The organism is Altererythrobacter sp. B11 (assembly GCF_003569745.1).
Lineage (GTDB): Bacteria > Pseudomonadota > Alphaproteobacteria > Sphingomonadales > Sphingomonadaceae > Croceibacterium_C.
On the sequence record NZ_AP018498.1, the window covers coordinates 1,605,340 to 1,661,661 of the forward strand.

Below are 56,322 nucleotides of genomic sequence, written 5' to 3' on the forward strand. Positions count from 1 at the left end.
ATGTCCAGCCCGCGCCGGATCACTTCGCGCGGGTGGATTGCCGCCTCGTCGATCGAGCCATCGCCGACGTGGTGATCGAGGATCAGGCGATTGCGCGTGTCGAGATAGAGCACCCGCACCCGCTCCACCGTCAGATGCGCCATGTCGATCGCGAGATAATCCAGCAGCGCATGCCAGCTGGCGAGCACGGGCTTCTCGCGCACTTCGCTGCGCGCCATCCGGCGGGCGGCGAGCGCGGCGATCTTTACCGCGCCAATGCCCGCCTCGCCCATGCCCTTTACCTGCCGCAGCGCGCCCGGTTCGGCATTCAGCACGGCCGATAAAGACCCGAACCGTTGCAGCAGCGCCTTCGCCAGCGGCTTGGTGTCGCCGCGCGCGCTGGCGCCGAACAGCAGGAATTCCAGCACCTCGTAATCGGCCAGTGCTTCCGCCCCGCCTTCCAGCAGCCGCTGGCGCAGCCGCGCGCGATGGCCGGCGCCGTCATGGGCGCCCTCCGGCACTGCCTGTTCTGGACTATCGCCTGCCAAGAGCACCCCCTCCGGTCGCAAGCCGCATTGCCTTTGCCGTGCGTGTCGCGCAAGTGTCGCGCCAATGGCGCATGATGGCGAAGAGGAGGCGGACCTGCCGCGCGGCGGCCGCCGCCGGGTGGGGTGCTGGATTCTGCTGGCTTTGCTGGCTGCCATTCTGCTCGCCTTCGGCCTTGCCTGGCTGAACCGGGAGCAGATCGCCGACAATGTCATAGCCTCCGTGCTCGATGATTATGGCGTGGCCGCGCGCTACGAGATCGAGAGCATCGGGCCGGAGCGGCAGGTGCTGCGCAACATCGTGGTGGGCGATCCGGCACGGCCGGACCTGACGATCGAGCGGGCTGAAGTCACCATAGAGCCGCGCTTCGGCTTTCCCGCGATCGGCCGGGTCAGCCTCAGCAAGCCGCGCCTCTATGGCCGGCTGGCCGATGGCCAGCTGAGCTTCGGCGCGCTCGATTCGCTGATCTTCACCGGCGGCGACAAGCCGTTCGAGTTCCCCGACATGAACCTTGCCGTCACCGACGGGCGCGCGTTGCTGCAGACGGATTATGGCCCGGTGGGCATCATGCTGGAAGGCGAGGGGCACCTGCGCGGGGGCTTTGCGGGCGAACTGGCCGCCACCGCCCCGCGCCTTGCCATGGCCGGGTGCGAGGCGAGCGCGGCCACGCTCTATGGCCGGATCGGGGTGGAGGCGGAGCGGCCTCGCTTCGATGGTCCGCTGCGGTTCGCGACGCTCGCCTGTCCCGATGCCGATGTGCGGCTGGACCGCGGGGCGGTGCAGCTCGGCCTCGTGGGTGACCGCACGCTCAAGGGCTTCGATGGCGACGCGGGGATTGAGCTTGGCGCGGCGCGGCAGGGCGGGAACCGCATCGGCCGCACGACTGGCGAGGCGCAGCTGACCTGGCGCAGCGGGGACATCACCGCTCGCTATCAGTTCGCCGCAGGGGGCATCGCCACCACCCAGGCCGCAATCGGCAATTTGTCGCTCGACGGATCGCTGCGCACGCGGCGGGGCTTCGCCAATGTCGAACTGGATGGGATGATCTCCGGCCGCGGCGTGCGGCCGGGCCCCGGCTTCGATGCGGCGCTGGCGGATTTGTCGCGAATGGGGGAGGGGACGCTGGTCGCCCCCGTGGGCCGGCGCATCAGCAGCCAACTGACCGCCGAAGGGCGGGACAGTCGCCTTTCGGTGGATTGGACCCTGCGCCGGCTCGACGGGCGCACCAGCTTCGTCATGCCCAATGCGCGGCTGCTCGGCAGCAGCGGCGCCACGCTGCTGTCGCTCTCCCGCGTCCAGATCGGGCTGGATGGGGCGGATCGCGGCGTGCCCCGCTTCTCGGGCAATTTCGCCACCGGCGGCGAAGGGTTGCCTCGCCTCGCCGGGCGGATGGAGGAAGAGCAGGATGGTGGCCTGATCCTGCGCGTCACCATGGCGCCTTACAGCGCCGGCGATTCGCGGCTGGCGGTGCCCGAGCTGCTCGTGCGGCGGGACGAAGCAGGCGCGCTGGATTTCCGCGGCGAAGTTCAGGCCAGCGGTGCGTTGCCCGGCGGCAGGGCCGAAGGGTTGACATTGCCGGTTTCGGGCAGCTGGTCCCCGCAGGCGGGGCTGGCGCTGTGGCAGCGATGTACCGACCTGCGCTTCGACCGGCTGGAGGTGGCGGACCTCTCGCTCGACGGTCGGCGGCTGAGGCTGTGCCCGCCGCGCGGCCGCGCGATCCTGCGCTATGGCGCGTCCGGGCTGCAGATTGCCGCCGGTGCGCCCTCGCTCGATCTCACGGGGACGCTCGCCGGTACGCCGCTGGCGATCCGCAGCGGGCCGGTGGGCTTCGGCTGGCCGGGCGCGGTGAGCGCGCGGCAATTGCAGGTGACGCTCGGCCCCCCGGATTCTGCCACCAGCTTCGCGATCTCCGATCTCGGCGCCCGCATTGGGGATGAGATTGCGGGCAGCTTCACCGGCGCCGACATCAAGCTCTTCTCGGTGCCGCTCGATCTGCTCGGCGCATCGGGCGATTGGCGCTATGCCGATGGACGGCTGGTGCTGACGAACGGCAGCTTCCGCCTGGAAGACCGCGCGGCGAGCGACCGATTCGAACCGCTGATGGCGCGCGACGCCACGCTGACGCTGGCGAACAGCCGCATCACCGCGCGTGCCCTGCTGCGTGAACCCGCGTCGGATCGCGCGGTGACGCGGGTGGACATCGCCCACAATCTCTCCACCGCCACGGGCCACGCCGATCTGGCGGTGGAAGGGCTGCAGTTCGACAGCAAGCTCCAGCCCGAGCAGCTGAGCAAGCTGGCCTATGGCGTCGTCGCGAACGTGAAGGGCACGGTCACCGGCACGGGGCGGATCGACTGGAATGCGGAGCGGGTCACCAGCAGCGGGCGCTTCTCCAGCGATTCGCTCGATCTTGCCGCCGTATTCGGGCCGGTGCGCGGAGCGTCGGGCACGATCGTCTTCACCGATCTGCTCGGCCTTACCACCGCGGCGCATCAGACGATCCATGTGGCGGCGATCAATCCGGGCACCGAAGTCTATGACGGCGATGTGGTCTTCACGCTGACCGGCGGTGAGCTGCTGCAGGTGGAGGGCGGGAAATGGCCCTTCTTCGGCGGCACCTTGACTATGCAGCCGGTGCCGATCCGCTTTGGCGCGGCGGAGGAGCGGCGCTACACCTTCGATATCCAGGGCCTGGACGCGGCGCTGTTCATCCAGCGGATGGAGCTGGAGAACATCTCCGCCACCGGCGTGTTCGACGGCACCGTGCCGATCGTGTTCGACCGTGACGGGAACGGCAGCATCGAGGATGGGCGGCTGGTGGCCCGGGCGCCGGGGGGCAATCTCTCCTATGTCGGCGAACTGACCTACAAGGATCTCTCGCCCATGGCGGATTTCGCCTTCGCTGCCCTGCGCTCGCTCGATTACGAAGGGCTAGAGGTGGAGATGGGTGGGCCCCTGACCGGCGAAATCGTCACGAGCCTGCGATTCCAGGGGATCAGCCAGGGGCAGGGCGCGCAGAAGAACTTCATCACCCGGCGGGTGGCCGGCCTGCCGTTCCGCTTTGTGATCAACATCCGCGCGGCCTTCTATACGCTGCTCGGAGACCTGCGTTCGATCTACGATCCCGCCAATATCCGTGACCCGCGCGAGATCGGGCTGCTCGATGCCGAGGGCAATCCGATCGAGCGCCCGCCGGGCGAGGCGCCACCCAATGTGCCGCCCCCCGGGCTCCCCGCGGCGGCGCTGCCGCCCGCGCCACCCAATGAACCAACCATTCAGCCCTCCGAAAGCGAGTGAGTGCCATGAGAGCAGCCAAATTGACCAATCCCGCGCCGCCTGCGCATAAGACCCGGATGACGGGAACCAACAGGCTGACGGCGATGGGGGTGCTGGTGCTGGGATCGGCGCTGGCTGGGGGGTGCATCACTGTGAACGCGCCCGATCAGCCGATCGTGATCGAGCTCAACATCAACATCAAAAGCGAAGTTGTATATCGCCTGGCGAATGATGCCGGGAACACGATCGAAGAGAACGCCGACATCTTCTGATGGGGACGAAACGAATGAAACGCAGCCTTGCCCGCACCGCGATTGCCGCCGCCACGGCGGCGCTCGCCCTTGGCGCGATCGCCAGCCCGGCCTTCGCCCAGCGCGATCCGGCCTATGAAGCCGCCCGCGCCAGCGGCGATGTGGGCGAGAAGGTGGATGGCTATCTTGCCGTGGTCGGCTCCGGCACGCCGGCGCTGCGCAAGATGGTGGACGACATCAATATCAAGCGCCGCGCCGTCTATGCGGAGAAGGCGCAGGCCGCCAACGCCACGCTGCAGGAATATGCCTTCACCGCCGGCTGCCTGGCGATCGCGCGCACCTCTCCGGGTGAAAAGTACCAAGCGCCCGATGGCAGCTGGAAGACCCGCACCTCCGCCGCGCCGGAACGCGATCCCCGCTGCCCCTGATCCGGGGCGGGGTGCCGCGGCGCGCAACTGCCCCGCTGCCGGTTGACTCGCATATGCCCCCCGTCTAGGGCGGCGGCGCCCTCGGCGGGCAACTCTTTGCGCGTGCCGGAAACTCCCTCTAAGGAGCCCGGTATGAACGAAGAAACGCCCGAACGGGACTCCATTGGCGAAGATGCGCGGATCGACGCGCTCGAGGAGCGGCTGAAGTCCGCACGCGAGCGGGAAGAAAAGCGCAGAGGGCCGCGGGTGAAGGGTGCCGATGCCGGTTCGCGGCTGGGCAACCGGGTACTCGCGGATTTGCTGGGGGGGCTTCTCGGAGGCACCGTGATCGGCCTGGTGATTGATCGCCTGGCGGGGACGGAGCCCTGGGGTCTGTTGGTTTCGCTGTCCCTCGGGATAGTGGCTGCCTTCAGTAACATTATTCGGATTACGAGCCGGCGCCCGGACTGACCCGATATTGGGGCAGGTGGGGCGCCGCGTTGCAATTCTTTGGGGACTCGAACGACCGTGGCAGCCGAAGCAGGCAGAGTCGATCCGATGCACCAGTTCGCCATCGAGCCGCTGTTCGGCTCGGCAAACTGGCAATTGGCCGGGTATAATATCGCCTTCACCAACAGTGCGCTGTGGATGATGATTGCGGCGCTTGCGCTGTGGATCTTCGTCGCGGGCGGCATGAAGCGCGCGCTCGTGCCCGGGCGCTGGCAGATGGCGGTGGAAACCTTCACCGGCTTCATCGATGATATGCTGGCCACCAACGTGGGCAAGGAAGGGAAGAAATACGTTCCCTATATCTTCTCGCTGTTCATGTTCATCCTCTTCGCCAATTTGCTGGGCCTGATCCCGCTGCCGCTGGCGATGGTGGGCGTCCACGCCTTCACCACCACCAGCCACTTCACGCTCACCGGCGTGCTGGCGATCCTGTCCTTCTCCATCGTGCTGGTGGTCGGCTTCTGGAAGCATGGGCTCCACTTCTTCTCGCTGTTCGTGCCGCATGGCACGCCGCTGCCGATGGTGCCGCTGATCTTCCTGGTGGAGCTGTTCTCCTTCCTGGTGCGCCCCTTCAGCCTCGGCCTGCGACTGTTCGTGGCCATGATGGCCGGACACGTGCTGCTGGAAATCCTCGCCAGCTTCATCATCGACAGCTCGAATGCCGGGCTGGGCTGGGGTGTCCTGATCGGCACGCCGAGCTTCTTCCTGATGCTTGCCATCTGCGCGCTGGAAGTGCTGGTGGCCGGTATCCAGGCCTATGTCTTCGCGCTGTTGACGTCGCTGTACATCAACGACGCCGAAAACCTTCACTGAGTTCGTTCCAACACATAAGTTTTCACAAAGGAGTTTTGTCATGGACATGGAAGCAGCCAAGCTGATCGGCGCCGGTCTCGCGGCGATCGGTGCGGGCCTCGCCTCGATCGGCGTGGGCAACGTCTTCGGTTCGTTCCTCGAGAGCGCCCTGCGCAACCCGGGTGCCGCCGACGGCCAGCAGGGCCGTCTGTTCATCGGCTTCGCCGCTGCCGAGCTTCTGGGCCTGCTGGCCTTCCTCGTCGCGGTGATCCTGATCTTCGTCGCCTGACGAACACTGTCGGGAATGCCGGCCCGCGCCTTGCGCGCGGCCGGCTGCCCGATCCCCTGCAATGACGCGCAAATAGCCGGACCCCATCGATGCCTCAGATAGCCCAATTGGCCTCCACCTATTCCAGCCAGATCTTCTGGCTGCTGGTGATTTTCGGCCTGGTATTCTTCGTCATCGGCCGGGGCATGGTGCCCAAGGTGATGGACACCGTGGCCCTGCGCGATCAGCAGATTTCCAGCGATCTCGCCGCCGCCCAGGCGGCGCGGGACGCGGCGAACGAGCAGGAAGAGGCGTGGCGCAAGCGCGAGAATCAGAATCGCGCCGAAGCCCATGCTTTGATCAATGCCGCCAAGGCGGAAGCCGCCGCGGCGACCGAGAAGAAGCTCTCCGCCGCGCAGAAGCGCATCGACAAGAAGATCGCCGATGCCGAAGCGCGGATCGCGGAAGCGGCCAGCCAGGCGGCGGCGGAAATCGAGACGGTCGCCAGCGAGGCGGCACGTGACATCGTACAGCGTCTCGCCGGAGTGGACGTGAGCGACGCGGCCGCCAAGGCGGCGGTGAAGGAAGCAATGATTCATGGCTGAGCATCCGCCCGAAGTCTTCACCACCAGCGATCCGGAGCTCCCCACCGAAATGACGGGGCACGACGCCGGCCACACCGAACATGCCGAACCCATTGCCCTTGGCCTCACGCCGGGCGGCTGGGTTGGCCTCGCCATGCTGGTCTTCCTCGGCATCCTGATCTGGAAGGGTGTGCTGAAGACGATCGGCGGCGGGCTCGATACCAAGATCGCCGCCATTCGCGAGCAGCTGGAAGAAGCCAAGACACTGCGGCGCGAGGCTGAGGCGCTGCGCGCCGAATATGCGGCCAAGATCGCCAACGCGGAAAAGGACGCGGCGGCCATGCTCGACCATGCCAAGTCCGAGGCCGAGCAGATCGTCGCCAAGGCGCAGGAAGATGCCGAAGCGGTGGTCACCCGGCGCAAGAAGATGGCCGAGGACAAGATCGCCGCGGCCGAACGCGGCGCGGTGGAAGAACTGCGCGCCCGCGCGGCGACTGCCGCGACGCAGGCGGCCCGGGGCCTGATCGCCGGCAAGCATGATGCCGCGGCCGATACGCGGCTGGTGAACGAGACGATCTCCGCTCTCTGACTCTCCGGCCGGGCGCTGCCTGGCCGGATATTATCGCGCCGCCAATGCTTTCCCTTGTAACAGACAAGGAGAGAGACATGAGCGTTTCGGCGATTGCGATCAATTGCACCCTCAAGACCAGCGGCGGCGAAGCCAGCTCCACCGATGCGATGATCGGGGTGCTGCGCAAGGCCTTTGCCAAGCACCACGTCGCGATCGCGGAGACCCTGCGCATCGCCGATTATAACGTGCTCCCCGGCGTGACTTCGGACGAGGGCGAGGGGGACGACTGGCCTGCGCTGCGCGAAAAGATCCTGGCGCATGACATCCTCATCTTCGGCGGCCCCATCTGGCTGGGGCAGATCGGCTCGATCGCCAAGCGGGTGCTGGAGCGGATGGATGCCTTCATTTCCGAAACCGACGAGCAGGGGCGGATGCCGAGCTTCGGCAAGGTAGCCGTCGCTGCGATCGTAGGAAATGAGGACGGCGCGCATATGTCGAGCGCGCAGCTGTTCCAGGGTCTGAACGATTGCGGCTGGACCATTCCCGCAGTGGCGGCCTGCTACTGGGTGGGCGAAGCCATGCAATCGACCGATTTCAAGGAACTGGACGAGACACCCGATCCGGTGGCGAAGACGGCGAAGATGGTCGCCTCTTCCGCCAGCCATCTGGCGGGCCTGCTCAAGGCCAGCCCCTACCCCGGTTAGAAGGCGTCCTTTGCGGCACGCAGCGCGGCAAATGTCTCCACCGCGCCGCCGCCTCCCCAGCGCGCCTGCAGCACGGGATCGTCGGCCCGGAGGAAGGGATTGGTCGCGAGCTCGCGCGCGAGGCCCATCGGCACGGTGGGCTCGCCCGCCGCGCGCCGCCGCTCCACCTCCGCCGCATAGTCCCCAAGCGCTGCGTTCTCCGGATCGGCATGGAGCGCGAAGCGGGCGTTGGCGGCGGTGTATTCATGCGCGCAATAGAGCGTTGTTTCGGGCGGCAGCGCCTTGAGCCGCGAAAGGCTGGCCCAGAACTGCGGCGGCGTGCCTTCGAACATCCTGCCGCAACCCAGGGCGAACAGCGAATCGCCCACGAAGGCCATGCCCGCCGCCGGCAGATGATAGGCGATATGGCCCATGGTGTGGCCGCCCACGTCGATCACCTGCGCGGTCCATTCACCCAGCGAGACGGTGTCCCCGTCCGCCACCGTCCGGTCCACGGCGGCGATCTTCGCCGCATCGCCCGCGGGGGCAGTGATCGTGCAGCCGGTGGCCGCCTTGATCGCCTCGTTCCCGCCCGCATGGTCCGGGTGCCAATGGGTGTTCCAGATCTGCGTGATCCGCCAGCCCTTGCCCTCGGCCTCGCGCAGATAGGCCTCGGCATCGGGCGTATCGATGCACGCGGTCTCCCCGCTCGCGGGATCGTGCAGCAGGAAGCCGTAATTGTCGGACAGGCAGGGGAACTGGTGGACTTCGAGCATTGCGCTACCTCAGATTCAGCTGCCAGCTCACGCCGAAGCGATCGGTGAGCCAGGTGAACAAGCCGCTGAACCCGTAATTGTCCACCGGCATCAGCACTGCACCGCCTTCGCCCAGCTCCGCCGCAAGCTGGCGCAGCTGAGCCGCGTCGTCGCATTCGACGAAGGTGGAGACGGCGGGGGTGAAGGTGAAATCATGCACCGGCGGGCTGTCATAGAGCATGATCTCCAGCCCGCCCACGCGGATGCGGGCCATGGCGATCTGGCCCGCCTGCTCGCCGCCCTCGTGCTCCTGCAGGAACAACTCCTCGAAATCGGGAAAGGCGCTGCGGTAGAGCGCGAGGGCGGCCTTCGCATCGCCCTGGAACATGAGGAACGGTGTCGCCTGCATCGCCGCACTCCTCAGCTGTCGCGCCCGCGCGGGTGGCGGGGCATGGCTTCGGGCAGCATGACCCAGGAATGGCGGCTCTGCTCATAGACGGAGCGGGCCGGCATGGGGAAAGCGGGATCGGCCAGCGCGCCCACGGCGATGCCGATCATCTCGGGATATTTGCCCGGGCGCGAGAAGACGGTGCTGCCGCAGGCGGGGCAGAAACCATGGACGTAATAGGCGCCGCTGTCGGTTTCCCGGCGGTATTCGGTGGCGGGGCCGGTGATGACGACAGAGCCGGCGGGGAAATAGGCCATCACGCCGAAGGGCGAGCCGCTGCGGCGCTGGCAATCGAGGCAGTGGCACAGCACTGTCATGGCCTGCGCTCCGTCGGCGATTTCGGCGGTCAGTACGCCGCATTGGCATCGGGCCTGCATGAGCCCGGTCTAGGCGCTGGGCGCCCGATAGGAAAGGCCCGCCTGCTCGGCTGAGCAGACGGGCCTTTCGCTGTCTTTACGGCAGCCCCCGAAGGGCCGCGCCGAAGGGGCTTACTCGCCCTTCTTCAGCGCTTCGCCGAGGATGTCGCCCAGCGACGCGCCCGAGTCGGACGAGCCGTACTGTTCGACAGCCTGCTTCTCCTCGGAGATCTGGCGTGCCTTGATCGAGAAGTTCGGCTTCTTCGAACGGTCGAAGCCGGTGACCATGGCATCGACCTTCTGGCCGGTCTGGAAGCGGTCGGGGCGCTGTTCGTCCCGGTCGCGGCCCAGATCGCTGCGCTTGATGAAGCCCGTGGCGCCATCTTCGCCCGCCTGCACTTCCAGGCCGCCATCGCGGACTTCGAGCACGGTGACGGTGACGATATCGCCCCGCTTGAGGCCGCCGCCGCCGGCACCGGCCGCGGAAGGCGCACCCTTTTCAAGCTGCTTCATGCCCAGGCTGATGCGTTCCTTGTCCACATCGACATCGAGCACGACGGCATTGACCATCTCGCCCTTGCGGTGGAGCGCCAGCGCGTCCTCGCCCGAAATGCCCCACGCGATGTCGGACATGTGGACCATGCCGTCCACGTCGCCCGGCAGCCCGATGAACAGGCCGAATTCGGTGGCGTTCTTGACTTCGCCTTCGACCACGGAGCCGACCGGATGCTTGTCCGCGAACTCTTCCCACGGATTGCGCTGGGCCTGCTTGAGGCCGAGCGAAATGCGGCGCTTCTCGGAATCCACTTCCAGCACCATCACTTCCACTTCCTGCGAGGTGGAGACGATCTTGCCCGGATGGACGTTCTTCTTGGTCCAGCTCATTTCGGAAACGTGGACCAGGCCTTCGATGCCCGGCTCCAGCTCCACGAAGGCGCCGTATTCGGTGATGTTGGTGACGGTGCCCGTCACCTTGATGCCCACCGGATACTTGGCGCCGACGCCTTCCCACGGATCGCTTTCGAGCTGCTTCATGCCCAGCGAGATGCGCTGCGTATCGGCATTGATGCGGATGATCTGCACGGTGACGGTGTCACCGATGTTGATCACCTCGCTCGGGTGGTTGACGCGCTTGTAGCTCATGTCGGTGACATGCAGCAGGCCGTCGATGCCGCCGAGATCCACGAAGGCGCCGTAGTCGGTGATGTTCTTCACCACGCCGTCGATCACCTGGCCTTCGGACAGCTTGTCGATCAGCTCGCTGCGCTGTTCGGCGCGGGTTTCTTCCAGCACGGCGCGGCGCGACACCACGATGTTGCCGCGGCGGCGGTCCATCTTCAGGATCTGGAAGGGCTGCGGCATGTCCATCAGCGGGGCGACATCGCGCACCGGGCGGATGTCCACCTGGCTGCCGGGCAGGAAGGCCACGGCGCCGTCGAGATCGACGGTGAAGCCGCCCTTCACGCGGCCGAAGATGCGGCCTTCCACGCGCTTGCCTTCGCCGAATTCGCTTTCCAGCTTGTCCCACGCGGCTTCGCGGCGGGCGCGATCGCGGCTGAGCATGGCTTCGCCATCGGCATTTTCGACGCGGTCGACATAGACTTCGACCTCGGAGCCGATCTTCAGCCCGTGATCGTCTTCACCGCGGGCGAATTCCTTCAGCGCGATGCGGCCTTCGCTCTTGAGGCCGACATCGACGATGGCCATGCCATTTTCGATATTGGTGACGGTGCCCTTGACCACGCGGCCCTCGAAGCCGCCGTCCTCGGCGCCGCCGAGCTGTTCATCAAGGAGTTTCGCGAATTCATCGCGCGTCGGATTGGCTGCAGATGCCATATAGGTCGTATTCCTAATTCACGTTTTTCCGGCCAGGCGGTTGTATCCGCCGGTCTTTGTGGCCGAACTGCCCGCATGGCCGAATGCCGCTGCGAGCGCCCATCGGGGCCGTGCCTTGCCAATGGGAACAGGCGCGGCGAACGCGCGGCCTTGCTCCAATTGTCCGGAAACGGTCCTTAGACGGGCGCGCACATACGCGCAGAGCCGCCGAAAAGCAAGCCTGCTGCGCCCTGCCGCACGGCGGCTGCGAGGGGCGGGCTGGAACACGCTGGAACAGGGTTCTTGCGAAGAGGGTGCAACGGGCGGGGGCTTGCGGCGGCGGCGGCGCGCATCCTTCGACAAACTCAGGATGAGCGGATTTGGGTGCCCGGTCAGCGGGCGAGGGAGGCAGTTGTGGCGGGTGCCTGGAACACGTTGGAACAGGGTTCTTTGGCGGAAACGGCACCGAGGGTGCGGGGTGGCCGGTGGGCGGTGCGCGCATCCTTCGACAAGCTCAGGACGAGCGGATTTGGGTGCCCGGTTAGCGGGCGAGGGAGACGGTTGGGGCAGGCGCCTGGAACACGTTGGAACACACTGGAACAGGGTTCGATGGAAAAACCGGCTCCGCATATTTGTGCGGTAAAGCAAGGCCTTGGCGGGCGCGAAAGGGAGCGGACGGCGGATGTACATGCCCGACCGGTTGCACCGTCTGCCGCCCTGTAGGACAGGGCGAGCGGTTCAGCGGCTGGCCAGCCCGTGCTGTTCCACCAGCGCGATGGCGGCGGCGACTGCCGCGTCGCGGTCCAGCTCCGAAGTGTCGAGCACCACGGCATCCTCTGCCACCAGCAACGGGGCTTCGGCACGGTTGCGGTCGCGCTCGTCGCGCCGGCGCAGATCTTCCTCGATCTCCGGCAGCGTATGGCTTTCGCCGCGCAGGGCCATTTCCTTCCAACGGCGCAGCGCGCGGGCTTCCACGCTGGCGGTGACGAACAGCTTCACCTCCGCTTCGGGCGCGATCACCGTGCCGATGTCCCGCCCGTCCAGCACCGCGCCGCCCGGCTGGGTGGCGAAGGCGCGCTGGCGTTCGAACAGCGCCTGCCGCACCGCGCGGTGGACGGAGACGCGGCTGGCGAGGCCGCCGGTTTCCTCATTGCGCAGTTCGGGATTTTCCAGCAGCGAATCGGGGAAGTCCGTGGCGGCCAGCGCGTCGCTCTCATCCTCGGGATCGCCGCCATTGGCGAAGATCTGATAGCCCACGGCGCGATAAAGCAGCCCGGTGTCGAGATGCGGGAGCCCGAAATGCGCCGCCAGCGCCTTGGCGATCGTCCCCTTGCCCGAAGCGGTCGGGCCATCCACGGCAATGATCATGCCGGGGCGGCCCCGTCCAGCAGCGCTTCGAAATCGGGGAAGCTGGTGCGGATGGGGGCGGTGTCGTCGATCTCCACGCCCGCTTCGCTGGCAAGGCCGGCCACTGCCATGCTCATGGCGATGCGGTGATCGAGATGGGTTGCCACCCGGGCCGGGCCGCCGGGCAGGCGCACGCCGCCGGTGCCGTCGATCACCAGCCCGTCGGGCCGTTCCTCCACCTGCGCGCCGGTGCTGCGCAGCGCCTCGGCCATCACCGCCAGGCGATCGGATTCCTTGACGCGCAATTCCTCCAGTCCGCTGGTGGTGGTGCGGCCATGGGCCAGCGCGGCGGCAACGAACAGCACGGGAAATTCGTCGATCATGCTGGCGGCCACTGCCGGATCGACTGCGATGCCGTGCAGGGCGGAATGGCGCACGCGCAGATCGGCCACCGGCTCCCCACCCACGTCGCGGGCGTTCTCTTCCGTAATGTCTCCGCCCATCTGCCGCAGCACGGCCAGCAGGCCGGCGCGGGTGGGATTGAGACCGACATTCTCGATCACCAGCTCGCTGCCCGGCACGATCAGCGCCGCGACCATGAAGAAGGCGGCGGAGGAAGGATCGCCGGGCACTTCGATTACCTGACCCTGCAGGCGGGCGGGACCGTGGAGGGCGATGATCCGCTCGCCATCGCGTTCCTCCACCTCCAGATCGGCGCCGAAGCCCTTCAGCATCCGCTCCGTATGGTCGCGCGTGGGCACGGGCTCGATCACCCGCGTGGTGCCGTGCGCGTTGAGGCCGGCCAGCAGCACCGCGCTCTTCACCTGCGCGCTGGCCACGGGCAGGCGATAGGTGATCGGATGCGCGGCGCGCGCGCCATGCAGGGTAAGCGGCAGCGTGCCGCCGGGGCTGGCGGCGAAGGCTGCGCCCATTTCGCCCAGCGGTTCCGTCACCCGGCCCATCGGCCGGCGCGACAGGCTGGCGTCGCCGGTGAGGGTGACGGTGAGCGGATGGCTGGCAAGGATGCCCATCAGCAGGCGGGTGGAGGTGCCGCTGTTGCCCATTTCCAGCGGCTCGGCCGGCTGCTGCAGATTGCCGATGCCGGTGCCCTGCACGCGCCATTCGCCGGGGCCCTCGCGGTTGATCGTGGCGCCCATGGCGCGCAGGGCGGCGGCGGTGGCCAGCACGTCCTCCCCTTCCAGCAGCCCGGTGATGCGCGTTTCGCCTTCTGCCAGCGCGCCGAACATCAGCGCACGGTGGCTGATCGACTTGTCGCCCGGCACGCGGATACGACCGGTGAGCGGCCCCGTGGGGGTGAAGCGGCGCGGCGTGGGGAGGGCGGCGGAATGCGCGTTCAAGGGCCTGTCTTCCTGCGCTGGTTTCGGATGAGGGCGGGCTTTTGACAGCGCGGGGGGGCTGTGGCAAGGCGCCCGGGCTCTTGATTGCGCCTCTTGATTCCGGCCCTTGATTGTGATCGGGGGCGTCTCCATCAAGTCTTGCGAATTTACTGGCTCGCCCGTGGGCGGGCATACGAGGATATTTACATGGTCAAGCCTGAGTGGGGCACGAAGCGCAACTGCCCCAAATGCGGTGAGCGCTTTTACGACCTCGGCAAGGACGATCCCGTTGTCTGCATCGAATGCGGCAACGAATGGCAGCCCGAGCCGGTGCTGAAGTCCAAGCAGCCCATTCCCTTCGAGGAAGTGGAGAAGGACAAGAAGCCCGAGGAGCAGGATTCGGATCTCGGGGACGAGGATCTGGACATCGACGAGGATGAGGATTCGCCTGACAACGACGTCGATCTCGGCGGCGATGACGATCTGGGCGTGTCCGGTTCCTCCGACGAGAACGAAGAGGACAATTAAGCTCTTGCGCTGGGGCGGGTCTGCTCATAAAGGGCGGCCCTCCCGAGCCTTGGTGCTTCGGGTGCCGCACCTCCCAGGGTGCGGGAAATTCGGTGAACATGGGGCCGTAGCTCAGCTGGGAGAGCGCTACAATGGCATTGTAGAGGTCAGGGGTTCGATCCCCCTCGGCTCCACCACCGTACGAAAACTGGGACTGTTCCCACGCTGGCTGACGAGTTCTCGTCCGCCGGCGTTTTTGGCGTTTTAGGGGTTGCGGGCCTGCCGATGCACGGCGGCGCGGAAATCCCGGCAGAGGCGGGCGTCGTAAGTCCGGAGTGAAGCGAGGACCATGTTCGATACGCTATCCGATCGCCTGACCGGGGTTTTCGACCGCCTGCGCGGCCGCGGCTCGCTGAACGAGCAGGACGTGCGCGAGGCCATGCGCGAAGTGCGCATCGCCCTGCTGGAAGCCGATGTGGCGTTGCCCGTGGCGCGCGATTTCATCGCCCGCGTCACCGAACGCGCGGTGGGCCAGCAGGTGCTGCGCTCCGTCACGCCGGGGCAGCAGGTGGTCAAGATCGTCAATGACGAGCTGGTCGCCATGCTCGGCGGGGACGAGGACGGGGCGGGCGAGGCGGAGCCGCTGAAGCTCGACGCGCGGCCGCCAGTGGTCATCATGATGGTCGGCCTGCAAGGCTCGGGCAAGACGACCAGCACGGCCAAGATCGCCCGCCTGCTGAAGGAGCGGCAGGGCAAGAAGCCGATGATGGCTTCGCTCGACGTCAATCGCCCGGCCGCGCAGGAACAGCTCAAGGTGCTGGGCGAGCAGGCGAATGTCGCCACCCTGCCGATCGTGGCGGGGCAGCAGCCGGTGGACATTGCCCGCCGCGCGCTGGAATCGGCGCGGCTGCAGGCGGTGGACGTGCTGCTGCTCGACACCGCCGGCCGCCTGCATGTGGACGATGCGCTGATGGCCGAGATGAAGGCCGTCGCCTCCGTCTCCGCGCCCACCGAAGTGCTGCTGGTGGTCGATTCGCTCACCGGCCAGGACGCGGTGAATGTGGCGCAGAGCTTCTCCGACGAAGTGCCGCTGACCGGCATCGTGCTGACCCGGATGGACGGCGATGCACGCGGCGGTGCGGCGCTTTCCATGCGCGCCGTTACCGGCAAGCCGATCAAGTTCGCCGGCACGGGCGAGAAGCTGGACGCGATCGAGCCGTTCCACCCGCGCCGGGTGGCGGACCGCATCCTGGGCATGGGCGATGTCGTCAGCCTGGTCGAAAAGGCCGCCTCGGTCATCGACAAGGAGGAATCCGACAAGCTGGCCGAGCGGATGCTCAAGGGTCAGTTCGACATGAACGACCTGCGCATGCAGCTCAGCCAGATGCAGAAGATGGGCGGGCTGGGCATGCTCGCGGGCATGTTGCCGGGCATGAAGAAGGCCAAGCAGGCGATGGCCGCCAGCGGCATGGACGACAAGGTGCTGGTGCATATGGACGCCATCATCGGCTCCATGACCCCCAAGGAACGCGCGCGCCCCGAACTGCTCAACGCCAAGCGCAAGAAGCGCGTCGCCGCCGGTTCCGGCACTTCGGTGCAGGATGTGAACAAGCTGCTGAAGATGCACCAGGAAATGGGCCGCGCGATGAAGCAGATCAAGAAGATGGGCGGGCTCAAGGGCCTGGGCGCCATGTTCGGCAAGGGTGGCGCCGGTGGGCCCGGCGGACTGGGCGGCCTCGGCGGGGCTGGCGGAGCAGGCGGCGGCATGCCGGGCCTGCCCGGCGGCGGTGCCGGCGCCCTGCCGCCCGAGCTGCAGAATCTTTTGAAAAAGAAGTGATTTACAACGATTTCGTATTGGAAAGGTAATTCGTAATGGCAATTGCACTCCGTCTCTCGCGCGGTGGCGCGAAGAAGCGCCCCTATTACCGCATCGTGGTGGCCGACAGCCGCGCCCCGCGCGACGGCAAGTATCTGGAGCAGATCGGCACCTATAACCCGCTGCTGGCGAAGGACGATCCGGCCCGCGTGAAGCTGAACGAAGACCGCGCCCGCTACTGGCTGGGCGTCGGCGCGCAGCCGACCGACCGCGTGCTGCGTTTCCTCGACGCCGCCGGCATCAAGGAACGCGCTGCCCGCAACAACCCGAACAAGGCCGAGCCGGGCGACAAGGCCAAGGAGCGCGCCGAGGAGCGTGCGGCGAAGCAGGCCGAGGCCGAGGAAGCCGCCAAGGCTGCCGCGGAAGAGGCGAATGCCCCCGCCGAGGAAGTGACCGAGGAAGCGCCCGCCGAAGAAGCTCCGGCGCAGGAAGCGCCCGCTGAAGAAACCCCGGCCGAGGAAGCTCCGGCTGCTGAGGAAGCTCCCGCTGAGGAAGCCTCCGAGGACAAGGCCGAGGGCTGACCCCGGTGCAGGACAAGCCCGTCACCCTTGCCGCCATCACCGGTGCGCATGGCGTGACGGGCGAAGTTCGCCTCAAGCTCTTCGGTGAAGGGCTTGCGGCGCTGAAGCGCCATGGCAGCTTCAACGGCGGCGCGCTGACGCTGAAGGCGCTGCGCGACGATCACAAGGGTGGGGCCATCGCCCGCTTCGCCGAAAGCCCCGACCGCAATGCGGCGGAGGCGCTGCGCGGAACCGCGCTCACCGTCCCCCGTTCCGCCCTGCCGCCGCTGGCGGAGGGCGAATATTACCACGCCGATCTGATCGGCCTCGCCGCCGTGTCCGATACGGGCCAATCGCTCGGCCGGGTGGTGGCGGTGGAGAATTTCGGCGCAGGCGACATCGTGGAGATCGAGCGGCCGGCGGGCGAGGACGGCAGGCCGGGCAAGCGCTTCATGGTCCCGATGGTCGAGGCCGCCGTGCCCGAATGGAATGACGAGCGGCTGATCGTCGCCACGCCCTTCATCGATTGAGAGAGCGCCGGTGTATTGCGCTGGCGATACACCGGCGCTATCCTCAGCGCCTTGTTGACGATCATCGGGCGCACTCCATGGATTTGACCCTCATTTTCGGCGGCACCCTGGCCACCGCTGCGCTGCTGTCTGCCGGGCTCGCGCTGGGCCTCTCGCTGTTGGCGCCGCGCTGGCGGGCCGGACGGCGGGCGATCCTCGCGGCGGCCGTCGCGGCGCTGCTGCCTATGTCGCTGGCCTTCGGCGGCTTCCTGCTCGATGCCGATATCGACGATCCGCAGGATTACGCGCTCGGCCTGCTCGCGCTGATCGTGTTCACCGTGATCCTCTTCGCAATCTTCTGCCTACCCCCCGCCTGGCTGGTGGCGAAACGGCTCGGCCGTGACGACTCCGCCCCGCAGGTGGAGGATCACGCGGCGGGGGACGGTTTGCCCATCGCGGGCTGAGCCTGCCGGCGGCGATTGCGCGCGCGGGCGCCGGGGCGTAACGGCCCGGCCATGAGTTTCGCCGCCACCATCCTGACGCTTTATCCCGAGATGTTTCCCGGGCCGCTCGGCCTCTCCCTCGCCGGGCGGGCGCTGGCGGAGGGCACGTGGTCGCTGGACACGGTGCAGATCCGCGATTTCGCCACGGATCGGCACCGCACGGTGGACGATACGCCCGCGGGCGGCGGCGCGGGCATGGTGCTGAAGCCCGATGTGCTGGCCAGCGCCATCGACCATGCGTTGGCCCGCCAGCCCGCCTGCCCGGTGCTGGCAATGACCCCGCGCGGTCGCCCGATCACGCAGCAGCGCATCCGCGCCTTGGCGGCCGGGCCGGGCGTCACGATCCTGTGCGGCCGATTCGAGGGATTTGACGAGCGGATCTTCGAAGGGCGGCCGGTGGAGCAGGTGAGCCTGGCCGACATGGTGCTTTCGGGCGGCGAACCCGCCGCCTTGGCCATTCTCGATGCTTGCATTCGCCTGCTTCCCGGCGTAATGGGCGCGCCTTCAAGCGGGTGCGAGGAGTCCTTCGAAGAAGGCTTGCTCGAATATCCGCAATATACCCGACCTCAGGAATGGGAAGGGCGCACGATCCCTGAAGTGCTGCGATCGGGGGATCATGCGAAGATAGCCGCGTGGCGGAAACACCGCGCGGAAGAAGACACACGGTTACGCAGGCCGGACCTTTGGGAGCGCCACAGGGGCGCTCGGGACCAGTCTGCCTCTGGCGCGCGGCGCGATGAATAGGGAAGTCGGACATGGGTCTGATCCAGGAACTCGAAGCCGAACAGATCGGCAAGCTCAAAGACGGGAAGGACATTCCCGAATTCCGCGCCGGTGATACCGTGCGCGTCGGCGTGCGCGTCGTTGAAGGCGAACGCACCCGTGTGCAGAATTTCGAAGGCGTGGTGATCGCGCGGTCCAACCGCAGCATCAACAGCAATTTCACCGTCCGCAAGATCAGCTTCGGCGAAGGTGTGGAGCGTGTGTTCCCGCTCTATTCGCCGAATGTGGAAAGCATCACCGTGGTGCGCCGTGGCGTGGTGCGCCGGGCGAAGCTCTATTACCTGCGCGGCCGCACCGGCAAGCGCGCCCGCATCGCCGAGCGCCGCGAGAATGTGACCAAGTAAGGCCCCGGGCCTTCAAACCACGCGATTTCATGCGTAACGAAAGGGCGCTCCGGGCAACCGGGGCGCCCTTTTCTGTCTGGAGCCCGCCCCGCCGATGCGCCTTGCCCGCCATTTCGCCGCCGCCAGCATGCTTGCCCTGCTGGCCGTTCCGTCTATCGCCGCGGCGCAGGAGGATCAGCCCATGGATGAAGCAGCGCAGCATGGCCTGACGCTGGAACGCGTGTTCGGCAGCCCCGGCCTGGACGGACCGAGCCCGCGCAGCGAGCGGCTTTCGCCCGATGGGCGCTATCTCACGCTGCTGCGCAACCGGCCGGATGACCGCGATCGCTACGACCTGTGGGGATATGACCGGCAGAGCGGCGAATGGCGCATGCTGGTGGACAGCGAGAAGCTGGGCTCTGGCCGCGAACTGTCCGAGGCGGAGAAGATGCAGCGCGAGCGGCAGCGCATCGGCAGCCTCAAGGGCATCGTCACCTATGATTGGGCGGAAGATGGCCAGTCCATCCTCGTGCCGCTCGACGGCGATCTCTATCTTGCCGGGCTGGACGGCCGGGTGCTGCGCCTGACCGACACGGAAGAGAGCGAACTCAATCCGAAGCTCAGCGAGACCGGCGCCTATATCGCCTTCGTGCGGGACGGACGGCTGTGGACCGGGGCGCTGGACCAGCTGGCGCCGGACCCGCAGCCGGTCACCCCGGCGGAAGGCGATCTCGTCAGCTGGGGCGTGGCGGAATTCGTGGCGCAGGAGGAGCTTGATCGCTCCACCGGCTTCTGGTGGTCGCCCGACGATCGTCGCATCGCCGTGGCGCGGGTGGATGAAAGTCCGGTGGGCATTGTCACCCGTGCGGCAATCGGCGCCAGCGGCACGCGCACCTATGAACAGCGCTATCCCGCCGCGGGCACTCCCAATGCCGATGTCAGCCTGTTCGTGATCGACCCCGATGGCGGCAACCGCGTGCAGGTGGATCTGGGGACTGACAAGGACATCTATCTGGCCCGCGTGGACTGGGCGCCCGATGGCAGCGCGCTTTACGTCCAGCGGCTGGACCGGGCGCAGACGCGGCTGGACATGCTGAAGGTCGATCCCGCCACGGGGGCCAGCAGCGTGCTGTTCAGCGAGGAAGCCGCGCCCGGCCACTGGATCAATCTGAGCGACAATTATCGCTTCCTGAAGGACGGCAGCCTGATCTGGTGGTCCGAACGCAGCGGCTATGGCCATCTCTATCGCCTGGCGGACGGCGCATGGACCCAGCTCACCAGCGGGGACTGGGTGGTGACCAAGCTGGTCGGCGTCGATCAGGATGCCGGACGGGTCTATTTCACCGGCACGCAGGATGATGTGCTGGCGCAGCAGGTCTATTCACTCGATCTGGCGGAGCCGGACCGGCTGGCGCGGCTGAGCGATCCGGGTTTCGCCAATTCGGCCAGCATGGACAAGACCGGCCGGCTGCTGCTCGTCAGCCGTTCCTCCGCCGCGCAGCCGCCGCAGAGTTATCTCGCGGATGAGGATGGCAACCGGCTGACCTGGATCGTGGAGAACGCCATCGACGCCGATCACCCCTATACGCCCTACATGGCGGGTCATCGTCTGCCGACCTATGGCACGATCCCCGGCGCCGACGGGGAGCCGCTCCACTGGCGGATGATCACGCCGGAGCTGCAGCCGGGCAAGCGCTATCCGGTGTTCTTCCAGCATTACGGCGGGCCGCATTCGCAGACCGTGACCAAGGGCTGGGGCGGCGCGCTGGAGCAATATATCGTCGATCGCGGCTATATCTTTTTCGAACTGGACAATCGCGGCAGCCCCAATCGCGGCGTCGCGTTCGAAAAGCCGATCAACCGCGCCATGGGCAGCGTGGAGGTGGAGGACCAGAAGCGCGGGGCCGAGTATCTGAAGACGCTGGAATTCGTCGATCCCGACAAGATCGCCACCTATGGCTGGTCCTACGGCGGTTATATGACGCTGAAGATGCTGGAGGCCGATCCCGGCCTCTATGCCGCGGGCATCGCCGGTGCGCCGGTGACGCGGTGGGAGCTGTATGACACCGCCTATACCGAACGCTACATGGGTACGCCGCAGGCCGATGCCGCGGCCTATGCCGCTAGTGACGCGATCGAGGATGCGGTGAACATCGCCGATCCGTTGCTGCTGATCCACGGCATGGCGGATGACAATGTGGTGTTCGAAAACTCCACCGAACTCGCCGCGCGGCTGCAGGGGGAGGCGGTGCCGTTCGAGATGATGTTCTACCCGGGCTTCACCCACCGCGTGGGCGGCCCGAAGGTGAGCGTGCATCTGTGGACCACGATCTTCGACTTCCTCGATCGCCACGGCGTAGCGCCCCAGCAGTGAAGGCTGCGCGGACATGAGCCGGGGCGGGGGCGGGCAGCTTTCGCTCGGCCAGTCCTGGGCGATCGGCGTCGGCGGCATGATCGGCGGCGGCATCTTCTCCACCCTTGGCGTGGTCATCGCGGTAGCGGGGCAGTGGGCCTGGGCCAGCTTCCTGATCGGCGGCCTCATCGCGATGGCCACCGGCCACTGCATGTCGTCGCTCACCGTGGCGGGCGACAAGGCCGGTGGGATCTACCGCTTCCTGCGCGATGCCGGTTTCGCCCGCGTGGCCAAGCTGTCCGCCTGGGTGCTGATCCTGGGCTATACGCTGACCTGCGCCGTCTATGCCGCCACCTTCGGCTCCTATCTCGCCAATGCGCTGGGCGGGCCGCACTGGCTGCCCGGCGCGATGGCGGCCGCGGCAATCATCCTGCTCGCGCTGGTGAACCTGCGCGGCGCGGGGGAAGCGGCGGGGCTGGAACTGGCGATCGTGGTGGGCAAGCTGGTGATCCTGGTCGGCCTGGCCGCCATGGGCCTTGCCCGCTTCGATGCTGCCAGCCTGGCCGTGGCGGATCCGCCCGGCTGGTTCGGCGCGGTGGTGGGCGCGGCCAGCGTGTTCATGGCCTATGAGGGGTTCGAACTGCTCGCCTATGATTATGACGAGATGGCGGACCGCAAGCGCCAGATCAGGCGGGTGATGCCGCTGACGATCGGCACGGCGATCGCGGTCTATATCGCCGTGGCGCTGGCCGTGCCGATGCTGACCGGCACCGCCGCGATCGTGGCGGATGGCGAAGTGGCACTGGCCAAGGCGGGGCAGGCCGCGCTGGGCGAGCCGGGGCTGCTGGTGGTGACACTGGCGGCGGCGCTGTCCACCGGCTCTGCCATCAACGCCACGCTGTTCTCCACCGCGCGGCTGGCGCGCGAAGTGGCCGTGGAGGATGAATTGCCGCAGGCCTTCGCGCGGCAGAACCGTGCCGGCGCCCCCTATTTCGGCGTGATGGTGATCGCCGCTGCCGCACTGGCGCTGGCGGTGATCGGCGGCCTTGCCGCGCTGGTCACGGGGGCGAGCGTGGTGTTCCTGCTGGTGTTCGGGACGGTGAACCTGCTTTCCTGGCGGAAAAGCCGCGCGCATCCGGCGATTGCCGCCTTCGGCACCATCGGCGCCTTCGCCGCTACGCTGCTGTTGCTCGCCCATCTCGCCGGCTTTGCCTGAGCTACTCCAGCCTATTCGGGTGCTGAGGGTTGAAAGCACGGGGCGCGGGGGCTAACTCCCCCGCCGCCCGGCAGGCTTTGGTCGGGGACGCGAAAGGTAAGGCAGGACATGGGTTATCGGGTTGCGGTTGTAGGCGCGACGGGCAATGTCGGACGCGAGATGCTCGCGATCCTGGCGGAGCGCGAATTCCCGATGGATGAGGTTGCGGCGGTTGCTTCCTCGCGCTCGGTCGGCACCGAAGTGGAGCTGGGCGACACGGGCAAGATGCTGAAATGCCGCAATATCGAGCATTTCGATTTCACCGGCTGGGACATCGCCCTGTTCGCCGCCGGCTCCGGCCCGGCCAAGGAATATGCCCCCAAGGCGGCTGCGGCCGGCTGCGTGGTGATTGACAATTCCTCGCTCTACCGCATGGATCCCGATGTCCCGCTGATCGTGCCGGAAGTGAATCCCGATGCGATCGACGGCTACAAGAAGCGCAATATCATCGCCAATCCCAACTGCTCCACGGCGCAGCTGGTGGTGGCGCTGAAGCCGCTGCACGATGCCGCCACGATCAAGCGCGTGGTGGTGAGCACCTATCAGTCGGTTTCCGGGGCCGGCAAGGCAGGCATGGACGAACTGTTCGAGCAGAGCCGCGCCATCTTCGTGGGCGACCAGGTGGAGCCGAAGAAATTCACCAAGCAGATCGCCTTCAATGTGATCCCGCACATCGACGTCTTCATGGATGACGGTTCCACCAAGGAAGAGTGGAAGATGGTGGTGGAAACGAAGAAGATCCTCGACCCGAAGATCAAGCTCAACGCCACCTGCGTGCGCGTGCCCGTGTTCGTGGGCCATTCCGAAGCGGTGAACATCGAGTTCGAGAACGAGATTTCCGCGCAGCAGGCGATGGACATCCTGCGCGAGGCGCCCGGCTGCATGCTCGTGGATAAGCGCGAAGACGGCGGCTACGTGACGCCGGTGGAAAGCGCCGGCGACGGGGCGACCTACATCAGCCGCGTGCGCGAGGATCCGACGGTCGACAACGGCCTCACCATCTGGTGCGTCTCCGACAATCTGCGCAAGGGCGCGGCGCTCAACGCCGTGCAGATCGCTGAATTGCTCGGCCGGCGGCATCTGAAGAAGGGCTGAGCCCATGGCGCGGACCTTCGCACTGGCCGGCATGCTGCTGCTGCTGGCCGGCTGCGGAGGGGCGGGGGAGGACCAGCCCCCCGCGCCGTCACCCGGCGGAACATCCGCGCCTCCGCCCACCGCAGCACCTTCTCCCACGCAGGCGAAGCCCACGCCGCGCGCAGTGGTCTATGCGCAGGGCGTGTCCTTCGGCACCAAGCGCCGGCCCTTCAGCACCGCGCGCAAAGTGGTGGAGGACGATGCCCGCGCCGTCTTCCCCGATGCGCCGTTCGAGATCGACCGGAACATGGAATGCGGTGCCGGCCCGATGGAGTTTTCCTCCTTCGGGCCACTGACGCTCAACTTTCAGGATGACCGGCTGGTGGGCTGGCTCATGAAGGAAGGGCCAGGCATGGTGACCAGCGACGGTATCCGTCCCGGTGTCACCCTTGCCGAATTGCGCGGCGAGCGCAGTGTGGAGCTGCTGCCGGACAGCTCGCTCGACGGCGAGTTCCGCTACACCGCGCCCGATGGCGGCACGATCGGCGGCTTCGCCAGCGGTGCGGGGCCGGATGCGGTGGTGACGGCGCTGTTCGCCGGCACAAACTGCTTCTTCCGCTAGTTGCCCCAAGGGTGCGCGCGCCATCAGCTATGGAGGTTTGAGCGTGGAGACGATGACCGGGGGCTGCCAATGCGGCCGGATCCGCTTCTCGGCGGCGGTGGAGCCGGACAAGGCCTATGCCTGCCACTGCAAGATGTGCCGCAAGGCGACCGGCGGGGCGTGGATTGCCTTCGCTGGCGTGCGCAAGGAGGATGTGACGTGGGAGCGTGAGCCGGACTGGTACGCCTCGTCACCCATCGCGCGCCGGCCCTTCTGCAGCCATTGCGGCACCCCGCTGGGCTTCGCCTTCCCGGACAGCGAGACGATGGACCTGACGGTGGGCGCCTTCGACGATCCCGCCGCCTTCCGCCCGGCGCACAATTACGCCACCGAGAGCATGCTCGACGCGTGGACCGATCTGACTGGCCTGCCCGGATATCGCAGCGAGGAGAACGAGGCCGTTATGCGGCGCTGGCACGACGCGGGAATGGAGGCGCCGGAATGAGCGACGGGGACGGAGTACGTAGCGAGAAGATCGCCAGCTTCGATGGCACGCAGCTGGCGGTGCACCGGCTGGGCGCGGGCCGCCCGGTGCTGCTGCTCCATGGCCTGTTCTCGAGCGCGCAGATGAACTGGATCCGCTTCGGCCACGCGCAGGCGCTGGCTGACGCGGGGTTCGAGGCGATCATGCCCGATCTGCGCGCCCATGGCGAAAGCGACGCGCCGCACGACCCCGCCGCCTATCCGGCCGATGTGCTGGTGCGCGACCTGTTTGCCGTGGTCGAGGCGCTGGCGCTGGAGCACTTCGACCTGGTGGGCTTCTCCCTCGGCTCTCGCACGTCGGCGCGGGCAGTGGTCAGCGGCCTCTCGCCGCGGCGGCTGGTGCTGTCGGGCATGGGGTTGGAAGGGCTGGCCGGCTGGGATTGCCGCGCCGCCTTCTTCATCGACGCCATCGATCGCTTCGCGGAAGTGGAGCGGGGCGACCGCGCCTATATGGCGGTGCAGTTCATGAAGACCATGAAGGTGGACCGCGTCGCCGCGCGCCTGCTGCTGCAGAGCGTGTGCGACATGGAAGAGGCGGACCTTGCCGCCATCCGATGTCCCACGCTGGTGCTCTGCGGCGAAGACGATCGCGACAACGGCTCGCCCGAAGCGCTGGCGGATATGCTTCCGGAAGCGCGGCTGCAGCAGGTGCCCGGCACGCATATGAGTTCCGTCACCGAACGCGCGCTTGGGGAGGAGATCGTCCGCTTCCTGGCGGCCTGATTTGCCCGGTTGATTTGCCCTGCCTTCGCGTTCAGACCGGTAGCAATTGAAACAATCCGGACTGCCGAGGACCAATCGCAATGAAACTGCTCGCCTCCGCCGCGCTGCTGGCGCTTGCTGCCAATCTTGCCACCCCCGCCTTCGCCGCGGAGGATGCCCCAGCGACAGAGGCGAAGGCCGAGTTTCCGATGACGCCGCAGGGCGCGGCCGATTTCGTGGCTGCGGCCGAGAAGGATTTGTTCGATTACTCGGTGGATGCGAGCCGCATCGCCTGGGTCAACGCCACCTATATCACCCCGGATACCGACGCGCTGGCCGCGCAAAGCGGCGCCGTGGGTACGGAAAAGGCGGTGCGCTATGCGCTGCAGGCCGCCCGCTACGCCCGCGTGAAGGGTCTCGATCCGGATGTGGCGCGCAAGCTCGATATCCTGCGCAACGGCATCGTGCTGCCGGCCCCGACCACGCCCGGTGCAGCGGCGGAGCTGAACACGATCGCCACCGATCTCCAGTCGCAATACGGCAAGGGCAAGGGCACGCTCGATGGCAAGGCGATCTCCGGCTCCGACATCGAGGCGGAGATGGGCAATCTCGATCATACGCCGGCCGAATACGCCGAAATGTGGAAGAGCTGGCACGACAATGTCGGCGCGCCGATGAAGGACGATTACGCACGGCTGGTGACCATCGCCAACGAAGGCGCGAAGGAACTGGGCTTTGCCGATGCGGGCGCCATGTGGCGGTCCAATTACGACATGGACCCGGATCAATTCGCCGCCACGACGGAGCGGCTGTGGGAGGAAATGAAGCCGCTGTACCTGGCGCTGCACACCTATGTCCGCACCCGGCTGAACGAGAAGTATGGCGATGCGGTGCAGCCCGCCTCCGGCCCGATCCGCGCGGACCTGCTGGGCAATATGTGGGCGCAGGAATGGGGCAATATCTATCCGCTGGTGGCGCCCCCGGGGGCCGGCGATCTGGGCTATGACATCGGCGATCTGCTGAAGGCGCAGGGCAAGCAGCCGCTGGACATGGTGAAGACGGGGGAGGGCTTCTATTCCTCACTCGGCTTCGAAAAGCTGCCCGAAACCTTCTGGGAACGCAGCCTTTTCGTGAAGCCGGCCGACCGCGAAGTGGTCTGCCACGCCAGTGCCTGGGATGTGGACAACAAGGACGATATCCGCATCAAGATGTGCATCAAGGTGAATGCCGATGACTTCGTGACGATCCACCACGAGCTCGGCCACAACTACTATCAGCGTGCCTACAAGGAACAGCCGTATCTCTATCTGAACGGCGCGAATGACGGATTCCACGAAGCCATCGGCGATTTCATCGCCCTGTCGATCACCCCGGAATATCTGGTGCAGATCGGCCTGCTGGACCGTTCGCAGGTGCCCAGCGCCGACAAGGACATCGGCCTGCTGCTGCGCCAGGCGATGGACAAGGTGGCCTTCCTGCCCTTCGGCCTGCTGGTAGACAAATGGCGCTGGGGGGTGTTCGACGGATCGATCAGCCCGGCGCAGTACAACACCGCCTGGGTGGATCTGAAGCGCGAGTATCAGGGCATCGTGCCGCCGGTGGAGCGGCCGGCAGACGCCTTCGACCCGGGCGCCAAATATCACATTCCCGGCAACACGCCCTACATGCGCTATTTCCTCGCGCGCATCCTCCAATTCCAGTTCTACAAGGCCGCGTGCGAGCAGGCGGGCTGGAAGGGACCGCTGCACCGCTGCAGCTTCTACGGCAACAAGCAGGTGGGCGAGAAGCTGAACGCGATGCTGGAAATGGGCGCCAGCAAGCCCTGGCCGGAGGCGCTGGAGGTGTTCACCGGCAGCCGCGAGCTAAGCGCCAAGCCGATGCTCGACTATTTCGCGCCGCTGAAGAAGTGGCTGGACGAACAGAACAAGGGCAAGCCCAGCGGCTGGTAAGCGCCACCGCCCGCCGGGGCTGGCGCCCCGTCAGCGGAATGGCGGTTCGTTGAAGGCCCGCAGCTTGCGGCTATGCAGGCGCGGGCCTTCGGCGCGCAGGATCTCGCAGGAGCGGATGCCGATCTGCAGATGCGCGGCGATCGCTTCCTCGTAGAAGACATTGGCCTGCCCCGGCAGCTTGATTTCGCCGTGCAGCGGCTTGTCCGAGACGCAGAGCAGCGTGCCGTAGGGCACGCGGAAGCGATAGCCCTGCGCCGCCAGCGTGGCGCTTTCCATCTCGATCGCCACGGCGCGGCTTTGCGACAGGCGCCGGGCGGTGTGGGTATAGCGCAGCTCCCAGTTGCGATCGTCCGTCGTCACCACCGTGCCGGTACGCATGCGCTGCTTGAGATCGAGCCCCTGCACGCCGCTGACCTCCTCCGCCGCGGAGGCCATGGCCACCTGCACTTCGGCGATGGCGGGAATGGGGATTTCGGGCGGCAGGACGGAATCGAGCACGTGATCGTCGCGCAGATAGGCGTGTGCGAGGACGAAATCGCCGATCTTCTGCGTGGGGCGCAGGCCGCCGCAATGGCCGATCATCAGCCACGCTTCCGGCCGCAGCACGGCAAGGTGATCGGTGATCGTCTTGGCGTTCGAGGGGCCGACGCCGATATTCACCAGCGAGATGCCGAGGCGGGAGCCGGCATGGAGGTGATAGGCTGGCATCTGGTGCCGCCGCCAGCTCGTTTCCGAAAGCTGGGCGCGTGCCCCTTCGGTCCGCTCCCCGACATGCAGCCCGCCGGTGCCGGTGAGCGCAGTATAGGTGCCATTGCCCACCTGCGTGCCGGCCCAGTCCACGAATTCATCGATATAGCGGTGATAGTTGGTAAACAGCACGAAGCGTTGGAAGTCTTCCGGCGGGGTGCCGGTGTAATGGGCGAGCCGCGCCAGGCTGAAATCGGTGCGCAACCCGTCGAACAGAGACAGCGGCATCGGCATGGCGGGATCCAGCTCGACATTGTCGGCCAGCTCGTCCCCGATCAGCGCCAGTTCGGTGGTGGGGAAATAGCGCGCCAACTCGGTCGGGCGGACGCTCGCCATCGCTGCGCCCTGCTGCCCGTCGAGCACATAGGGGAAGGGGATTTCCTGCCGCGAAGGGACGATCTCGATCTCGATCTCGTAATCGCTCTTCAGCAGTTCCAGCTGCTCGGCCAGATAGCCGGCGAACAGCCGGGGGCGCGTGACCGTGGTGGCATAGGTGCCGGGGAGCTGCAGCCGGCCGAAGGCGCGCGTGCGATCCTGCCGGTCGCCGATCCCGCCGAAATGGATGCGCAGCTCGGGGTAGCAATAGCTGCCGTCGTGCCGCCGCTCGGGGGCGGGCGGGGTGCCGGAACGGGCATATTCGGCGATGTCGTCGCGCAGCGCCGCCACGGCCGCATCATACACGGCGGTAAGGGTGGAAATGATCTGTGCTGAGTCCATAATGGTGTCTAGCCAGCGCTTCGCTACAATCCAAAGTATCTTTGTTGCGATCGCCTAGGCCGGCGTTCCGTGCGCGTCTGGAGCAGGCAAAGAAAAGGGCGCGATCCGCAGTGGATCGCGCCCCTTTTCCTTATGGGAACCGGCAGGTTCAGCCTTCGGCGGCGTCCTCGCCCTCGTCGGCGCCCTGCATCAGCTCGGCCGGGATCTCGCCCGGTTCGAGGGTCGGGTCGACGGCTTCGGTGAAGCCTTCGCTCTCCGAACGCTCGTCCTCGTTCATCTGGGCGATCACGTCCACGCCCTGGCTCTGCAGCTCCGCTTCGTCATCCGAGCGGGCGACATTGGCCTTGATCGTGATGTGCACTTCGGGGTGCAGCGCGATCGTCACGTCGAACATGCCGATCGTCTTGATCGGGCTGCCCAGGATGACCTGGCGCTTGTCGATCTTGTGGCCCTTCTCTTCGAGGCCCAGCACGATGTCGCGCACATTGACCGAGCCATAGAGCTGGCCGGAGTTGGAGGAAGCGCGGATCAGCACGATTTCCGTGCCGGCCACCTTCTCGCCGGACTTTTCCGCATCGCTGCGGCGTTCGGCATTTTCCTTCTCCAGGCGGTCGCGATTGGCTTCGAACACCTTGCGGTTCGAATCATTCGCGCGCAGCGCCTTCTTCTGCGGCAGCAGGAAGTTGCGGGCGTAGCCGTCCTTCACGGAAACGACATCGCCGATCGTGCCCAGCTTCTCGATACGTTCGAGCAGGATGATATCCATCGGTCCGCCCTCCTTACTTCACGATGTAGGGCAGCAGGCCCAGATGGCGGGCGCGCTTGATCGCCTTGGCCAGCTCACGCTGCTTCTTGGCGGAAACGGCGGTGATGCGGCTCGGCACGATCTTGCCGCGTTCGGACATGAAGCCCTGCAGCAGGCGCACGTCCTTGTAATCGATTGCGGGGGCGTCCTTGGCCGAGAAGGGGCAGGACTTGCGGCGGCGGAGGAACGGGCGGGCCATCAGTTGTCTCCTCCACGGCGCTTCCGGTCGCGCTCGTTCTTGCGCATCTGCACGGACGGGCCTTCCTCATGCTCTTCCACCGCGATGGTGAGCCAGCGGATCACGTCTTCGTTGATGCGGTTCTGCCGCTCCAGCTCAGCGACGACACTGCCCGGACCCTCGATGTTGAGGAGGACGAAATGCGCCTTGCGGTTGCGGTCGATCTTGTAGGCGAGGCTCTTGAGGCCCCAGGTCTCGGTCTTGGTAACCTTGCCTTCGTTCGCTTCCACGATTTCCGTGGCGGCGGCGGCAAGCGCATCGACCTGAGCCTGGCTCAGATCCTGACGCGCGAGAAACACATGCTCGTAACGAGCCATGTTGCGCTTCCTTTCACTTCATGCCGATCGCTGGCTTGTCCGCACCGAATGCGCGGGGCCCCTCCGGCTTTCTTTGACGAATTTCCTGCCCCCTCAGGGGCGCGGAAGGGGCGCACATACCGAAATTGCCGGGGAATGCAAGTTCGGCTAGGCCGGAATCAACAAGGGGGAGGAACGATGAAGGCACGAACCATGGCCGTGGCCAGCGCGCTTGGCGCTGCACTGGTGGCAGGCGGGGCCGCGGCACAGGCACCGCAGGAGCCGAAGCTGGAATTCGCCTTCGAAGAGACGGTGCTGCTGGGGCAGGCGGTGGCGCCCGGCGACACTGCGCGGGGCGGACGGCTGATCATCCCGATCACCGGCGGAACCTTCGAAGGGCCGGAAATCCGCGGCGAAGTGGTGCCCGGCGGATGGGACTGGCAATTGCGCCGGGCCGATGGCTGCACCGATGTGAAGGCGGATTATTTCCTCAAGACGGATGACGGCGTGGTCATCAATGTGGTGAACACCGGCGTCATCTGCCCGCCGGCAGCAGGGCAGGCACCGCCGCCCGTGCGCACCCATCCGGTGTTCGAGCCGCCGCTCGGCAAATATGAATGGCTGGGCAAGTCGGCCTTCATCGGCACGCTGGAAATGGCCCCCGATTCGAAGGTGTCGGCCGTGCGCATCCGCTTTTATCGCCTGCGCTAGGGCAGGGCTGCCAGCAGATCCCTGGCGAAGGTGGTGAGCGTGTCGTCCCGCGCGCCCATCACCGCGATCCGGTCCCCCGGGGCGGCCAGTTCGCGGATGCGGGCGCCGCACTCGGCGCGGTCAGCGATATACTCCGCCCGCCCGCCGGCGGCGCGGATCATCTCCACGATGCGTTCGCTGCCCTCGCTGCGGTCCACCGTGCCGCCGAAATAGACCGGATCGCACAGGATCGTCACGTCATCCGGCCCGAGCTCGCGCGCGAAGGTGCGGGCCAGTTCGTGCCCCATCTGGCGCAGCGGGCCATAGCCATGCGGCTGGAAGAAGGCGATCACGCGCCCCTCATGCGCCTTCAGCGTGCGCAGCGTGGCGCGGCATTTCTCCGGATTGTGGCCGAAATCGTCGATCACGGTGATGCCCGAAGGGCTGGTGCCGATGATGTCGAAGCGGCGGGCCAGCCCGGCGAAGCCGCGTAGCGCGCGAACTGCGGCTTCCACCTCGACCCCCGCTGCGGCGGCCCCGGCGATCGCGGCCAGCGCGTTCGAAAGATTGTGCCTGCCGGGCATGGAGAGGACGAGCGGGTGGGCCGTGCCGTCGCGCCGGTCGATCACCGCGGCGCGCAGGCCGGTGGGGCCATATTCGGCGGTGCCGGGCACCACGCCGATCTGCGCGGCCGGGCTGTCGATCCCGTAGGTGAGCACCTTCGGCAGCTTTTCCGCCACGAAGCTGGCCTCCACATCGTCAGCATTCACCACCGCCATGCGTGCGGAGCGCAGGAAATCGCGGAACAGCACGCGCAGCTGCTCCATGCTCTTGTGGTCGAGGCTGACGTTGAGCAGCACGGCGACCTGCGGCCGGTAAAGCGCGATCGATCCGTCGCTTTCGTCCACTTCGCTGACGAAGGTCTCGCCCCGGCCCACGCGCGCGCTGGCGAAGGGGGCGTCGGCGGTGGCGAAGTTCTTCATCACCGCGCCGTTCATGATCGTGGGATCGGTGCCGGCCTGCAGCATGATCCAGCCGAGCATGCCGGTGACGGTGCTCTTGCCGCTGGTGCCGCCCACCGCCACCCCTTGCCCGGCCGCATTGAACAGCTGCGCGAGCAGTTCGGCCCGGCTCATGCGCGGGCAGCCCAGCTCCTTCGCGCGGACGACTTCCGGCACGCTGTCTTCCACCGCCGCCGAAGCGACGAGCGTCTGGCGAGGGGAAGTGATGCCACTGCCGTCCTGCGGGAAGAGGGTGAAGCCCTGCCGTTCCAGCCATGCGAACTTCGCGGGGTTGAGCCCCTGGTCCCGGCTGCGGTCCGACCCGGCAACCTCGGCACCCCGGCCGCGCAGGATGGTAGCCAGCGGCAGCATGCCCGAACCGCCGATGCCAACGAAGAACCACGGGTGATCGGTCAGCGTAGCGGCGTCATTCATGCACTATCTGCTATGCGCGCCCTCTCGACTTTACAACTCGCAAAGCTACCAGTCGCGCATGAGCCGTATCGCCATCTGCGCACCCGCCACACCGATCACCCGCGAACTGGCGGAGCGCGTGAGCGCGCTGGCGGCGGAATTCCCTTCGCTGGAGCTTGCCTTCCACGAGCAGTGCTTTGTCGAACAGGGGCATTTCGCCGGGGCGGACGAGCTGCGGCTGGCGGCGCTGCTGGACTGCGCGAGCGACCCGGCGGTGGACGCCGTGTGGTTCGCGCGGGGCGGCTATGGCGCCAACCGCATCGCCTCTGCGGCAATCTCGCGCATGGGCCCGGCGGCGCGGGACAAGGCGTTCCTCGGCTATTCGGACGCGGGCTATCTGCTGGCAGGGCTCTACCGCGCCGGCATCGGCCGATCGGTGCATGGGCCGATGCCGATGGACCTGCGGCGCGACGGCGGGGAGCAGGCGGTGCGCCGCAGCCTGGCGTTTCTGGCGGGGGAGCCGATCGAACCCGATCACTCGCTGGCGCAGCGGCCGGTGGTGGCCTTCAACCTGATGACGCTCGCCATGCTGTGCGGCACCGATCTGATGCCCGACCTCGCCGGCCATGTGGTGATGGTGGAGGAAGTGGCCGAGCATCTCTATGCCATCGACCGGCTGTTCTTCCACGTTACGCAGCATCTTGGGGGGATCGCCGGGCTGCGGCTGGGGCGGGTGAGCGATGTGCCGGAGAACGACCGGCCCTTTGGCGCGCAGCCGGAGGAAATCGCCCGGTACTGGTGCGCGCGGGCCGGTATTCCCTACCTCGGCAGCGCCGACATCGGGCATGACGCGCAGAACCGGATCGTGCCGTTCGGGGTTGCGGCATCGCAGCGGCTCCCATAGGCGCGGCAACCCGATCAGGAGGACAGGATGACCGCATTCGTATTTCCCGGCCAGGGCAGCCAGAAGGTGGGCATGGGCGCCGAACTCGCCGAGGCGAGCGCGGCAGCGCGCGAAGTGTTCCAGGAAGTGGACGAGGCGCTGGGCCAGAACCTTTCCCGCATTATGCGCGAAGGGCCGGAAGAGGAACTGACGCTGACCGAGAATGCCCAGCCGGCGATCATGGCGCATGCCATCGCCGTGCTGCGCGTGCTGGAGAAGGAAGGCGGCATTGCGATCGCCGCCAAGGGCGAATGCGTCGCCGGCCATTCGCTGGGTGAATACACCGCGCTGGCCGCGGCGGGCGCCTTCTCGCTCGCGGATACGGCGCGGCTGCTGAAGCTGCGCGGGCAGGCGATGCAGGCGGCTGTTCCGGTGGGCGTGGGCGCGATGTGCGCATTGCTGGGCGCGGATCTGGAAAAGACGACCAAGCTCGCCGAAGCCGCCGCCGAAGGGCAGGTGTGCGAAATCGCCAATGACAATGATCCGGGGCAGGTGGTGCTTTCGGGCCACCGCGAAGCGATCGAGCGCGCAGTGGCACTGGCCAAGGAATACGGCTGCAAGCGCGGCGTGCTGCTGCCCGTGTCCGCCCCCTTCCACTGCTCGCTGATGCAGCCCGCGGCCGAGGCCATGGCCGAGGCGCTGGGCCGGACCCCGCCGCAGGTGATGCGCCTGCCGGTCTATGCCAATGTCACTGCCGGCCTGGTCAGCGATCCGGCGGTGGAGCGCGAACTGCTGGTGCAGCAGGTCACCGGCCGGGTACGCTGGCGCGAAAGCGTGATCGCGATGAAGGAAGCGGGCGTAAGCCGCTTCGTGGAACTGGGCGGCAAGGTCGTCGGCCCCATGATCGGCCGCACGGTGGAGGACGTCACCGTCACCAGCGTGCAGACCATGGCCGACATCGAAGCGCTGGCGAAGGAGATTTGATGGCGCGCGCAGAGGCGCAGAGGCGGGGAGATCATGGATCAACCCGTTGATGCGCTGAGCGGCGCCGTCGTCACCGAAGCGATCCGGATTCATCGGGAGCTTGGCCCCGGCCTGCTGGAGAGCGTTTATGAGCTCGTCTTGGCCGGCGCGCTCGCGCGAAGAGGCATCGAAGTCGAGCGGCAGACGCCGGTCGATATCGAGTTCGACGGGCTGCGCTTCGCCGCCGCCTTTCGCATAGATCTGCTGGTCGGCGGCAAGCTGATCGTGGAGATCAAGTCTGTCGAGGCGCTCAGGGCCGTCCACGCCAAGCAATTGCTGACGTACCTGCGCCTGACCCACCGTTCGGTGGGCCTTCTGTTGAATTTTTCCGGCGAAACGATGAAGGAAGGCATTCGCCGGGTGGTCAACAACCATCGTCCGCAATCTTGAATCTTTGCGCCTCCGCGCCTTTGCGCGAGCCAATTGGAGAATGACATGTTCGACCTTACGGGAATGACCGCCCTCGTCACGGGCTCCAGCGGCGGGATCGGCTCGGCCATCGCGCGGGCGCTGGCGCAGCAGGGGGCGCGGATTGCGCTGTCCGGCTCCAACCCGGCGAAGCTGCGCGCCTTTCGGGATGAGCTGAATAACGAATTCGGCCACGATCACGTGGAGATCACCTGCGATCTCTCCAACACCACGCAGGTGGAGGAACTCATCCCCGCGGCCATGGATACGCTGGGCCAGCTGGACATTCTGGTGAACAATGCCGGCATCACGCGCGACAACCTCGCCATGCGGATGAAGGATGACGAGTGGCAGCAGGTGATCGCCATCAATCTGGAGGCGGCGTTTCGCCTGATGCGCGCGGCGGCCCGGCCGATGATGAAGGCGCGCTTCGGCCGCATCGTCACCATCACCAGCGTGGTGGGCGCCACCGGCAATCCCGGCCAGATGAATTACGCCGCCGCCAAGGCAGGGCTTACCGGCATGACCAAGAGCTTCGCGCAGGAAGTGGCGAGCCGCGGCATCACCGCCAATTGCGTGGCTCCCGGCTTCATCCGCACCCCGATGACCGATGTCCTGCCCGACGCCCAAAAGGAGGCGCTGAACAGCCGCATCCCGATGGGCCGCATGGGCGAGGGCGGAGATATCGGCGCTGCCGTGGCCTATCTCGCCTCGCGCGAGGCGGGCTATGTCACCGGGCAGACGCTGCATGTGAACGGCGGCATGGCGATGTTCTCCTGACAGGGCATCACCCTGGCGCAGCGGTGCATTTATCCCCAAGCGAATCCCCGGATAAGGGCATTGATCCTTGCCGCGGGCGATGCCACCGCTAAGGATAGAGGACGATTTTCCGGCGCTTGTGGGCGATTCCGGCCGCAGCGGCGCAAGGGGGTTAGAAGGATACGATGAAGGCCACCATCGAACGCGCGAGGCTGCTGCGCTGTCTGTCTCATGTCCAGTCGGTGGTTGAGCGGCGGAACACGATTCCGATCCTCTCCAACGTGCTGATCGAAGCGGATGTGGACGGCCGGCTGAAGGTGACGGCCACCGATCTGGACCTGCAGGTCGTCGAAAGCCTGGCGGCCGTGTCCGTGGAAAGCGCGGGCGCGATCACCGTCTCTGCACATCTGCTGTTCGACATTGCACGCAAGCTGCCCGACGGGGCGCAGGTGAGCCTGGAGACGGCCGATAACCGGATGACGGTGAAGGCCGGCCGCAGCCGCTTCCAGCTGCCGACCCTGCCGCGCGACGATTTCCCGCTGATCGTGGAAGGCGATCTGCCGACCAGCTTCGAACTGCCGGCCAAGATGCTGGCCGAACTGATCGACCGCACCCGCTTCGCGATCTCCACCGAAGAGACGCGCTATTACCTCAACGGTATCTTCCTGCATGTCTCGGATGAGGATGCGCCGGTGCTCAAGGCCGCGGCGACCGACGGGCACCGCCTCGCGCGTTTCACCCTGCCGCGCCCCGATGGGGCTGATGGCATGCCGGACGTGATCGTGCCCCGCAAGGCGGTGGGCGAATTGCGCAAGCTCCTGGAAGAATCGCTGGACGGGAACGTCGAAATCGATCTTTCGGCCAGCAAGATCCGCTTCACCCTGGGCGGGGAGGGCGGGGTCGTCCTTACCAGCAAGCTGATCGACGGAACCTTCCCCGATTACAGCCGCGTGATTCCCACCGGAAACGACAAGCTGCTGAAGATCGATCCGCGCAGCTTCTACCAGGGCGTCGATCGCGTGGCGACGATCGCGACGGAGAAGACCCGCGCTGTGAAGATGGGATTGGAAACCGACAAGGTCACGCTTTCGGTCACCTCGCCGGACAACGGCACGGCGGCGGAAGAAGTGCCGGCGAGCTACAGTTCCGATCCCTTCGAGATCGGTTTCAATGCCAATTATCTCAAGGATATCCTCGCCCAGATCGACAGCGATACGGTGGAAATCCACCTGGCCGATCCGGGCGCGCCCACGCTGATCCGGCAGGATGAGAAGAGCCCGGCGCTCTATGTCCTGATGCCCATGCGCGTCTGAGCGGGGCGGCGGCAGGCCGTAGTACCAGCCGTACCCGAGCGCCACGCCTGCTCCTGCTGGTGCGGACGGTCGAGTTGCGCTCGACAATCTGGCCCGCCAATCCACGTTGCCAGCAGGGCAGGTAACACCGCCCGCAAGTCTGACAACGTTGTCTCGTTCTTCTGGACAGCAGTCGGTCTCAGCGATACCAACGTCGGGATGGGGCGCGGCTGCGCCCGAGCGAGAGATGCCGCCTTAACGGCCTCCGCGCAGAGAGGGGATGTGCCATGGCTCCGAAGAATGTTTCCGTTTCATCCGGCCTCGCCGCCGTAGCCGCCGGGTTGCTGCTGTGCGCGTCGGCTTCCGCGCAGGAAGCCACGACGGAAACCGGGCGGGTCGCCGGCGCGACGGAAGATGGCGTGGAGATGTGGAAGGGCATACCCTTCGCGGCTCCGCCGGTGGGCGACCTGCGCTGGCGTGCGCCGCAGCCGGCAAAGGGCTGGAGCGGCGTGCGGCAGGCGACTTCCTACGGGCATGACTGCATGCAGGTGCCGTTCCCCAGCGATGCCGCACCGCTCGGCTCCACACCCGCGGAAGACTGCCTGTACCTCAACGTCTGGCGGCCGGCCGGGGCGCAGGGCAAGCTGCCGGTGGTCTTCTGGATCTACGGCGGCGGCTTCGTGAATGGCGGCGCATCGCCGCCGACCTATTCCGGCGCCAATCTCGCACGCCAGGGCGTCGTCTTCGTCAGCGCCAATTACCGCGTCGGGCGCTTCGGCACCTTCGCGCATCCGCAGCTGACCGCTGAAAACGCGGATGGCGGGCTGCTCGGCAATTACGGCTTCATGGACCAGCTAGCCGCGCTCCAATGGGTGCAGCGGAACATCGCGGCTTTCGGCGGTGATCCGGCGAATGTCACCATCGTGGGCGAATCCGCGGGCGGTTCCTCCGTGCACACGCTCGTCACCTCGCCGCTGGCGACGGGGCTGTTCGCGAAGGCGGTGGTGATGTCCGGCGGGGACGGTACGGCGATGAGCGGCAGCGGTCTTGCCGGGGTGGAGAAGATCGGCCTCGACTTCGCGCAGGCCAAGGGCATCGCGCCGGACGATCCGCAGGCGCTGGCAAAGCTGCGCGCCTTGTCTGCGGAAGAGGTGACCGACGGGCTCAACCTGATGGCGCTGTTTGCGCCGCAGGGGCCGCGCACCTTCGCCAGCCCCTTCGTGGACGGGAAGCTCGCGGTGGATGCGGGCGCGGCCTACGCATCGGGCGCGTTCCCGCATGTCCCGATGATGATCGGCGCGACCAGTGCGGACATCGGCGGGAAAACCGGCCCGATGGTCGCCGGCGCGCGCCGGGTGGCCGGCGTAATCGCCGATCAGGGCGCGCCGGTGTACGAATACCGCTTCTCCTATGTCGCGGATTCGGTCGATGCCGATGGCGCCCAGCACGCCACGGACATTCCCTTCTTCTTCGACACAACGGCGATCAAATATGGCGATGCGACCACCCCGCGCGATGTTGCGATGGGGCAGGCGATGAGCCGCTATCTCACCAATTTCGCCAAGACCGGCGACCCGAACGGTGCCGGGCTGCCCCCATGGCCGCCCTACGCCAGCAAGACCGACATGATCATGGACTTTTCCGAGGCAGGGAAGGCGGTTCCGCAGAAGGACCCCTGGGGCGCCGAAATCGACACCGCCTCGTCCCGGCCCGCCGAACAGTAAAGGCACGAAGACATGAAGCGCATTACCTACGCCCTCGCGGCGCTCGCCAGCCTTCCCTCACTGACCTGCGCCACCGGCTCCCTTGTCGCGCAGGAAAGCGCGCCCGCCCGCCCGTGGATGAACAGCAAGCTCACGCCCGACCAGCGCGCCGACCTGCTGCTGCGCGAGATGACGACGGACGAAAAGGTCGCCATCCTCCATGGGCCCATGGCGGTGGCGTTCGGCCCCGGCCAGAAGATACCGGAAAAGGCCGTGGGCGGTGCCGGCTATATCCCCGGCAACGAACGGCTGGGCATTCCCGCGCAGCAGGAAAGCGACGCCAGCCTCGGCGTCACCAATCCCGGGCTGGTCCGCGGGGTGCAGGACATGTCCACCGCCCTGCCGTCCAGCCTGGCGCTGGCGGCCACCTTCAATCCCGAGATCGCCTTTGCCGGCGGGCGCATGGTTGGCGAAGAGGCGCGGGCCAAGGGTATCAACGTCATGCTCGCCGGCGGGGTCAACCTGCTGCGCGATCCGCGTGGCGGGCGCAATTTCGAATATGCGGGCGAGGATCCGCTGCTGGCCGGCATCATGGCGGGCGAAAGCATCCGCGGCATCCAGTCGGCGGACATCATTTCCACGGTCAAGCACTACGCCCTGAACGATCAGGAGCATGACCGCATGACGGCGGATTCGGTGATCGCCGAGGATGCCGCGCGCGAGAGCGACCTGCTCGCGTTCCAGATCGCCATCGAACGGGGCAAGCCGGGTTCGGTCATGTGCGCCTACAACCTCATCAACGGGGTTTACGGCTGCCAGAACGATTTCCTGCTGAACCGCGTGCTCAAGGGTGACTGGGAGTATCCCGGCTATGTGATGTCGGACTGGGGGGCGGTGCATGAACTTGGCGCCTTCACCGCCGGCCTCGATCAGCAGTCCGGCGAGCAGCTGGACAAGCAGGTGTGGTTCGGCGAGCCGCTCAAGAAGGCCGTTGCCGATGGCAGCATCCCGGCCGCGCGGCTGGACGATGCGGCGCACCGCGTGCTCCGTTCCATGTTTGCGCATGGCCTGTTCGACAATCCGCCCGCCAAGGCGGACATCGATTTCGAAAGCCATGGCAAGATCGCCCAGGCCGAAGCCGAGGAAGCGATCGTTCTGCTGAAGAACGCCGGCGGCGTGCTGCCGCTGGCGGCGCAGAGCGGGCGCATCGCGGTGATCGGCGCGAGTGTCGAGGCCGGCGTACCCTCCGGCGGCGGTTCCTCGCAGGTAGCCAATCCCTATCGCCCCTCGGTGGGAGGCGTCCCGGCGCCGGTGCGCACCGTGCCGCTTGGCGGCGAGGGCCTGATGGCGAATTGGATGAATGTCGTGTTCCATCCCTCGGCCCCGCTGGCCGCGATTCGGGAGCGGGCGAAGGGGGAGGTCAGCTTCGACTCCGGCCTCTACCCCGCAGGCGCCGCACGCGCTGCCGGCGAGGCCGATGTGGCGATCGTCTTCGCCTACCAGCCCACGACCGAAGGCGACGATGCGGGGGACATGGCGCTTCCCTTCGGGCAGGACGCGCTGATCGAAGCCGTCGCCGCCGCCAATCCGAATACCATCGTGGTGCTGCAGACGGGCAATCCCGTGCGCATGCCCTGGGCCGACAAGGTGAAGGGCGTCCTGCAGGCATGGTTTGGCGGGCAGAAGGGCGGGGAGGCGATCGCCCGCGTGCTGTTCGGCGAGGTGAATCCCTCGGGCCACCTCCCGCTCAGCTGGCCGGTGGACGAAAGCCAGTTGCCGCGGCCGGAAATTCCCGGCTGGGACGCACCCGAAGGCACGCGGGTGACGGTGAATTACGATATCGAAGGCTCCGATGTCGGCTATCGCTGGTTTGCCCGCCAGTCCACCCAGCCGCGCTACTGGTTCGGGCACGGCCTCAGCTACACCGATTTCGGCTATGCCAATCTGAAGGTCGCCGGCGGCAAGACCGTGACCGCCAGCGTCGATGTGACCAACACCGGCAAGGTGCAGGGCAAGGATGTCGTGCAGCTTTATCTGACCGACAAGCCCGGTGGCGTTGCGCGGCGGCTGCTCGGCTTCCAGAAGGTGGAACTGGCGCCGGGCGAAACGAAGCGGGTGACGCTCACCGCCGATCCGCGCCTCCTCGCCGAATATGAAACGGGTCGCGGCTGGCGGATCGATGCGGGCGCTTACACCGTGGGCGTCGGGCATGATGCCGGAACTATGGAACTGACCGGGTCTGTCACGCTGCGCAGCGCGCGGCTCGATCCCTGAACTGACTGTGCTATCCCCGGTGCGCCAGTGGCGCCCGGGTGATCGGCGCACCCGCTATCGGCCGGCGCGGATCATCGCTTCGATGTCCACGAACTTCTCGCGCGGGGCGCCTTCGCGGGCGGCTGTCTCCTCCGCTTCCTCGATCTTCTTCCAGTCGCGGAAGGTGACGACGTCGAGTCCGCGCTCCGCCGCCAGCCGGTCGAAGCCTTCGCGGCCCGGCTTGCCGGCCGCCGCGTCGTGGTCCGGAAAGTCGGCGGCGATCTTCTCCACCACGCCATAGCCATCGGGCCGATTGGTGCCGATCGTGCCCGACGGGCCACGCCGTGCCCAGCCGACGCAGTAGAGGCCGGGGCCGATACGCCCTTCGTCATTAGTGAAGCGGCCTTGCCGCTCGTCGAACGGCACGCCGGGAATCGGCGCGGTGCGATAGCCGATGCAGCTGACCACCAGATCGGCGGGAATGCGAAAGGTCTCACCCGTAGCTTCCGCGCGGCCATCCACCAGCCGCGTGCGCTCGACCTCCAGCGCCGTCACGCTGCCCTCTCCCACCAGCGCGCGGGGTTGCGCCATGAAGGCGAATTCGATCGTGATCGGCCGGTCATCATCCCCTTGCGCCGCGGCGAATTCGCGCAGCAGGCCCACGGATTTGCGCTGCCCCGGCTCCAGCGCGGCATCCGCCGTCTCCTCGGGCAGGTCCTCGGGCCGGACCAGCGGCCGGGCGCGTTCCAGCGCCCCCAGCTCGCCCAGTTCCTTGGGCGTCATCATGATCTGGTGGGGCCCGCGCCGGCCGAGGATCACGATTCGCCGCAGACGCGAGCTTTCCAGCGCCTCCAGCGCATGGCCCACGATGTCGCTTCCGGCGAATTCGGCCCGGCTCTTGGAAAGAATGCGGGCGACGTCCAGCGCCACATTACCCATGCCGATCACCACGGCGGTGGTGCCGGACAGATCGGGGTTCAGCGCAGCGAACTGCGGGTGGCCATTGTACCAGCCGACGAAGGCGGCACTGCCGAACACATTGCGCAGATCCTCCCCCGGGATGCCCAGCGGGCGATCATGCGGCGCGCCGGTCGCCAGGACCACTGCGTCGTAAAGTTCCTGCAGTTCACCGATCGAAATGTCCTCACCCACGGCGACATTGCCGACGAAGCGGACGTTCTCGCTCAGTGCCACCTTCTCGTAGCGGCGCGAGACGGCCTTGATGGACTGGTGATCCGGCGCCACGCCCGTGCGGATCAGGCCATAGGGAACCGGCAGACGGTCGAACACGTCCACCCGTACATCCTCGCCGAAGGTCTTCTGTGCGGCTTCCGCGGTGTAATATCCGGCGGGGCCGGACCCGATGATCGCGATATGCCGCAATGGCCTTCTCCCAGGGCTTTCAGACCGGGATTGTAACCCGACAAGGAGGCGCGGCAAGCCCTTTGCCGCGGCCCTAAGTGGTGCATTAATTTGCTGTAAAACTGCCGCTTTAACCCTTTGTCAAAGGGGCTAGCCCAGAGGTCGGGCATGTCGCGCCCCGCAAGAGTTAACCGGTTTATCGAGGCGCCGGCCGCCGCCGGGGGCGAGGGGATTGCCGCTTTCGCCCGAACGCTCAGCGAAAGACGACAGGACACCCGCCGCAGCCCCCGCCTCGACCGCTCGCTGGCGGCGAATCCCCCGCGGCCGGAGCGGGGCAACTGGTTTCCGCGACGCTGGCCCTTCCTGCTGCTGTGCATGCTCGCCATAGTCGGTGTCGCTCGACTAGGGGCGGGCGCGTGGCCCCACATGCCGATCCTGCCCCTGCTGGCGGCATCTGTGATCCTTTCCGGATGCGCGCGCTTCACCTTCGACTGGGTGCGCGGACGGAGCTTCGCGGCACATCTGCTCGCCGCCTCCGCGGTCGTGGCGCTGCCGCTGTTCCTGTACGGGCTGGGCATGGCGCTTTGGGCGCTGAGGGGCGGGCTGGCATGGGACATGGTGCTGGCTGCGCTGATCTGCGTCGGCGGGATCGCTTCCGCCTATCTCCGCCGGCAACCGGCGATGATCTTCGCCGGCCAGTTCGCCATCTGGTCGGCCCCGGTGGCGGCGCTGCAATCGCTCGCCGGCCTGCTTACGATGCTGGTCGCTCTCGTCGTCGCAATCCTGATCAGCCGGGAGCAGCTGCGGGAAGAGCATGAGGAGGTCGTCCGCCAGCAGATGCGCGACCGGATGCAGACCCGCGCGCGAGACATCCTGGCCGATTACGAGGAAACCCAGCTCGGCTGGTTCTGGGAAACCGACCGCCGATCGCTGCTGACCTATATCTCGCCGCCCATCGCCAGGGCGCTGGGTCACGAACCGGAAGAGCTGGTGGGCAGCCCGCTGGTGCAATTGTTCCATCTCGCCGACTCGGGGCAGGATGGTGAGCGCACCCTGTTGTTCCATCTCACCGCCCGCTCCGCCTTCAACGAAGTCTCCGTCCGCGCCGCGATCCGTGAGGAGGAGCGGTGGTGGTCCATCAGCGGACGGCCGATTTACGATGCCTTCCACAATTTTGTGGGATTCCGTGGCTCTGGCACCGATCTCACCGAGAAGAAGCGCAGCCGGGAGGATGCCTCGCGGCTGGCGCATTACGATTCGCTCACCGATCTCGCCAACCGGCTGCAGATGTCGCGCACGCTGGAGCGCATCCTTGCCGCCCCACGCGAAAGCGAGCGGCAGTGCACCGTTCTGCTGCTCGATCTCGACCGCTTCAAGCGGGTGAACGACACCATGGGCCATCCGGCCGGGGATGCCCTGCTGAAACAGGTGGCGCAGCGGCTGCTGGGCACGGTGGGGCAGATGGGGCAAGTCGGCCGGCTCGGGGGCGACGAGTTCGAGGTGATCCTGGCCGGTGAAGTGGAGCGCCGCGCAGTAGGCCATCTGTGCGAGGCGATCATTCACGCGCTCTCCCAGCCCTACGTGATCGACGGGCAGCGAGTGGTGATCGGTGCCTCGGTGGGGGTAGCGGTTTCCCCCGATGACGGCAAAACGAGCGAGGAGCTGATCCGCAATGCCGACCTGGCGCTCTATGCGGCGAAGGACGGCGGGCGCGGGCGCTATCACTTCTATGCCGAGGATCTCCACGCGCAGGCGGAGGAGCGGGCGAAGCTGGAGCGCGACTTGCGCGATGCGATCTCGCACGGCGAGCTGGAACTCTATTACCAGCCGGTGATCGCCACTTCCTCCGAACGGATTTCGGGCTTCGAGGCGCTGCTGCGCTGGCGGCATCCGGACCGGGGCTGGGTGCCCACCAACCATTTCGTGGAAGCGGCCGAGGAAAGCGGGCTGATCGCGCAGATCGGCGAATGGGCGCTGCGGCAGGCGTGCCAGGATCTTGCGCGCTGGCCGGAGGAGGTGCGCGTGGCCGTGAACGTCTCGCCGCTGCAATTCGCCAATCCGCAACTGCCCGCAATCGTCGCGCAGGCCATCGCCAGCGCCGGCATCGAGCCGTCGCGGCTGGAGCTGGAGATCACCGAGAGCGTCTTCCTCACGGATGACGAGGGTACGGAGGCGATGTTCGCCGCACTCAAGCGCATCGGCGTGCGCATGGCGCTGGACGATTTCGGCACCGGCTATTCCTCGCTCGGCTATCTGAAGAAGGCGCCGTTCGACAAGATCAAGATCGACCAGAGCTTCGTGCGCGGGGCGACGCAGCCCGGCAGCCGCAACGGCGCGATCATCGCCTCGATCACCGGCCTCGCCCACGCGCTCGGCATGGATACCACGGCCGAGGGGGTGGAGACGCTGGACGAGCTCGATCTGGTGCGGATGCATGGTTGCAGCCATGTGCAGGGCTTCATCTACGAACGGCCGCTGAGTGCGGAGGACGCCGCGGCGCGGCTGGCCTCAGGCCTCACCGCCGTCGCGCGGGGCCCGCGCTCGGCCCGGGCGCCGCGGCAGACGATGCTGCGCAAGGTGCTGCTGGATCACCACGGCCATCTGTACAATGTCACGGTGCGCAATATCTCCGTGTCCGGAGCCATGGTGGAAGGGCTTTGGAACGTGCCGGTAGGCACCGTCTTCCGGATGCACCTATCCGAACGCCACGAACTGGAAGCCGTGACCCGGTGGTGCTCCGCCAATCGCGCCGGCCTTGAATTCGCCGAGCCGCTGGAGCGCGATGCCAGCGGCCGGCTGGCGGCGGTGCAGGAGCGGGCGCCTGATCTCTCCGGCAAGGCCGCGGTGGCGCTGCGGGGCTGACGGAGCCTCCTTAGACAATTCGTAACGGTGTTCGCATAGCCTGGGGGGGACGATCCCGAGGCGGTTTGGAGAGTTCGGGCCAGGAGTGACGATCGGATGGTGATGCGCGGCATGTTGCGCGGGCTGGGCAGCGGCAAACCCGCCTCCGCGCGCGCCCACGCCGGCGCAGCCTCTGGGCGCGGCGCCGACCTCGGCCAGCGGCGTGCGCTGCTGGAAGCCGTCGAGGACGAGGGGCTCGGCTGGTTCTGGGCCAGCAATGTCCGCAACGAGCTGACCTATCTCTCCGCCTCCGCCGTGCAGCGCTTCGCTCCCGGCGCCGCCCTGTTCGGCGAACCCCTGAGCCGGCTGTTCGAAACAGTGGGCGAGGTGCGGGAGCAGCCACAGCGGCCGCTCAGCTTCCTGCTCGGTGCCCGCAGCCGGGTGGTGGAGCATATCGTTCGGCTGGAAATGCCCGAGGGGCCGCAATGGTGGTCGCTCACCGGCCGGCCCGCCTTCGACGAATGGGGGGATTTCATCGGCTATCGCGGGATCGCGCGCGATATTTCTGCCGAATACGCGCGGCAATGCGATTCCTCGCGCCTGGCCGAATATGATTCGCTGACCGGCCTCGCCAACCGCCACCGCATGGGCACGCGGCTGACCGCGATCCTCACCGCCTTCCGCCTCGCCCGCCGCAGCTGCGCGCTGCTGCTGCTCGATCTCGACCGCTTCAAGCATGTCAACGATACGCTGGGACATCCGGCGGGTGACGATCTGCTGAAGCAGGTGGCCCAACGCCTCGGCCGGATCATTCCCGAACAGGCCGAGATCGGCCGGCTCGGCGGCGACGAGTTCAAGATCATCATTCCCGACATGGACGATCGCGGGAAGCTGGGCGAGCTGGCCCATCGCATCATCCAGATGGTGTCGCAGCCCTATTCGATCGAAGGCAGCCGTGCGATTATCGGCACCTCGGTGGGCATTGCCGTCGCGCCCTATGACGGGATCGAGCCCGATGAGCTGGTGAAGGCGGCCGATCTCGCGCTCTATGCCGCCAAGGGTAGCGGGCGCGCGCAATATCGCTTCTATTCCAACGACCTCAAGGATTCCGCGCAGGAACGCCGGGCTATCGAGGAGGATCTGCGCGATGCGCTGCCGCGGGGCGAGCTCCAGCTGCATTATCAGCCCGTGGTGCGCAGCAAGAGCCACAGGCTGACCGGCTTCGAGGCGCTGATGCGCTGGAATCACCCGGAGCGCGGCCCGATCAATCCGGCGCAGTTCATCCCGGTGGCGGAGGAGAGCAACCTCATCTGCGCGCTGGGCGAATGGGCGCTGCGCCAGGCCTGCGAGGACGCCGCCGCCTGGCCCGGCGATCTGCTCGTATCGGTGAACGTCTCCGCCCCGCAGTTTTCCGCTGCCGGTTTCGTCGCCTCCGTGGGCAAGGCGCTCGCCGCCTCGGGCCTCGCGCCAGGCCGGCTGGAGCTGGAAATCACCGAAAGCGTGTTCCTGGGCGATGGGAACATGGCGGCGCGTACCTTCGCCCGGCTCAAGCGGCTGGGCGTCAGGCTGGCGCTGGATGATTTCGGCACCGGCTATTCCTCGCTCGGCTATTTGCGCGATGCGCCGTTCGACAAGATCAAGATAGACCAGGGTTTCGTGCGCGGCAGCACCGAAGAGGGGCAGTCCAACGCCGCCATCATCACCGCCATCGTCGGTCTGGCGGAGGCACTGCGGATGGAGACCACGGCAGAGGGCGTGGAAGCGATGGACGAACTGGCGCTGGTGGCAGCGCGCGGGGCCACCAACGTGCAGGGCTTCGTGTTCTCCCGCGCCATCTCGCAGGCGGATGTGCTGGCAAAGATCGCGTCGGGCGATCTCTATTATGAACCGAGCGGGCCCGAGCGCCACCGCGCCGATCGCCGCAGCCTCTATCGCACCGTGGGCGTGATCCACGAGGATTACCGCTACGACGCCATGCTGCGCAATCTGTCGCGCACCGGCGCGCGGATCGATGGGCTGATCGACGTGCCTGTGGGCACCGAGCTGGTGCTGGACCTGGGGGAGGGGCAATTGGTAGTGGCCATTGTGCGCCGTTCGCAGGACGCGACGCAGGGCCTGGAGTTCGAGACGCCGCTGATCAGCGACGGTGCGGATGGCCTTTGCACCCGCCACCGCATCTCCCCCTATGCGCTGGCTTCGGCGGGGATGCCGCTGCGGGCGCTGCCGCGGGGCGAATATCCGTTTCTGCAGGATCTGATCGAACCGCGCGATCCCAGCCAGCCCGGTCGGCCGCGCTTCATGCAGCTGGACCTTTCCGCCACCTCCTCGCGCGCAACCTGATCGGGCTGCGTCACATCCTGCTGACAGGGCGCCCCTGTGCCGCTAGAGGCGGCGCATGAGCACCGACCTCGCGCTGATCCGCAATTTTTCGATCATAGCCCATATCGATCATGGCAAGTCCACGCTGGCCGACCGCCTGATCCAGGTGACGGGCGGCCTGTCCGAGCGCGAGCTCAAGGAACAGGTGCTCGACAATATGGATATCGAGCGGGAGCGGGGCATCACCATCAAGGCGCAAACCGTGCGCCTGAACTACACCGCGCGCGACGGGAAGACCTATGAGCTGAACCTCATGGACACGCCCGGCCATGTGGACTTCGCCTATGAAGTCTCACGCAGCCTGGCCGCCTGCGAAGGCGCGCTGCTGGTGGTGGATGCGGCGCAGGGCGTGGAAGCGCAGACGCTGGCCAACGTCTATCAATCGATCGAGCACGACCATGAGATCGTGCCGGTCATCAACAAGATCGACCTGCCCGCGGCGGAGCCGGACAAGGTGCGCGCCGAGATCGAGGATGTGATCGGGCTGGATGCCAGCAATGCGGTGCTGACCAGCGCCAAGTCCGGCATCGGCATCGAGGATGTGCTGGAAGCGGTGGTGGACCGCATCCCGCCGCCGCAGGGCGAACGCACGCGTCCGCTGAAGGCCATGCTCGTGGACAGCTGGTACGATCCCTATCTCGGCGTGGTCATCCTGGTGCGCGTAATGGACGGCGTGCTCAGGAAGGGTGAGCAGATCAGGTTCATGCAGGGCGGCACGCAGCATCTGGTGGACAGGGTGGGCTGCTTCACCCCCAAGCGCGTGGAACTGGCGGAGCTGGGGCCGGGCGAAATCGGCTTCATCACCGCGCAGATCAAGGAAGTGGAAGAAGCCAAGGTTGGTGACACGATCACCACCGTGAAGAATGGCGCCACGCAGGCGCTGCCGGGCTACAAGGAAGTGCAGCCGGTGGTGTTCTGCGGCATGTTCCCCGTGGATGCCGCCGATTTCGAAAAGCTGCGCGAAAGCATTGCCCGGCTGCGGCTGAACGATGCCAGCTTCAGCTTCGAAATGGAAAGCAGCGCGGCGCTGGGCTTCGGCTTCCGCTGCGGCTTCCTGGGCCTGCTGCATCTGGAGATCATCCAGGAACGGCTGACGCGGGAATACGACCTCGATCTCATCACCACCGCCCCCAGCGTGGTCTATCGCATCCAGCTGGGCAAATCGCGCACGGACGATGCGCGCGAGATCATGCTGCACAACCCCGCGGACTTCCCCGATCCTTCGCGGATCGAGGAGATCGACGAGCCGTGGATCAAGGCGGTGATCTACACGCCCGACGAATATCTCGGCAGCATCCTCAAGCTCTGCCAGGACCGGCGCGGCATCCAGACCGATCTCACCTATGTCGGCGGCCGGGCGCAGGTCAGCTACGAATTGCCGCTGAATGAAGTGGTGTTCGATTTCTATGACCGGCTGAAGAGCATCAGCCGCGGCTATGCCAGCTTCGACTACGAACAGATCGGGCTGCGCGAAGGCGATCTGGTGAAGATGAACATCCTGGTGAACAACGAGCCGGTGGATGCGCTGAGCATGATCGTTCACCGCAGCGTGGCCGAGGCGCGCGGGCGCCAGCTGTGCGAACGGCTGAAGGACCTGATCCCGCGCCACCTGTTCAAGATTCCGATCCAGGCCGCGATCGGCGGCAAGGTGATCGCCCGCGAAACCATCGCCGCCCTGCGCAAGGACGTGACCGCCAAATGCTATGGCGGCGACATCACGCGCAAGAAGAAGTTGCTGGAAAAGCAGAAGAAGGGCAAGGCGCGGATGCGCGAATACGGCAATGTGTCGATTCCGCAGGAAGCCTTCATCGCTGCCTTGAGGATGGGCGAGGAATAGGTTCGGCGTTCTGGCGCGACGCGGGCTTCGCGCGCATCCTTCTCCACCTCCGCCGCCGCGTCAGCCTCCGTCGCCCCCCAGCGCCGCCCCGGCGAAACGGCACAGGCGTTCCAGTTCGCGGGCCTGGGCGGCGGCGTCGGCGCCCTGCGTCCTCCGCGGCGGCGGGCCGAGCGCGGCGCCGGCGATGTAGCGCAGCCGCGCGGCCGTTTCCTCCGCCGCCAGCCACGGCAGTCGTGGAGCCAGCAGCCGGTGGACGCGCGTGGCGACTCCGGCCATCTCGCCCCACACCGCCTCGCGCGGTTCCGGGGCGCCATGCGCGGCGATTTCGTCCAGCACCACCAGCGCCCGGCCCTGCCGGTCGAAGGCGGCGGGGGCGAGCAGCGGGCCCAGCCAGATGCGCAGCAACTCGTCCGTATCGAACTCCTCCGCCTCCGGCTGGTCCAGCGCGGCCCAGGCTTCGCGCATCGGACCGAGGTTGCATTCGCACAATTCGCCCAGCAGCCCGGCCACGCTGCCGAAATGATAGGTGACCAGTGTGGGGTTGAGGCCCGACACCTCTCCCACCCGGCGCACGGTGAGTGCCGTCACCCCTTCGCGCAGGATCACCTGTTCGGCGGCGGCGAGCAGTCGGAGGCGGGTGGGCTGGCTCATGATCCGCTTCCTCTAGGGCCATACTGGGTCTTGCGTAAGAGCGCGGGATGATGGATTTATACAAGTGTATAAAACGCGAATCCGGGAGAAACGTCAAATGGCAACCGTGGCCGATCCGAACGTGGAAGAGGGCGCGCGTCAGGTGCGCTCCACCATCCGCTATGTCGATCCGGGCGATTTCGTCACCCGCCGCTATGTCAGCCAGGGGGCGGAAATCAACACCGGCACCTATTCCGATCACGAGGTGATCGTGCGCGACGGCATGCCGATCCGCGACCATTTCCAACTCGACGTCCACGGCTTCATGATCGCCCGCAATCCCACGGCGGTGAGCGATTTCGACGACAAGGCCATGGTGGATCGCTTCTATGAGCGGGAAGTGGAAGAGCATATCCGCCGCCTGACCGGGGCGGACAAGGTGGTGGCGCGGGGCTGGATGATCCGCACGAGCGCCGATCTTTCCGAACGCGCCCGGCAGAAGGCGGAGAATTACCAGCACACCGGCGGCGTGCAGCCGCCCGCGGGGGAGGCGCATATCGACCTCAACACTCCCACCTCGCGGCGCATGGCAGACGCCACCTATCGCAAGCATTTCCCCGATGGGCCGGGCTACAAGCGCTTCCTCATCACTTCCTACTGGCGCACCTTCTCTCCGCCGCCGCAGGACGTGCCGCTGGCGCTGTGCGACGGGCGCACCAGCTTTGCCGGGGAGGAGAAGAGCAACACGCTGTTCGTGGTGGACGAGTTTCCGCAGGGCGATGCACTGACCGCGCCGGTGGCGGGGGAGGCGGACATGATGGCTGCCACCATCCCCAGCTACAGCCCGGAGCACCGCTGGTGGTATTTCTCCAACATGGAGGCGGAGGACATCCTGCTGTTCAAGTTCCACGACAGCGATCATGCGCGCACCTGGCGCTGCCCGCACACCGCCTTCTTCGATCCCAGCTTCCCCGATGCGAACACCCGCGCCAGCATAGAGGTGCGCTCGGTCGCCTTCTTCGAATGAGGGGCGGGGCCGCATGGCGGGGGAGAGCGCGCGACTTCACTTGGCGTTCACGATGGCGCTGGCTATAGGCGCGGCATGACGCTTCGCATTTCCCGCAAGACCGCCGTGATCGCCGCGCTGGCCGCCGGCTCCACTCTGGTGACCGGCTGTGCCTCTTCTCGCGGGGGCAACCGCGGCGATACGGCCTATGTCGCGCGCGATGTGGAATCGCTCTACATGGCGGCCAAGGAACGGCTGGACCGGGGCGATGCGAAGATCGCCGCCGCCCTGTTCGACGAGGTGGAGCGCCAGCATCCCTATTCGCCCTGGGCCCGCCGCGCCCAGTTGATGAGCGCCTTCTCCTATTACGTGCGCAAGGATTACACGCAGGCGATCCAGTCCGCGCAGCGTTTCCTGTCGATCCATCCGGGCAACAAGGACGCGCCCTACGCCTATTACCTGATCGCCCTGTGCTATTACGAGCAGATCAGCGATGTGGAGCGGGACCAGAAGATCACCGAGCAGGCGCTGACCGCACTCACCGAAGTGCAGCGCCGCTATCCGGACAGCGAATATGCGGCCGACGCGCGGCTGAAGATCGACCTGGTGAACGATCACCTGGCCGGCAAGGAAATGGAGATCGGCCGCTTCTACGAAACGACCGGCAAATGGATCGCGGCCGACATGCGCTTCCAGAACGTGGTCAAGAATTACCAGACCACCAGCCATGTCGCCGAAGCGTTGTTCCGCCTGACGGAAACCAATCTCGCGCTGGGCATCCCGCAGGAAGCGAAGAAATATGCCGCCGTGCTGGGGGCCAACTATCCCGGCAGCGTTTGGTATGAAAAGGCCTATGATCTCCTGCGCAAGGATGCGCCGCAGGAACTGGCCAGCGCCAACTGAGCGGCGCGGCCCTCAGGTGCCGTAGCGGCGGGCGTCCTCTTCCTCGCCGCGGCTGCAGTTCACGAGCTCAAGCAATTCCCCCATGTGCAGCGCCCGCTCAAAGCGGACGCCGGCAATCCCGTCATGCGCCCAGCGGATGAAGCCGGTCAGCGCCGGGCGCTGACCCATGTTGAGCGTCACCTTCTCGCCTTCGCTGAAGTTGCGGAAGCCCAGCTTGCTGACCCGGCAACCTTCGGAAGAAAGCTCGATCATCAGTCCGCGTGCCGGCTTCCCGCCATCGCGCGGACAGAGACCGACCGGCCTCTTCACGGCGAAGCGCTTCCTCGCGCGGATCATCGTCAAACCGGACATCGCCCCCTCGTTCTCACGGTATCGAGCGACGAATAGCGCATGGTTTGATTAATAAATACTTGTTCTGCCTCTGCAGGCGCCTTGCATCCCCCCATGCAAGAGCGGTGTAAAACGGGCCTGCCGTTGCGGTTTGCGCCGCCGCCCCGTAAAGCGGAAAGCGCGCTATGCTGACTTCGCTCGCGATCCGAAACATCGTCCTGATAGAGGCGCTCGATCTCGCGTTCGCGCCGGGCCTCGGTGTGCTGACGGGCGAGACCGGGGCGGGAAAGTCCATCCTGCTGGATGCGCTGGGGCTGGTGCTGGGCAATCGCGCGGAAACCGCGCTGGTCCGCGCCGGGGAGGATCAGGCCTCGGTCACGGCGACCTTTGAATTCCACGCCTTGCCGCCGCCTATCCGCGAGGCGCTGGCCGAAGCGGAGATGGAGGTGGAGGCGGGCGAACCGCTGATCATCCGCCGCCGCCTGCGCGCCGACGGCGGGTCCAAGGCCTTCATCAACGACCAGTCCGCCAGCGCCGCCCTGCTGCGCCAGATCGCCCCTGCGCTGGTGGAACTGCACGGCCAGCACGACGATCGCGGCCTCGTCAATCCGCGCGGCCATCGCGCTCTGCTCGATCGCTATGCCGGGGCCGATGTGGCGGCGGTGGAGGCGACATGGACCCGCTGGCGCGCAGCGCGCAGCAAGCTGGAAAGCGCCCGGGCGGAGATCGATCAGGCGCGGGCGGAGCAGGATCTCCTCCTCGCTCATCTGGCGGAACTCACTGCGATCGAGCCGCAGGAGGGGGAGGAAGAGATGCTCGCCCTGGCCCGCGCCGATATGCAGAAGGGGGAGAAGCTCTCCGGCGATCTCGAGCAATTGCGGCTGCTGTGGGACGGCTCCGATTCCGCGCTCGCCAGCCTGCGCGCAGCCGCCCGGCGGCTGGATCGCATCGCCGAGGAACATCCCCTGCTTGGCGAGGCGCTCTCCGCGCTGGATCGCGCGGTGATCGAAGCGGGCGAGGCCGAAGCGAAGCTGGAACAGGCGGCGGAGGCGCTGCAGCACGATCCGGCGGAGCTGGACCGCATCGAATCGCGCCTGTTCGAACTGCGCGCGCTGGCGCGGAAGCATGATTGCGCGGTGGACGAACTGCCCGCCCGTATGCGAACGCTCCGCGCGAGCCTAGATGCGATCGAAGCCGGCGATGCCGAAATCGGCGCCTTGCAACGCGCGGAGGAGGAAGCCGGCACGGCCTATCGCGAGGCGGCGCACGCCCTTCGCGCGCGGCGCGTGGAAGCAGCCGGCCGGCTAGACGAGGCCGTGGCGGGCGAACTCGCGCCGCTCAAGCTGGATGCCGCACGTTTCCAGACCGCCGTCACCGAACTGCCGGAAGAGCGGTGGGGGCCCGCCGGCATGGACGCGGTGGAATTTCTCATCTCCACCAATCCGGGCGCTGACTTCGCGCCTCTCGCCAAGATTGCCAGCGGCGGCGAATTGTCGCGTTTCATCCTCGCGCTCAAGGTCGCGCTTGCCGAACAGGGCGGCGCGGCGACGGTGATCTTCGACGAGATCGACCGCGGCGTGGGCGGCGCGGTCGCCAGCGCGATCGGCGAACGGCTGGCACGGCTGGCGGGCGGAGGGCAGTTGCTCGCCGTTACCCACAGCCCGCAGGTGGCGGCGCGGGGCACACAGCACTACATGATTGCCAAGTCGAGCGAGGGCACGGTCACGCGCACTTCGGTGGTGCTGCTGGATGCCGCCGGCCGGCAGGAGGAGATTGCCCGCATGCTGTCAGGCGCCGAGATCACCAGCGAGGCCCGCGCGCAGGCCGATCGCCTGCTGGAGGGCGTGTGATGCGCCTCCCGCTCCTTAGCACCGTGGCCTTGCTGGGCGCCTGCACCACCGCGCCCGCCGATGGCGATCCGCCGCCGCCGCCCCCACTGGCGGCCGATATGCGCGCCCCTGTGCTGGCCCTGTTCGAACACGCGGTGGAGGCCTATTTCGCCGGGGCGGGCGATTTGCCGCCGACCACCTGCGCCGTGTTTCGGAGCGAAGGCGACAATCACGGGGACAGTGGCCTCTCCGCCGCGCAGGAGGAGCGTTTGCTCAAGCGCTTCCCGCGTCTCGCCCCGGCCGATCGCTGCCAGTGGGACGGAAGTAAATATGCCGACAGCATCACCGGCGATCCCGCGACGGTGATCGACGTCTATCGGTTTAGGTGTGAAGGCGACAGCGCTTGCACCGGCTGGGTAAATACGCGCGGCCAAGGTGCCTGTGAACCGGCGGCGCAATATCGCATGCGGTTCGCCGAAGGCCGCTGGCGATTCACGCGCGACGAGCGGGTGCTGGCGCAATAGCCACCGGCAGATGGGGAACCCGGCCGCCGCTGCTGCCGTTCGCCCCACATGCCGCAACCGGATTTTCCCGCCTGGCTGCACTGGCTGGCCATTCTATCACTCGCCATCGGCGGCCTGTGTGCCCTGTGGATCGTCGATGACGTTCGGCGCCACCCGCAGAAGATGGCGATCATGAATGTGGTGTGGCCGCTCACTGCTCTGTTCGGCTCCGTGCTGTGGCTGTGGTTCTATCTCTCCTGGGGCCGGCTGAAAGGCGCCGGCATAGAGGGCTGGGAAGGAGAGCCACCCTTCTGGATCGCGGTTGCCAAGGGCGCGAGCCATTGCGGCGGAGGCTGCACGCTGGGCGACATCATTGCAGAATGGGCGGCCTTCGCTATGCCAGCGCTGGCGGTGTGGTTCGGCTGGCACACGCTGTTCGCCGAAAAGCTCTTCGCCGTATGGGTGCTGGATTATCTCGTCGCCTTCCTCCTCGGCGTGATCTTCCAGTATTTCACCATCAAGCCGATGCGCGACCTCTCCGTGGGGCAGGGCATCTGGCAGGCGGTGAAGGCCGATGCGGCCTCGATCACCTCGTGGCAGGTGGGCATGTACGGACTGATGGCGCTGATCCAGTTCGCCTGGTTCCGGCCGGCCTATGGCGGGCTAGCGGAGGTGTCGACGCCGGAATTCTGGTTTGCCATGCAGCTGGCCATGCTGGCCGGTTTCTGCACCGCCTTCCCCGTGAACTGGTGGCTGGTGCGCGCAGGGCTGAAAGAGCGGATGTGAGCGCTGGAAAGCCGCCGCCATTCGCGCCATAGCTCCGCCCATGGAGCCTGATGCGAACCCGATCTCCGAAGCGGATGCCGCCAACGAACTGATGCGGCTGGCGCGGCAGATCGCCCGCCACAACCGCCTCTATCATGCGGAGGATTCGCCGGAAATCTCCGACGCGGAATATGATGCGCTGGTGCGGCGCAATGCAGAGCTGGAAGCCGCCTTCCCGCATCTGGTTCGCGAGGATTCGCCATCCCGCCAGGTGGGGCACGAGATCGCCGCATCGCCGCTGTCCAAGGTGCGGCACGAAGTCCGCATGATGAGCCTCGACAACGCCTTTTCCGATGAGGAGGTGGAGGAATTCGTCGCCCGCGTGCGGCGATTCCTCTCCTTGGCTGAGGATGAGGAGATCGGCTTCACCGCAGAAGACAAGATCGACGGCCTGTCCTGCTCGCTGCGCTATGAGCATGGGCGGCTGGTGATGGCCGCTACGCGCGGCGATGGCGAAGTGGGCGAGAATGTCACCGCCAATGTCGCCTTCATTCCCGACATCCCCCAGCAACTCGATGGGGAGGCGCCCGATGTGTTCGAGGTGCGCGGCGAAGTCTATATGGAAAAACAGGCGTTTACCGCGCTCAACCAACAGTTGATGGAAGATGCGCGCGAGAAGGCCGAGAGCCGCGGCGAGGCGTTCGATCCTGCATCCGTGCGGCAGTTCGCCAATCCGCGCAACGCCGCCGCCGGATCGCTGCGGCAGAAGGACGCCAGCGTCACCGCCGCGCGGCCACTGCGGTTCTGGGCGCATGGCTGGGGCGCAGCCTCGGACGTGCCGGGCGAGACGCAGCATGAGGTGATGCAGCGGATCCAAGCCTGGGGCCTGCCGATCTCGCCCCACCTGCGGCGGTGCGGTTCGGTGGCGGAGATGCTGCAGCATTATCGCCGCATTGCCGCGGGGCGGACGGGGCTCGCCTATGAGATCGACGGCGTGGTCTATAAGGTCGATCGGCTCGACTGGCAGCGCCGGCTCGGCTTCGTGGCCAAGGCGCCGCGCTGGGCGCTGGCGCACAAGTTTCCGGCCGAGCGGGCGGAGACCACGCTGCAGCAGATCGACATCCAGGTGGGCCGCACCGGCAAGCTCACGCCGGTCGGGCGGCTGGCGCCGGTGCTGGTCGGCGGCGTCACCGTGACCAATGTCACCCTGCACAATCGCGACGAGATCGCGCGGCTGGGCGTGCGGCCGGGGGACCGGCTGGTGGTGCAGCGCGCCGGGGACGTGATCCCGCAGGTGGTGGAAAA

General features: G+C 66.8%; 55 protein-coding genes and 1 tRNA gene (2 of these 56 cut by a window edge). 41 read left to right on the forward strand and 15 right to left on the reverse strand.

The genetic code is table 11. The features are described from left to right. Nucleotides 1–527: the 5' portion of a RadC family protein gene (gene radC, locus AEB_RS07700; RefSeq protein WP_119082659.1), read on the reverse strand. 184 nt of this gene lie to the left of the window's left edge; the window shows 527 of its 711 coding nt (coding positions 1–527); it begins with the start codon at nt 525–527; the stop codon falls past the left edge of the window. A gap of 64 nt (nt 528–591) precedes the next feature. Between radC and AEB_RS07705 the strand changes: the two genes are divergently transcribed. From AEB_RS07705 to AEB_RS07745, 9 genes are all read left to right on the forward strand, one after another. Beyond that, nucleotides 592–3,822, forward strand: coding sequence for an intermembrane phospholipid transport protein YdbH family protein (locus AEB_RS07705; RefSeq protein WP_119082660.1), 3,231 nt, complete (start codon nt 592–594; stop codon nt 3,820–3,822). Between the two features lie 5 nt (nt 3,823–3,827). Beyond that, nucleotides 3,828–4,073, forward strand: a complete 246-nt coding sequence (locus tag AEB_RS07710) for a YnbE family lipoprotein (protein ID WP_331851757.1) — start codon at nt 3,828–3,830, stop codon at nt 4,071–4,073. 14 nt (nt 4,074–4,087) lie between these two features. Continuing rightward, nucleotides 4,088–4,480, forward strand: a complete 393-nt coding sequence (locus AEB_RS07715; RefSeq protein WP_119082662.1) for a YdbL family protein — start codon at nt 4,088–4,090, stop codon at nt 4,478–4,480. A gap of 132 nt (nt 4,481–4,612) precedes the next feature. Next, entirely contained in the window at nt 4,613–4,930 is a 318-nt protein-coding gene (locus tag AEB_RS07720) for an AtpZ/AtpI family protein (RefSeq protein ID WP_119082663.1), read from the forward strand. Nucleotides 4,931–4,987: 57 nt separating this feature from the next. Further along, nucleotides 4,988–5,782, forward strand: a complete 795-nt coding sequence (locus tag AEB_RS07725; RefSeq protein WP_119082664.1) for a F0F1 ATP synthase subunit A — start codon at nt 4,988–4,990, stop codon at nt 5,780–5,782. A 40-nt stretch (nt 5,783–5,822) separates the two neighbouring features. After that, complete coding sequence (locus AEB_RS07730; RefSeq protein WP_046902342.1) at nt 5,823–6,050, forward strand: F0F1 ATP synthase subunit C; 228 nt, start codon at nt 5,823–5,825, stop codon at nt 6,048–6,050. Between the two features lie 89 nt (nt 6,051–6,139). Then, nucleotides 6,140–6,634, forward strand: coding sequence for a F0F1 ATP synthase subunit B family protein (locus AEB_RS07735; protein ID WP_119082665.1), 495 nt, complete (start codon nt 6,140–6,142; stop codon nt 6,632–6,634). Continuing rightward, nucleotides 6,627–7,202, forward strand: a complete 576-nt coding sequence (locus tag AEB_RS07740; protein WP_119082666.1) for a F0F1 ATP synthase subunit B family protein — start codon at nt 6,627–6,629, stop codon at nt 7,200–7,202. Before AEB_RS07735 ends, AEB_RS07740 begins: the two co-directional genes overlap by 8 nt. Before the next feature lie 77 nt (nt 7,203–7,279). Further along, entirely contained in the window at nt 7,280–7,888 is a 609-nt protein-coding gene (locus tag AEB_RS07745; protein ID WP_119082667.1) for a flavodoxin family protein, read from the forward strand. Here AEB_RS07745 and gloB read toward each other — a convergent pair. The 6 genes from gloB to aroA form a co-directional block, all read right to left on the reverse strand. After that, on the reverse strand, nt 7,885–8,643 hold the full coding sequence (gene gloB, locus AEB_RS07750; RefSeq protein WP_119082668.1) for a hydroxyacylglutathione hydrolase: 759 nt from the start codon (nt 8,641–8,643) through the stop codon (nt 7,885–7,887). The genes AEB_RS07745 and gloB overlap by 4 nt on opposite strands. A gap of 4 nt (nt 8,644–8,647) precedes the next feature. Then, nucleotides 8,648–9,031 (reverse strand): VOC family protein, encoded by a 384-nt coding sequence (locus AEB_RS07755; RefSeq protein ID WP_119082669.1) that lies wholly within the window; start codon nt 9,029–9,031, stop codon nt 8,648–8,650. Between the two features lie 11 nt (nt 9,032–9,042). Further along, nucleotides 9,043–9,387, reverse strand: coding sequence for a GFA family protein (locus AEB_RS07760; protein ID WP_197714476.1), 345 nt, complete (start codon nt 9,385–9,387; stop codon nt 9,043–9,045). Between the two features lie 171 nt (nt 9,388–9,558). Next, nucleotides 9,559–11,262: a 30S ribosomal protein S1 gene (gene rpsA / locus AEB_RS07765; protein WP_119082671.1), complete on the reverse strand. Its 1,704-nt coding sequence runs from the start codon at nt 11,260–11,262 to the stop codon at nt 9,559–9,561. Between the two features lie 717 nt (nt 11,263–11,979). Beyond that, nucleotides 11,980–12,609 carry a (d)CMP kinase gene (locus AEB_RS07770; protein WP_119082672.1) on the reverse strand — a complete coding sequence of 210 codons (630 nt, stop codon included), beginning with the start codon at nt 12,607–12,609 and terminating at the stop codon, nt 11,980–11,982. Continuing rightward, nucleotides 12,606–13,946, reverse strand: a complete 1,341-nt coding sequence (aroA, locus tag AEB_RS07775) for a 3-phosphoshikimate 1-carboxyvinyltransferase (RefSeq protein ID WP_231958958.1) — start codon at nt 13,944–13,946, stop codon at nt 12,606–12,608. Before aroA ends, AEB_RS07770 begins: the two co-directional genes overlap by 4 nt. A 186-nt stretch (nt 13,947–14,132) precedes the next feature. Here aroA and AEB_RS07780 point away from each other — a divergent pair, with 186 nt between their 5' ends. The 15 genes from AEB_RS07780 (at nt 14,133) to AEB_RS07850 (ending at nt 27,403) form a co-directional block, all read left to right on the forward strand. Beyond that, complete coding sequence (locus AEB_RS07780) at nt 14,133–14,453, forward strand: FYDLN acid domain-containing protein (protein WP_119082674.1); 321 nt, start codon at nt 14,133–14,135, stop codon at nt 14,451–14,453. 100 nt (nt 14,454–14,553) lie between these two features. Then, nucleotides 14,554–14,629, forward strand: a tRNA-Ala gene (locus tag AEB_RS07785). A gap of 152 nt (nt 14,630–14,781) precedes the next feature. Then, on the forward strand, nt 14,782–16,269 hold the full coding sequence (gene ffh / locus AEB_RS07790) for a signal recognition particle protein (RefSeq protein WP_119082675.1): 1,488 nt from the start codon (nt 14,782–14,784) through the stop codon (nt 16,267–16,269). A 35-nt stretch (nt 16,270–16,304) separates the two neighbouring features. Further along, complete coding sequence (gene rpsP, locus AEB_RS07795) at nt 16,305–16,829, forward strand: 30S ribosomal protein S16 (protein WP_119082676.1); 525 nt, start codon at nt 16,305–16,307, stop codon at nt 16,827–16,829. 5 nt (nt 16,830–16,834) lie between these two features. Beyond that, a complete protein-coding gene (gene rimM, locus AEB_RS07800; RefSeq protein ID WP_119082677.1) occupies nt 16,835–17,338 on the forward strand; it encodes a ribosome maturation factor RimM in 504 nt (167 codons plus the stop codon). A gap of 77 nt (nt 17,339–17,415) precedes the next feature. After that, nucleotides 17,416–17,781 (forward strand): hypothetical protein, encoded by a 366-nt coding sequence (locus AEB_RS07805; protein WP_119082678.1) that lies wholly within the window; start codon nt 17,416–17,418, stop codon nt 17,779–17,781. Nucleotides 17,782–17,832: 51 nt separating this feature from the next. Next, a complete protein-coding gene (gene trmD / locus AEB_RS07810) occupies nt 17,833–18,564 on the forward strand; it encodes a tRNA (guanosine(37)-N1)-methyltransferase TrmD (RefSeq protein ID WP_119082679.1) in 732 nt (243 codons plus the stop codon). Between the two features lie 11 nt (nt 18,565–18,575). Continuing rightward, complete coding sequence (rplS, locus tag AEB_RS07815) at nt 18,576–18,947, forward strand: 50S ribosomal protein L19 (protein ID WP_119082680.1); 372 nt, start codon at nt 18,576–18,578, stop codon at nt 18,945–18,947. 94 nt (nt 18,948–19,041) lie between these two features. Next, nucleotides 19,042–21,300: a S9 family peptidase gene (locus AEB_RS07820; RefSeq protein ID WP_119082681.1), complete on the forward strand. Its 2,259-nt coding sequence runs from the start codon at nt 19,042–19,044 to the stop codon at nt 21,298–21,300. A gap of 13 nt (nt 21,301–21,313) precedes the next feature. Beyond that, nucleotides 21,314–22,495 carry an APC family permease gene (locus AEB_RS07825; protein ID WP_119082682.1) on the forward strand — a complete coding sequence of 394 codons (1,182 nt, stop codon included), beginning with the start codon at nt 21,314–21,316 and terminating at the stop codon, nt 22,493–22,495. A 108-nt stretch (nt 22,496–22,603) separates the two neighbouring features. Continuing rightward, nucleotides 22,604–23,629: an aspartate-semialdehyde dehydrogenase gene (locus AEB_RS07830; RefSeq protein WP_119082683.1), complete on the forward strand. Its 1,026-nt coding sequence runs from the start codon at nt 22,604–22,606 to the stop codon at nt 23,627–23,629. A 4-nt stretch (nt 23,630–23,633) separates the two neighbouring features. Continuing rightward, a complete protein-coding gene (locus tag AEB_RS07835) occupies nt 23,634–24,230 on the forward strand; it encodes a hypothetical protein (protein ID WP_119082684.1) in 597 nt (198 codons plus the stop codon). 52 nt (nt 24,231–24,282) lie between these two features. Then, nucleotides 24,283–24,714: a GFA family protein gene (locus AEB_RS07840; RefSeq protein ID WP_119082685.1), complete on the forward strand. Its 432-nt coding sequence runs from the start codon at nt 24,283–24,285 to the stop codon at nt 24,712–24,714. Beyond that, nucleotides 24,711–25,475 carry an alpha/beta fold hydrolase gene (locus AEB_RS07845; protein WP_119082686.1) on the forward strand — a complete coding sequence of 255 codons (765 nt, stop codon included), beginning with the start codon at nt 24,711–24,713 and terminating at the stop codon, nt 25,473–25,475. Before AEB_RS07840 ends, AEB_RS07845 begins: the two co-directional genes overlap by 4 nt. A gap of 80 nt (nt 25,476–25,555) precedes the next feature. Next, nucleotides 25,556–27,403: a M2 family metallopeptidase gene (locus AEB_RS07850; protein ID WP_119082687.1), complete on the forward strand. Its 1,848-nt coding sequence runs from the start codon at nt 25,556–25,558 to the stop codon at nt 27,401–27,403. Between the two features lie 30 nt (nt 27,404–27,433). On the opposite strand, the gene AEB_RS07855 is transcribed toward AEB_RS07850, so the two are convergent. From AEB_RS07855 to rpsF, 4 genes are all read right to left on the reverse strand, one after another. Then, complete coding sequence (locus AEB_RS07855) at nt 27,434–28,867, reverse strand: AMP nucleosidase (RefSeq protein ID WP_119082688.1); 1,434 nt, start codon at nt 28,865–28,867, stop codon at nt 27,434–27,436. A gap of 148 nt (nt 28,868–29,015) precedes the next feature. Next, the gene (gene rplI / locus AEB_RS07860; RefSeq protein ID WP_119082689.1) at nt 29,016–29,633 is read right to left on the reverse strand and encodes a 50S ribosomal protein L9; all 618 of its coding nucleotides are present in this window, start codon (nt 29,631–29,633) and stop codon (nt 29,016–29,018) included. A gap of 13 nt (nt 29,634–29,646) precedes the next feature. Further along, nucleotides 29,647–29,871 (reverse strand): 30S ribosomal protein S18, encoded by a 225-nt coding sequence (gene rpsR, locus AEB_RS07865; RefSeq protein ID WP_119082690.1) that lies wholly within the window; start codon nt 29,869–29,871, stop codon nt 29,647–29,649. Next, on the reverse strand, nt 29,871–30,227 hold the full coding sequence (gene rpsF, locus AEB_RS07870; protein ID WP_119082691.1) for a 30S ribosomal protein S6: 357 nt from the start codon (nt 30,225–30,227) through the stop codon (nt 29,871–29,873). Before rpsF ends, rpsR begins: the two co-directional genes overlap by 1 nt. Nucleotides 30,228–30,404: 177 nt before the next feature. Between rpsF and AEB_RS07875 the strand changes: the two genes are divergently transcribed. Then, on the forward strand, nt 30,405–30,917 hold the full coding sequence (locus AEB_RS07875) for a DUF3237 domain-containing protein (RefSeq protein WP_119082692.1): 513 nt from the start codon (nt 30,405–30,407) through the stop codon (nt 30,915–30,917). Here the strand turns inward: AEB_RS07875 and AEB_RS07880 are convergent. Beyond that, the gene (locus AEB_RS07880; protein WP_119082693.1) at nt 30,914–32,332 is read right to left on the reverse strand and encodes a glutamate ligase domain-containing protein; all 1,419 of its coding nucleotides are present in this window, start codon (nt 32,330–32,332) and stop codon (nt 30,914–30,916) included. The genes AEB_RS07875 and AEB_RS07880 overlap by 4 nt on opposite strands. A 58-nt stretch (nt 32,333–32,390) precedes the next feature. On the opposite strand from AEB_RS07880, the gene AEB_RS07885 reads away from it, so the two are divergent. From AEB_RS07885 to AEB_RS07915, 7 genes are all read left to right on the forward strand, one after another. Next, the gene (locus tag AEB_RS07885; RefSeq protein ID WP_119082694.1) at nt 32,391–33,215 is read left to right on the forward strand and encodes an LD-carboxypeptidase; all 825 of its coding nucleotides are present in this window, start codon (nt 32,391–32,393) and stop codon (nt 33,213–33,215) included. Nucleotides 33,216–33,242: 27 nt separating this feature from the next. Then, nucleotides 33,243–34,178, forward strand: a complete 936-nt coding sequence (gene fabD, locus AEB_RS07890) for an ACP S-malonyltransferase (RefSeq protein ID WP_119082695.1) — start codon at nt 33,243–33,245, stop codon at nt 34,176–34,178. A 33-nt stretch (nt 34,179–34,211) separates the two neighbouring features. Further along, a complete protein-coding gene (locus tag AEB_RS07895) occupies nt 34,212–34,607 on the forward strand; it encodes a GxxExxY protein (protein ID WP_119082696.1) in 396 nt (131 codons plus the stop codon). Between the two features lie 45 nt (nt 34,608–34,652). Beyond that, a complete protein-coding gene (gene fabG / locus AEB_RS07900) occupies nt 34,653–35,405 on the forward strand; it encodes a 3-oxoacyl-[acyl-carrier-protein] reductase (RefSeq protein WP_172593028.1) in 753 nt (250 codons plus the stop codon). Between the two features lie 164 nt (nt 35,406–35,569). Further along, nucleotides 35,570–36,697, forward strand: a complete 1,128-nt coding sequence (gene dnaN / locus AEB_RS07905) for a DNA polymerase III subunit beta (protein ID WP_119082698.1) — start codon at nt 35,570–35,572, stop codon at nt 36,695–36,697. 266 nt (nt 36,698–36,963) lie between these two features. Then, on the forward strand, nt 36,964–38,400 hold the full coding sequence (locus tag AEB_RS07910) for a carboxylesterase/lipase family protein (RefSeq protein ID WP_119082699.1): 1,437 nt from the start codon (nt 36,964–36,966) through the stop codon (nt 38,398–38,400). Nucleotides 38,401–38,412: 12 nt separating this feature from the next. Beyond that, nucleotides 38,413–40,653: a beta-glucosidase family protein gene (locus AEB_RS07915; protein WP_119082700.1), complete on the forward strand. Its 2,241-nt coding sequence runs from the start codon at nt 38,413–38,415 to the stop codon at nt 40,651–40,653. Between the two features lie 54 nt (nt 40,654–40,707). On the opposite strand, the gene AEB_RS07920 is transcribed toward AEB_RS07915, so the two are convergent. Then, nucleotides 40,708–42,015, reverse strand: coding sequence for an FAD-dependent oxidoreductase (locus tag AEB_RS07920; protein WP_119082701.1), 1,308 nt, complete (start codon nt 42,013–42,015; stop codon nt 40,708–40,710). 147 nt (nt 42,016–42,162) lie between these two features. Here AEB_RS07920 and AEB_RS07925 point away from each other — a divergent pair, with 147 nt between their 5' ends. From AEB_RS07925 to lepA, 3 genes are all read left to right on the forward strand, one after another. Then, a complete protein-coding gene (locus tag AEB_RS07925; protein ID WP_119082702.1) occupies nt 42,163–44,856 on the forward strand; it encodes an EAL domain-containing protein in 2,694 nt (897 codons plus the stop codon). 96 nt (nt 44,857–44,952) lie between these two features. Continuing rightward, nucleotides 44,953–47,175 (forward strand): putative bifunctional diguanylate cyclase/phosphodiesterase, encoded by a 2,223-nt coding sequence (locus AEB_RS07930; protein ID WP_119082703.1) that lies wholly within the window; start codon nt 44,953–44,955, stop codon nt 47,173–47,175. Between the two features lie 55 nt (nt 47,176–47,230). Further along, entirely contained in the window at nt 47,231–49,051 is a 1,821-nt protein-coding gene (gene lepA, locus AEB_RS07935; RefSeq protein WP_119082704.1) for a translation elongation factor 4, read from the forward strand. A 60-nt stretch (nt 49,052–49,111) separates the two neighbouring features. On the opposite strand, the gene AEB_RS07940 is transcribed toward lepA, so the two are convergent. Beyond that, entirely contained in the window at nt 49,112–49,702 is a 591-nt protein-coding gene (locus AEB_RS07940) for a TetR/AcrR family transcriptional regulator (RefSeq protein WP_119082705.1), read from the reverse strand. Between the two features lie 97 nt (nt 49,703–49,799). Here AEB_RS07940 and AEB_RS07945 point away from each other — a divergent pair, with 97 nt between their 5' ends. Then, nucleotides 49,800–50,708, forward strand: coding sequence for a CmcJ/NvfI family oxidoreductase (locus AEB_RS07945; RefSeq protein WP_119082706.1), 909 nt, complete (start codon nt 49,800–49,802; stop codon nt 50,706–50,708). A gap of 75 nt (nt 50,709–50,783) precedes the next feature. After that, a complete protein-coding gene (locus tag AEB_RS07950) occupies nt 50,784–51,590 on the forward strand; it encodes an outer membrane protein assembly factor BamD (RefSeq protein ID WP_119082707.1) in 807 nt (268 codons plus the stop codon). A gap of 12 nt (nt 51,591–51,602) precedes the next feature. On the opposite strand, the gene AEB_RS07955 is transcribed toward AEB_RS07950, so the two are convergent. Beyond that, nucleotides 51,603–51,941: a PilZ domain-containing protein gene (locus tag AEB_RS07955; protein WP_119082708.1), complete on the reverse strand. Its 339-nt coding sequence runs from the start codon at nt 51,939–51,941 to the stop codon at nt 51,603–51,605. A gap of 164 nt (nt 51,942–52,105) precedes the next feature. Between AEB_RS07955 and recN the strand changes: the two genes are divergently transcribed. The 4 genes in view from recN to ligA are tightly spaced (at most 48 nt apart) and all read left to right on the forward strand, a layout consistent with a single transcriptional unit that may run on beyond the window. Next, nucleotides 52,106–53,770 carry a DNA repair protein RecN gene (recN, locus tag AEB_RS07960; RefSeq protein WP_119082709.1) on the forward strand — a complete coding sequence of 555 codons (1,665 nt, stop codon included), beginning with the start codon at nt 52,106–52,108 and terminating at the stop codon, nt 53,768–53,770. Beyond that, entirely contained in the window at nt 53,770–54,273 is a 504-nt protein-coding gene (locus AEB_RS07965; RefSeq protein ID WP_119082710.1) for a hypothetical protein, read from the forward strand. Before recN ends, AEB_RS07965 begins: the two co-directional genes overlap by 1 nt. A gap of 48 nt (nt 54,274–54,321) precedes the next feature. Next, complete coding sequence (locus AEB_RS07970) at nt 54,322–55,038, forward strand: DUF4396 domain-containing protein (protein ID WP_119082711.1); 717 nt, start codon at nt 54,322–54,324, stop codon at nt 55,036–55,038. 40 nt (nt 55,039–55,078) lie between these two features. Next, nucleotides 55,079–56,322, forward strand: partial view of an NAD-dependent DNA ligase LigA gene (ligA, locus tag AEB_RS07975; protein WP_119082712.1) — the 5' portion only. It continues 931 nt past the right edge of the window; only the first 1,244 of its 2,175 coding nucleotides appear in the window; the start codon lies at nt 55,079–55,081; the stop codon falls past the right edge of the window.

Excerpts from the sequence above, each read along its gene's own strand:
- AEB_RS07705 (WP_119082660.1), top strand. The coding sequence starts at position 592 with ATGGCGCATGATGGCGAAGAGGAGGCGGACCTGCCGCGCGGCGGCCGC.
- AEB_RS07710 (WP_331851757.1), top strand. The coding sequence starts at position 3,828 with ATGAGAGCAGCCAAATTGACCAATCCCGCGCCGCCTGCGCATAAGACC.
- AEB_RS07715 (WP_119082662.1), top strand. The coding sequence starts at position 4,088 with ATGAAACGCAGCCTTGCCCGCACCGCGATTGCCGCCGCCACGGCGGCG.
- AEB_RS07720 (WP_119082663.1), top strand. The coding sequence starts at position 4,613 with ATGAACGAAGAAACGCCCGAACGGGACTCCATTGGCGAAGATGCGCGG.
- AEB_RS07730 (WP_046902342.1), top strand. The coding sequence starts at position 5,823 with ATGGACATGGAAGCAGCCAAGCTGATCGGCGCCGGTCTCGCGGCGATC.
- AEB_RS07735 (WP_119082665.1), top strand. The coding sequence starts at position 6,140 with ATGCCTCAGATAGCCCAATTGGCCTCCACCTATTCCAGCCAGATCTTC.
- AEB_RS07740 (WP_119082666.1), top strand. The coding sequence starts at position 6,627 with ATGGCTGAGCATCCGCCCGAAGTCTTCACCACCAGCGATCCGGAGCTC.
- AEB_RS07745 (WP_119082667.1), top strand. The coding sequence starts at position 7,280 with ATGAGCGTTTCGGCGATTGCGATCAATTGCACCCTCAAGACCAGCGGC.
- gloB (WP_119082668.1), bottom strand. The coding sequence starts at position 8,643 with ATGCTCGAAGTCCACCAGTTCCCCTGCCTGTCCGACAATTACGGCTTC.
- AEB_RS07755 (WP_119082669.1), bottom strand. The coding sequence starts at position 9,031 with ATGCAGGCGACACCGTTCCTCATGTTCCAGGGCGATGCGAAGGCCGCC.
- AEB_RS07760 (WP_197714476.1), bottom strand. The coding sequence starts at position 9,387 with ATGACAGTGCTGTGCCACTGCCTCGATTGCCAGCGCCGCAGCGGCTCG.
- rpsA (WP_119082671.1), bottom strand. The coding sequence starts at position 11,262 with ATGGCATCTGCAGCCAATCCGACGCGCGATGAATTCGCGAAACTCCTT.
- AEB_RS07770 (WP_119082672.1), bottom strand. The coding sequence starts at position 12,609 with ATGATCATTGCCGTGGATGGCCCGACCGCTTCGGGCAAGGGGACGATC.
- AEB_RS07780 (WP_119082674.1), top strand. The coding sequence starts at position 14,133 with ATGGTCAAGCCTGAGTGGGGCACGAAGCGCAACTGCCCCAAATGCGGT.
- ffh (WP_119082675.1), top strand. The coding sequence starts at position 14,782 with ATGTTCGATACGCTATCCGATCGCCTGACCGGGGTTTTCGACCGCCTG.
- rpsP (WP_119082676.1), top strand. The coding sequence starts at position 16,305 with ATGGCAATTGCACTCCGTCTCTCGCGCGGTGGCGCGAAGAAGCGCCCC.
- AEB_RS07805 (WP_119082678.1), top strand. The coding sequence starts at position 17,416 with ATGGATTTGACCCTCATTTTCGGCGGCACCCTGGCCACCGCTGCGCTG.
- trmD (WP_119082679.1), top strand. The coding sequence starts at position 17,833 with ATGAGTTTCGCCGCCACCATCCTGACGCTTTATCCCGAGATGTTTCCC.
- rplS (WP_119082680.1), top strand. The coding sequence starts at position 18,576 with ATGGGTCTGATCCAGGAACTCGAAGCCGAACAGATCGGCAAGCTCAAA.
- AEB_RS07820 (WP_119082681.1), top strand. The coding sequence starts at position 19,042 with ATGCGCCTTGCCCGCCATTTCGCCGCCGCCAGCATGCTTGCCCTGCTG.
- AEB_RS07825 (WP_119082682.1), top strand. The coding sequence starts at position 21,314 with ATGAGCCGGGGCGGGGGCGGGCAGCTTTCGCTCGGCCAGTCCTGGGCG.
- AEB_RS07830 (WP_119082683.1), top strand. The coding sequence starts at position 22,604 with ATGGGTTATCGGGTTGCGGTTGTAGGCGCGACGGGCAATGTCGGACGC.
- AEB_RS07835 (WP_119082684.1), top strand. The coding sequence starts at position 23,634 with ATGGCGCGGACCTTCGCACTGGCCGGCATGCTGCTGCTGCTGGCCGGC.
- AEB_RS07840 (WP_119082685.1), top strand. The coding sequence starts at position 24,283 with ATGACCGGGGGCTGCCAATGCGGCCGGATCCGCTTCTCGGCGGCGGTG.
- AEB_RS07845 (WP_119082686.1), top strand. The coding sequence starts at position 24,711 with ATGAGCGACGGGGACGGAGTACGTAGCGAGAAGATCGCCAGCTTCGAT.
- AEB_RS07850 (WP_119082687.1), top strand. The coding sequence starts at position 25,556 with ATGAAACTGCTCGCCTCCGCCGCGCTGCTGGCGCTTGCTGCCAATCTT.
- AEB_RS07855 (WP_119082688.1), bottom strand. The coding sequence starts at position 28,867 with ATGGACTCAGCACAGATCATTTCCACCCTTACCGCCGTGTATGATGCG.
- rplI (WP_119082689.1), bottom strand. The coding sequence starts at position 29,633 with ATGGATATCATCCTGCTCGAACGTATCGAGAAGCTGGGCACGATCGGC.
- rpsR (WP_119082690.1), bottom strand. The coding sequence starts at position 29,871 with ATGGCCCGCCCGTTCCTCCGCCGCCGCAAGTCCTGCCCCTTCTCGGCC.
- rpsF (WP_119082691.1), bottom strand. The coding sequence starts at position 30,227 with ATGGCTCGTTACGAGCATGTGTTTCTCGCGCGTCAGGATCTGAGCCAG.
- AEB_RS07875 (WP_119082692.1), top strand. The coding sequence starts at position 30,405 with ATGAAGGCACGAACCATGGCCGTGGCCAGCGCGCTTGGCGCTGCACTG.
- AEB_RS07880 (WP_119082693.1), bottom strand. The coding sequence starts at position 32,332 with ATGAATGACGCCGCTACGCTGACCGATCACCCGTGGTTCTTCGTTGGC.
- AEB_RS07885 (WP_119082694.1), top strand. The coding sequence starts at position 32,391 with ATGAGCCGTATCGCCATCTGCGCACCCGCCACACCGATCACCCGCGAA.
- fabD (WP_119082695.1), top strand. The coding sequence starts at position 33,243 with ATGACCGCATTCGTATTTCCCGGCCAGGGCAGCCAGAAGGTGGGCATG.
- AEB_RS07895 (WP_119082696.1), top strand. The coding sequence starts at position 34,212 with ATGGATCAACCCGTTGATGCGCTGAGCGGCGCCGTCGTCACCGAAGCG.
- fabG (WP_172593028.1), top strand. The coding sequence starts at position 34,653 with ATGTTCGACCTTACGGGAATGACCGCCCTCGTCACGGGCTCCAGCGGC.
- dnaN (WP_119082698.1), top strand. The coding sequence starts at position 35,570 with ATGAAGGCCACCATCGAACGCGCGAGGCTGCTGCGCTGTCTGTCTCAT.
- AEB_RS07910 (WP_119082699.1), top strand. The coding sequence starts at position 36,964 with ATGGCTCCGAAGAATGTTTCCGTTTCATCCGGCCTCGCCGCCGTAGCC.
- AEB_RS07915 (WP_119082700.1), top strand. The coding sequence starts at position 38,413 with ATGAAGCGCATTACCTACGCCCTCGCGGCGCTCGCCAGCCTTCCCTCA.
- AEB_RS07925 (WP_119082702.1), top strand. The coding sequence starts at position 42,163 with ATGTCGCGCCCCGCAAGAGTTAACCGGTTTATCGAGGCGCCGGCCGCC.
- AEB_RS07930 (WP_119082703.1), top strand. The coding sequence starts at position 44,953 with ATGGTGATGCGCGGCATGTTGCGCGGGCTGGGCAGCGGCAAACCCGCC.
- lepA (WP_119082704.1), top strand. The coding sequence starts at position 47,231 with ATGAGCACCGACCTCGCGCTGATCCGCAATTTTTCGATCATAGCCCAT.
- AEB_RS07940 (WP_119082705.1), bottom strand. The coding sequence starts at position 49,702 with ATGAGCCAGCCCACCCGCCTCCGACTGCTCGCCGCCGCCGAACAGGTG.
- AEB_RS07945 (WP_119082706.1), top strand. The coding sequence starts at position 49,800 with ATGGCAACCGTGGCCGATCCGAACGTGGAAGAGGGCGCGCGTCAGGTG.
- AEB_RS07950 (WP_119082707.1), top strand. The coding sequence starts at position 50,784 with ATGACGCTTCGCATTTCCCGCAAGACCGCCGTGATCGCCGCGCTGGCC.
- AEB_RS07955 (WP_119082708.1), bottom strand. The coding sequence starts at position 51,941 with ATGTCCGGTTTGACGATGATCCGCGCGAGGAAGCGCTTCGCCGTGAAG.
- recN (WP_119082709.1), top strand. The coding sequence starts at position 52,106 with ATGCTGACTTCGCTCGCGATCCGAAACATCGTCCTGATAGAGGCGCTC.
- AEB_RS07965 (WP_119082710.1), top strand. The coding sequence starts at position 53,770 with ATGCGCCTCCCGCTCCTTAGCACCGTGGCCTTGCTGGGCGCCTGCACC.
- AEB_RS07970 (WP_119082711.1), top strand. The coding sequence starts at position 54,322 with ATGCCGCAACCGGATTTTCCCGCCTGGCTGCACTGGCTGGCCATTCTA.